Source organism: Tsukamurella pseudospumae, from assembly GCF_001575195.1.
GTDB lineage: Bacteria > Actinomycetota > Actinomycetes > Mycobacteriales > Mycobacteriaceae > Tsukamurella > Tsukamurella pseudospumae.
The window spans coordinates 455,479-510,162 of the sequence record NZ_LSRF01000058.1 but is presented as its reverse complement, the minus strand read 5'-3'; the positions used below and the strand labels follow the sequence as shown (position 1 = coordinate 510,162).

General features: G+C 70.5%; 62 protein-coding genes, 1 pseudogene and 1 riboswitch (2 of these 64 cut by a window edge). Of the genes and pseudogenes, 23 read left to right on the top strand and 40 right to left on the bottom strand.

Going from position 1 to position 54,684, the window contains the following annotated elements; all coding sequences use genetic code 11:
- The 5 genes in view from folK to ftsH are tightly spaced (at most 29 nt apart) and all read right to left on the bottom strand, a layout consistent with a single transcriptional unit that may run on beyond the window.
- Positions 1-312: the 5' portion of a 2-amino-4-hydroxy-6-hydroxymethyldihydropteridine diphosphokinase gene (folK, locus tag AXK60_RS20790; RefSeq protein ID WP_068574078.1), read on the bottom strand. It extends 210 nt beyond the left edge of the window; only the first 312 of its 522 coding nucleotides appear in the window; the start codon lies at positions 310-312; its stop codon lies off the left edge, out of view.
- On the bottom strand, positions 309-692 hold the full coding sequence (folB, locus tag AXK60_RS20785) for a dihydroneopterin aldolase (protein WP_068574076.1): 384 nt from the start codon (positions 690-692) through the stop codon (positions 309-311). The genes folK and folB overlap by 4 nt, the downstream gene beginning before the upstream one ends.
- A gap of 2 nt (positions 693-694) precedes the next feature.
- Positions 695-1,531 (bottom strand): dihydropteroate synthase, encoded by an 837-nt coding sequence (gene folP, locus AXK60_RS20780; protein WP_068575272.1) that lies wholly within the window; start codon positions 1,529-1,531, stop codon positions 695-697.
- A 29-nt stretch (positions 1,532-1,560) separates the two neighbouring features.
- Positions 1,561-2,151 (bottom strand): GTP cyclohydrolase I FolE, encoded by a 591-nt coding sequence (folE, locus tag AXK60_RS20775; protein WP_068574074.1) that lies wholly within the window; start codon positions 2,149-2,151, stop codon positions 1,561-1,563.
- A complete protein-coding gene (ftsH, locus tag AXK60_RS20770) occupies positions 2,151-4,589 on the bottom strand; it encodes an ATP-dependent zinc metalloprotease FtsH (protein ID WP_068574072.1) in 2,439 nt (812 codons plus the stop codon). Before ftsH ends, folE begins: the two co-directional genes overlap by 1 nt.
- A gap of 160 nt (positions 4,590-4,749) precedes the next feature.
- Between ftsH and AXK60_RS27445 the strand changes: the two genes are divergently transcribed.
- Positions 4,750-5,340, top strand: coding sequence for a DUF2628 domain-containing protein (locus tag AXK60_RS27445; protein WP_231855465.1), 591 nt, complete (start codon positions 4,750-4,752; stop codon positions 5,338-5,340).
- A 268-nt stretch (positions 5,341-5,608) separates the two neighbouring features.
- Here the strand turns inward: AXK60_RS27445 and AXK60_RS20760 are convergent, their stop codons facing one another.
- Genes AXK60_RS20760 through dacB form a run of 5 tightly spaced genes read right to left on the bottom strand, consistent with a single transcriptional unit; the run spans position 5,609 to position 10,884 of the window.
- Positions 5,609-6,919: an amidase gene (locus tag AXK60_RS20760; protein ID WP_068574070.1), complete on the bottom strand. Its 1,311-nt coding sequence runs from the start codon at positions 6,917-6,919 to the stop codon at positions 5,609-5,611.
- On the bottom strand, positions 6,916-7,482 hold the full coding sequence (gene hpt, locus AXK60_RS20755) for a hypoxanthine phosphoribosyltransferase (RefSeq protein ID WP_068575269.1): 567 nt from the start codon (positions 7,480-7,482) through the stop codon (positions 6,916-6,918). Before hpt ends, AXK60_RS20760 begins: the two co-directional genes overlap by 4 nt.
- On the bottom strand, positions 7,479-8,417 hold the full coding sequence (tilS, locus tag AXK60_RS20750) for a tRNA lysidine(34) synthetase TilS (RefSeq protein ID WP_068574068.1): 939 nt from the start codon (positions 8,415-8,417) through the stop codon (positions 7,479-7,481). The genes hpt and tilS overlap by 4 nt, the downstream gene beginning before the upstream one ends.
- On the bottom strand, positions 8,414-9,508 hold the full coding sequence (locus tag AXK60_RS20745; protein ID WP_068575270.1) for a zinc-dependent metalloprotease: 1,095 nt from the start codon (positions 9,506-9,508) through the stop codon (positions 8,414-8,416). Before AXK60_RS20745 ends, tilS begins: the two co-directional genes overlap by 4 nt.
- Before the next feature lie 5 nt (positions 9,509-9,513).
- Positions 9,514-10,884 (bottom strand): D-alanyl-D-alanine carboxypeptidase/D-alanyl-D-alanine endopeptidase, encoded by a 1,371-nt coding sequence (gene dacB / locus AXK60_RS20740; RefSeq protein WP_068574066.1) that lies wholly within the window; start codon positions 10,882-10,884, stop codon positions 9,514-9,516.
- 76 nt (positions 10,885-10,960) lie between these two features.
- Here dacB and AXK60_RS20735 point away from each other — a divergent pair, with 76 nt between their 5' ends.
- Entirely contained in the window at positions 10,961-11,458 is a 498-nt protein-coding gene (locus tag AXK60_RS20735; protein ID WP_068575268.1) for an inorganic diphosphatase, read from the top strand.
- 60 nt (positions 11,459-11,518) lie between these two features.
- Here the strand turns inward: AXK60_RS20735 and AXK60_RS20730 are convergent, their stop codons facing one another.
- The 10 genes and pseudogenes from AXK60_RS20730 to AXK60_RS20690 all read right to left on the bottom strand — a co-directional run bounded on the left by AXK60_RS20730 (position 11,519) and on the right by AXK60_RS20690 (position 20,918).
- A complete protein-coding gene (locus tag AXK60_RS20730) occupies positions 11,519-12,202 on the bottom strand; it encodes a hypothetical protein (protein WP_068574064.1) in 684 nt (227 codons plus the stop codon).
- Between the two features lie 36 nt (positions 12,203-12,238).
- Positions 12,239-13,633, bottom strand: coding sequence for a tRNA-ribosyltransferase family protein (locus AXK60_RS27715; RefSeq protein WP_231855470.1), 1,395 nt, complete (start codon positions 13,631-13,633; stop codon positions 12,239-12,241).
- Positions 13,634-13,666: 33 nt separating this feature from the next.
- Positions 13,667-15,319 (bottom strand): annotated as a pseudogene (locus tag AXK60_RS27710) (MDR family MFS transporter); the annotation flags it as partial.
- Between the two features lie 5 nt (positions 15,320-15,324).
- Complete coding sequence (locus AXK60_RS20720; RefSeq protein ID WP_068574062.1) at positions 15,325-15,801, bottom strand: MarR family winged helix-turn-helix transcriptional regulator; 477 nt, start codon at positions 15,799-15,801, stop codon at positions 15,325-15,327.
- A 104-nt stretch (positions 15,802-15,905) separates the two neighbouring features.
- Positions 15,906-16,388, bottom strand: a complete 483-nt coding sequence (locus AXK60_RS20715; protein WP_068744480.1) for a YbaK/EbsC family protein — start codon at positions 16,386-16,388, stop codon at positions 15,906-15,908.
- A gap of 35 nt (positions 16,389-16,423) precedes the next feature.
- Complete coding sequence (locus AXK60_RS20710) at positions 16,424-16,810, bottom strand: hypothetical protein (RefSeq protein WP_068574060.1); 387 nt, start codon at positions 16,808-16,810, stop codon at positions 16,424-16,426.
- Between the two features lie 13 nt (positions 16,811-16,823).
- The gene (locus AXK60_RS20705) at positions 16,824-18,125 is read right to left on the bottom strand and encodes an aminotransferase class V-fold PLP-dependent enzyme (RefSeq protein WP_082778158.1); all 1,302 of its coding nucleotides are present in this window, start codon (positions 18,123-18,125) and stop codon (positions 16,824-16,826) included.
- Between the two features lie 53 nt (positions 18,126-18,178).
- Positions 18,179-18,291: riboswitch (SAM riboswitch) on the bottom strand.
- Positions 18,292-18,359: 68 nt separating this feature from the next.
- The gene (locus AXK60_RS20700) at positions 18,360-19,526 is read right to left on the bottom strand and encodes an RtcB family protein (RefSeq protein WP_068574058.1); all 1,167 of its coding nucleotides are present in this window, start codon (positions 19,524-19,526) and stop codon (positions 18,360-18,362) included.
- A gap of 299 nt (positions 19,527-19,825) precedes the next feature.
- On the bottom strand, positions 19,826-20,542 hold the full coding sequence (locus AXK60_RS20695) for a DUF3885 domain-containing protein (RefSeq protein WP_068574054.1): 717 nt from the start codon (positions 20,540-20,542) through the stop codon (positions 19,826-19,828).
- Entirely contained in the window at positions 20,535-20,918 is a 384-nt protein-coding gene (locus AXK60_RS20690; protein ID WP_068574052.1) for a hypothetical protein, read from the bottom strand. The genes AXK60_RS20695 and AXK60_RS20690 overlap by 8 nt, the downstream gene beginning before the upstream one ends.
- Before the next feature lie 103 nt (positions 20,919-21,021).
- Between AXK60_RS20690 and AXK60_RS20685 the strand changes: the two genes are divergently transcribed.
- Positions 21,022-21,447 carry a DUF4279 domain-containing protein gene (locus tag AXK60_RS20685; protein WP_068574050.1) on the top strand — a complete coding sequence of 142 codons (426 nt, stop codon included), beginning with the start codon at positions 21,022-21,024 and terminating at the stop codon, positions 21,445-21,447.
- Positions 21,448-21,497: 50 nt separating this feature from the next.
- Positions 21,498-22,172 carry a copper homeostasis protein CutC gene (locus AXK60_RS20680; RefSeq protein ID WP_068574048.1) on the top strand — a complete coding sequence of 225 codons (675 nt, stop codon included), beginning with the start codon at positions 21,498-21,500 and terminating at the stop codon, positions 22,170-22,172.
- Between the two features lie 38 nt (positions 22,173-22,210).
- Here AXK60_RS20680 and AXK60_RS20675 read toward each other — a convergent pair whose 3' ends face one another.
- The 3 genes from AXK60_RS20675 to AXK60_RS20665 are packed head-to-tail and all read right to left on the bottom strand — an operon-like array spanning position 22,211 to position 24,294.
- On the bottom strand, positions 22,211-23,413 hold the full coding sequence (locus tag AXK60_RS20675) for an O-succinylhomoserine sulfhydrylase (protein ID WP_068574046.1): 1,203 nt from the start codon (positions 23,411-23,413) through the stop codon (positions 22,211-22,213).
- Between the two features lie 9 nt (positions 23,414-23,422).
- Positions 23,423-23,836 carry a rhodanese-like domain-containing protein gene (locus AXK60_RS20670; protein ID WP_068574044.1) on the bottom strand — a complete coding sequence of 138 codons (414 nt, stop codon included), beginning with the start codon at positions 23,834-23,836 and terminating at the stop codon, positions 23,423-23,425.
- The gene (locus AXK60_RS20665; protein WP_068574042.1) at positions 23,833-24,294 is read right to left on the bottom strand and encodes an Rv0361 family membrane protein; all 462 of its coding nucleotides are present in this window, start codon (positions 24,292-24,294) and stop codon (positions 23,833-23,835) included. Before AXK60_RS20665 ends, AXK60_RS20670 begins: the two co-directional genes overlap by 4 nt.
- Before the next feature lie 144 nt (positions 24,295-24,438).
- Here AXK60_RS20665 and AXK60_RS20660 point away from each other — a divergent pair, with 144 nt between their 5' ends.
- Positions 24,439-25,827 (top strand): FAD-dependent oxidoreductase, encoded by a 1,389-nt coding sequence (locus tag AXK60_RS20660; RefSeq protein WP_068574040.1) that lies wholly within the window; start codon positions 24,439-24,441, stop codon positions 25,825-25,827.
- Positions 25,828-25,899: 72 nt separating this feature from the next.
- Here AXK60_RS20660 and AXK60_RS27165 read toward each other — a convergent pair whose 3' ends face one another.
- The 3 genes from AXK60_RS27165 to AXK60_RS20645 all read right to left on the bottom strand — a co-directional run bounded on the left by AXK60_RS27165 (position 25,900) and on the right by AXK60_RS20645 (position 27,074).
- Positions 25,900-26,223 carry a hypothetical protein gene (locus AXK60_RS27165; protein ID WP_156485596.1) on the bottom strand — a complete coding sequence of 108 codons (324 nt, stop codon included), beginning with the start codon at positions 26,221-26,223 and terminating at the stop codon, positions 25,900-25,902.
- 36 nt (positions 26,224-26,259) lie between these two features.
- Positions 26,260-26,580 (bottom strand): hypothetical protein, encoded by a 321-nt coding sequence (locus tag AXK60_RS20650; protein ID WP_068574036.1) that lies wholly within the window; start codon positions 26,578-26,580, stop codon positions 26,260-26,262.
- A gap of 185 nt (positions 26,581-26,765) precedes the next feature.
- On the bottom strand, positions 26,766-27,074 hold the full coding sequence (locus AXK60_RS20645; protein WP_068574034.1) for a winged helix-turn-helix transcriptional regulator: 309 nt from the start codon (positions 27,072-27,074) through the stop codon (positions 26,766-26,768).
- A gap of 78 nt (positions 27,075-27,152) precedes the next feature.
- Between AXK60_RS20645 and AXK60_RS20640 the strand changes: the two genes are divergently transcribed.
- From AXK60_RS20640 to erm, 3 genes are all read left to right on the top strand, one after another.
- Positions 27,153-27,866 (top strand): SDR family oxidoreductase, encoded by a 714-nt coding sequence (locus tag AXK60_RS20640; protein WP_068574032.1) that lies wholly within the window; start codon positions 27,153-27,155, stop codon positions 27,864-27,866.
- Positions 27,867-27,875: 9 nt separating this feature from the next.
- Positions 27,876-28,598: a siderophore-interacting protein gene (locus tag AXK60_RS20635; RefSeq protein WP_068574031.1), complete on the top strand. Its 723-nt coding sequence runs from the start codon at positions 27,876-27,878 to the stop codon at positions 28,596-28,598.
- A 212-nt stretch (positions 28,599-28,810) separates the two neighbouring features.
- A complete protein-coding gene (gene erm, locus AXK60_RS20630) occupies positions 28,811-29,575 on the top strand; it encodes a 23S ribosomal RNA methyltransferase Erm (RefSeq protein WP_068574029.1) in 765 nt (254 codons plus the stop codon).
- On the opposite strand, the gene purT is transcribed toward erm, so the two are convergent.
- A complete protein-coding gene (purT, locus tag AXK60_RS20625) occupies positions 29,572-31,347 on the bottom strand; it encodes a formate-dependent phosphoribosylglycinamide formyltransferase (protein WP_244881145.1) in 1,776 nt (591 codons plus the stop codon). The two genes, erm and purT, sit on opposite strands and share 4 nt — an antisense overlap.
- A gap of 142 nt (positions 31,348-31,489) precedes the next feature.
- On the opposite strand from purT, the gene AXK60_RS20620 reads away from it, so the two are divergent.
- From AXK60_RS20620 to AXK60_RS20610, 3 genes are all read left to right on the top strand, one after another.
- A complete protein-coding gene (locus AXK60_RS20620; RefSeq protein WP_068575266.1) occupies positions 31,490-32,902 on the top strand; it encodes a sugar porter family MFS transporter in 1,413 nt (470 codons plus the stop codon).
- 1 nt (position 32,903) lies between these two features.
- Positions 32,904-33,857, top strand: a complete 954-nt coding sequence (locus AXK60_RS20615) for a carbohydrate kinase family protein (protein ID WP_068574025.1) — start codon at positions 32,904-32,906, stop codon at positions 33,855-33,857.
- A gap of 276 nt (positions 33,858-34,133) precedes the next feature.
- Positions 34,134-34,541 carry a hypothetical protein gene (locus AXK60_RS20610; protein WP_068574023.1) on the top strand — a complete coding sequence of 136 codons (408 nt, stop codon included), beginning with the start codon at positions 34,134-34,136 and terminating at the stop codon, positions 34,539-34,541.
- Between the two features lie 21 nt (positions 34,542-34,562).
- On the opposite strand, the gene AXK60_RS20605 is transcribed toward AXK60_RS20610, so the two are convergent.
- The gene (locus AXK60_RS20605; RefSeq protein ID WP_068574021.1) at positions 34,563-35,849 is read right to left on the bottom strand and encodes an adenylosuccinate synthase; all 1,287 of its coding nucleotides are present in this window, start codon (positions 35,847-35,849) and stop codon (positions 34,563-34,565) included.
- Positions 35,850-35,933: 84 nt separating this feature from the next.
- On the opposite strand from AXK60_RS20605, the gene AXK60_RS20600 reads away from it, so the two are divergent.
- A complete protein-coding gene (locus AXK60_RS20600) occupies positions 35,934-36,569 on the top strand; it encodes a hypothetical protein (RefSeq protein ID WP_068574019.1) in 636 nt (211 codons plus the stop codon).
- A gap of 20 nt (positions 36,570-36,589) precedes the next feature.
- On the opposite strand, the gene AXK60_RS20595 is transcribed toward AXK60_RS20600, so the two are convergent.
- On the bottom strand, positions 36,590-37,060 hold the full coding sequence (locus AXK60_RS20595; protein ID WP_068574017.1) for a MarR family winged helix-turn-helix transcriptional regulator: 471 nt from the start codon (positions 37,058-37,060) through the stop codon (positions 36,590-36,592).
- Between the two features lie 61 nt (positions 37,061-37,121).
- Here AXK60_RS20595 and AXK60_RS20590 point away from each other — a divergent pair, with 61 nt between their 5' ends.
- Positions 37,122-38,318: an FAD-dependent oxidoreductase gene (locus tag AXK60_RS20590; RefSeq protein ID WP_068575265.1), complete on the top strand. Its 1,197-nt coding sequence runs from the start codon at positions 37,122-37,124 to the stop codon at positions 38,316-38,318.
- Between the two features lie 7 nt (positions 38,319-38,325).
- Here AXK60_RS20590 and AXK60_RS20585 read toward each other — a convergent pair whose 3' ends face one another.
- Together AXK60_RS20585 and AXK60_RS20580 are read right to left on the bottom strand one after the other, a co-directional pair.
- Positions 38,326-39,516, bottom strand: coding sequence for an FUSC family protein (locus tag AXK60_RS20585; protein WP_068574016.1), 1,191 nt, complete (start codon positions 39,514-39,516; stop codon positions 38,326-38,328).
- Positions 39,476-39,895 carry a DUF3151 domain-containing protein gene (locus tag AXK60_RS20580; protein WP_068574014.1) on the bottom strand — a complete coding sequence of 140 codons (420 nt, stop codon included), beginning with the start codon at positions 39,893-39,895 and terminating at the stop codon, positions 39,476-39,478. Before AXK60_RS20580 ends, AXK60_RS20585 begins: the two co-directional genes overlap by 41 nt.
- Positions 39,896-40,059: 164 nt before the next feature.
- Here AXK60_RS20580 and AXK60_RS20575 point away from each other — a divergent pair, with 164 nt between their 5' ends.
- On the top strand, positions 40,060-42,207 hold the full coding sequence (locus tag AXK60_RS20575; protein WP_068574012.1) for an Rv0361 family membrane protein: 2,148 nt from the start codon (positions 40,060-40,062) through the stop codon (positions 42,205-42,207).
- Entirely contained in the window at positions 42,204-42,680 is a 477-nt protein-coding gene (locus AXK60_RS20570; protein WP_139058063.1) for a hypothetical protein, read from the top strand. The genes AXK60_RS20575 and AXK60_RS20570 overlap by 4 nt, the downstream gene beginning before the upstream one ends.
- A gap of 18 nt (positions 42,681-42,698) precedes the next feature.
- Here AXK60_RS20570 and fbaA read toward each other — a convergent pair whose 3' ends face one another.
- A complete protein-coding gene (fbaA, locus tag AXK60_RS20565; protein ID WP_068574008.1) occupies positions 42,699-43,727 on the bottom strand; it encodes a class II fructose-bisphosphate aldolase in 1,029 nt (342 codons plus the stop codon).
- 50 nt (positions 43,728-43,777) lie between these two features.
- Between fbaA and AXK60_RS20560 the strand changes: the two genes are divergently transcribed.
- From AXK60_RS20560 to AXK60_RS20545, 4 genes are read left to right on the top strand one after another with little or no spacing between them, the layout of a single operon-like run.
- Positions 43,778-45,649: a Na+/H+ antiporter gene (locus tag AXK60_RS20560; RefSeq protein ID WP_068574006.1), complete on the top strand. Its 1,872-nt coding sequence runs from the start codon at positions 43,778-43,780 to the stop codon at positions 45,647-45,649.
- Positions 45,650-45,680: 31 nt separating this feature from the next.
- The gene (locus AXK60_RS20555) at positions 45,681-46,397 is read left to right on the top strand and encodes a DedA family protein (RefSeq protein WP_139058062.1); all 717 of its coding nucleotides are present in this window, start codon (positions 45,681-45,683) and stop codon (positions 46,395-46,397) included.
- A gap of 9 nt (positions 46,398-46,406) precedes the next feature.
- Complete coding sequence (locus AXK60_RS20550) at positions 46,407-47,042, top strand: DedA family protein (protein ID WP_068574004.1); 636 nt, start codon at positions 46,407-46,409, stop codon at positions 47,040-47,042.
- Positions 47,043-47,073: 31 nt separating this feature from the next.
- Positions 47,074-48,735: an ABC-F family ATP-binding cassette domain-containing protein gene (locus AXK60_RS20545; RefSeq protein ID WP_068574003.1), complete on the top strand. Its 1,662-nt coding sequence runs from the start codon at positions 47,074-47,076 to the stop codon at positions 48,733-48,735.
- A gap of 53 nt (positions 48,736-48,788) precedes the next feature.
- Here AXK60_RS20545 and AXK60_RS20540 read toward each other — a convergent pair whose 3' ends face one another.
- Positions 48,789-49,028: a hypothetical protein gene (locus tag AXK60_RS20540; RefSeq protein WP_068574001.1), complete on the bottom strand. Its 240-nt coding sequence runs from the start codon at positions 49,026-49,028 to the stop codon at positions 48,789-48,791.
- Between the two features lie 36 nt (positions 49,029-49,064).
- Between AXK60_RS20540 and AXK60_RS20535 the strand changes: the two genes are divergently transcribed.
- Complete coding sequence (locus AXK60_RS20535; RefSeq protein WP_068573999.1) at positions 49,065-49,286, top strand: hypothetical protein; 222 nt, start codon at positions 49,065-49,067, stop codon at positions 49,284-49,286.
- Between the two features lie 239 nt (positions 49,287-49,525).
- Here AXK60_RS20535 and AXK60_RS20530 read toward each other — a convergent pair whose 3' ends face one another.
- From AXK60_RS20530 to AXK60_RS20520, 3 genes are read right to left on the bottom strand one after another with little or no spacing between them, the layout of a single operon-like run.
- Positions 49,526-49,816: a type II toxin-antitoxin system RelE/ParE family toxin gene (locus AXK60_RS20530; RefSeq protein ID WP_068573997.1), complete on the bottom strand. Its 291-nt coding sequence runs from the start codon at positions 49,814-49,816 to the stop codon at positions 49,526-49,528.
- The gene (locus AXK60_RS20525; RefSeq protein ID WP_068575263.1) at positions 49,813-50,046 is read right to left on the bottom strand and encodes a type II toxin-antitoxin system ParD family antitoxin; all 234 of its coding nucleotides are present in this window, start codon (positions 50,044-50,046) and stop codon (positions 49,813-49,815) included. Before AXK60_RS20525 ends, AXK60_RS20530 begins: the two co-directional genes overlap by 4 nt.
- Positions 50,047-50,083: 37 nt before the next feature.
- The gene (locus tag AXK60_RS20520; protein WP_068573994.1) at positions 50,084-51,199 is read right to left on the bottom strand and encodes a glycoside hydrolase family 76 protein; all 1,116 of its coding nucleotides are present in this window, start codon (positions 51,197-51,199) and stop codon (positions 50,084-50,086) included.
- 133 nt (positions 51,200-51,332) lie between these two features.
- On the opposite strand from AXK60_RS20520, the gene AXK60_RS20515 reads away from it, so the two are divergent.
- Positions 51,333-51,569 (top strand): type II toxin-antitoxin system Phd/YefM family antitoxin, encoded by a 237-nt coding sequence (locus AXK60_RS20515; RefSeq protein WP_068573992.1) that lies wholly within the window; start codon positions 51,333-51,335, stop codon positions 51,567-51,569.
- Positions 51,566-51,937 carry a type II toxin-antitoxin system VapC family toxin gene (locus tag AXK60_RS20510; RefSeq protein ID WP_068573990.1) on the top strand — a complete coding sequence of 124 codons (372 nt, stop codon included), beginning with the start codon at positions 51,566-51,568 and terminating at the stop codon, positions 51,935-51,937. Before AXK60_RS20515 ends, AXK60_RS20510 begins: the two co-directional genes overlap by 4 nt.
- A 3-nt stretch (positions 51,938-51,940) precedes the next feature.
- Here AXK60_RS20510 and AXK60_RS20505 read toward each other — a convergent pair whose 3' ends face one another.
- Genes AXK60_RS20505 through AXK60_RS20490 form a run of 4 tightly spaced genes read right to left on the bottom strand, consistent with a single transcriptional unit; the run spans position 51,941 to position 54,364 of the window.
- The gene (locus AXK60_RS20505; RefSeq protein ID WP_068573987.1) at positions 51,941-52,648 is read right to left on the bottom strand and encodes a TrmH family RNA methyltransferase; all 708 of its coding nucleotides are present in this window, start codon (positions 52,646-52,648) and stop codon (positions 51,941-51,943) included.
- A complete protein-coding gene (gene pyrE, locus AXK60_RS20500) occupies positions 52,645-53,184 on the bottom strand; it encodes an orotate phosphoribosyltransferase (protein WP_068573985.1) in 540 nt (179 codons plus the stop codon). Before pyrE ends, AXK60_RS20505 begins: the two co-directional genes overlap by 4 nt.
- Entirely contained in the window at positions 53,181-53,870 is a 690-nt protein-coding gene (locus AXK60_RS20495; RefSeq protein ID WP_139058061.1) for a type III secretion system chaperone family protein, read from the bottom strand. The genes pyrE and AXK60_RS20495 overlap by 4 nt, the downstream gene beginning before the upstream one ends.
- Before the next feature lie 32 nt (positions 53,871-53,902).
- Positions 53,903-54,364 carry a hypothetical protein gene (locus AXK60_RS20490; protein ID WP_139058060.1) on the bottom strand — a complete coding sequence of 154 codons (462 nt, stop codon included), beginning with the start codon at positions 54,362-54,364 and terminating at the stop codon, positions 53,903-53,905.
- Between the two features lie 95 nt (positions 54,365-54,459).
- On the opposite strand from AXK60_RS20490, the gene AXK60_RS20485 reads away from it, so the two are divergent.
- Positions 54,460-54,684: the 5' portion of a YidH family protein gene (locus AXK60_RS20485; RefSeq protein ID WP_068573979.1), read on the top strand. It continues 162 nt past the right edge of the window; 225 of the gene's 387 nt are visible here — the first part of the coding sequence; the start codon lies at positions 54,460-54,462; its stop codon lies beyond the right edge, outside the window.

Sequence of the window (54,684 nt, the reverse complement as noted above, 5' to 3'; positions counted from 1 at the left end):
GCTCTGGGCGGACTCCCAGACGGCGACGACGTCGACATCGAGCGTGCGGGGCCCCCAGCGGACCTCGCGCACCCGGTCGGCCGCGGCCTCCTGCTCGCGCGCGAACGCGAGCCAGCCGGCGGCGTCCCGCGCCGGATCGTCGACGAGCACGGTCGCATTGACGAAGTCGTCCTGGGCCACCCCGCCCCACGGGGGCGTGCGGAACAGCGCAGATGCGCGGACCAGCGCGGGGCCGAGGGCGTCGATCGCGGCACGGACGGTGCCGGCCGCGTCGCCGAGGTTGGCGCCGATCGACAGCACGGCCGTGCTCACTGCTGCACGCTCCGGGCGCCGGATCGGGACCGCCGCGCGATGACGGCGACGTCCGCGAACGTGAGCGGAATGGGTGCCGCGGGCTTGTGCACCGTCACCTCGACGGCGTACACCTTCTCGTCGCCGGCGATGTCGTCGGCGATCTCGGCGGCGACGGTCTCGATGAGGTTGCGCGGCTCCCCTGCGACGATGTCGTGGGCGCGCTGCGCGAGGGCGCCGTAGTCGACGGTGTCGTTGAGATCGTCCGACGCGGACGCGGGCCGCGAGTCGACCCACAGCACGAGGTCGACGACGAACTCCTGCCCGTCGCGACGCTCGTGGTCGAAGACGCCGTGGTGGCCGCGCACGCGCAGTCCGGTGAGCTCGATCCGATCGGCCATCTCTAGAGGCCACCCTTCTGCGTCATGGTCGGGGCTCCGCCCCTCCGCCAGGCCTGCGCGACGGCGATCGCGTCCGCCGTCGAGCGCACGTCGTGCACGCGGACGCCCCACGCCCCGGCCTGCGCCGCGAGCGCGGAGACCGCGGCGGTGGCCACCTCACGGCCGGCGGGCTCGCGCCCACCGAGCAGCTCGCCGAGGAAGCGCTTGCGGGAGGCACCGACGAGGATCCGGAATCCCGTGTCCTGCAGGGCCGGGAGCCCGTGCAGCAGGGCCCAGTTGTGGGCGGCGTTCTTGGCGAAGCCGAGGCCCGGGTCCAGCACGATCCGCTCGCGCGCGATGCCCGCGGCGATCGCGGCGTCGGCCTGGTGCAGCAGCTCGTCGCGCACCTCGGCGACGACGTCGTCGTACTCGGTGATCTCGTGGTGGATGCCGGCCCACACCGGTCCCGGCGCGCCGGGCGAGGGCCGCCAGTGCATGAGGATCCAGGGCGCGTCCGAGTCTGCGACCACGCGGGTCATGTCCGGGTCGGCGCGGCCGCCCGAGACGTCGTTGACGATCGCGGCGCCCGCGTCGAGCGCAGCGGCGGCGACGGACGCGCGCATCGTGTCCACGGAGACGGCGATGCCCTCGGCGGCGAGCGCGGCGATCACGGGCACGACGCGGTCGCGCTCCAGCTCGGCGGGCACGCGGTGCGCGCCGGGCCGGGTCGACTCCCCGCCCACGTCCACGATCGCGGCACCGTCGCCGACGAGTTCCCGAGCCCGCGCGACGGCCGCCTCCGGGTCCAGGTAGCGGCCGCCGTCGGAGAACGAGTCGGCCGTGACGTTGACGACGCCCATGATGAGCGTCTCGGGGGCGCTGCTCCCGCTCACCGGCGCAGGATCAGCTCGAGTGCCTCGGCGCGCGAGGTCGCACTGTCCTTGAACGCGCCGCGCACCGCTGAGGTGGTGGTGCTGGCGCCGGGCTTGCGGATGCCGCGCATGGCCATGCACAGGTGCTCGGCCTCGATGACGACGATGACGCCGCGCGGATCGAGCTTGCGGACCAACGCGTCGGCGATCTGCGCGGTGAGCCGCTCCTGGACCTGCGGCCGCTTGGCGTACAGGTCCACCACGCGCGCCAACTTGCTCAACCCGGTCACGCGCCCGCTCTCGCCGGGCAGGTACCCCACGTGGGCGACGCCGTGGAAGGAGACCAGGTGGTGCTCGCAGGTCGAGTACATGGGGATGTCCTTGACCAGCACCAGCTCGTCGTGGTCCTCGCCGAAGGTGGTGTCGAGCACCGCGTCGGGATCCACGTGCAGCCCTCCGAAGACCTCCTCGAAGGCCCGCGCGACCCGCTCGGGGGTCTTGAGCAGGCCCTCGCGGTCGGGGTCCTCGCCGACGGCGATGAGCAGTTCCCGGACGGCCGCCACGGCGCGCTCATGATCGAATGCGGCGATGGCGGCGCCCTCGCCCATCAGGACTCGCCCGATCGGTCCGGTCCGGGCTGCTCGGTCCCGTGCTGACCCGAACCCTGCTGACCGGAACCCTGCTGACCGGGCTGCGCGGGGGCCTGCGGCGGCTGGCCCTGCGGAGGCCACCCCGGCGCCGACCACCCGGCCGGCGCGCCGTAGTCCGGGCGACTGCCCTGCGGCGGCTGCTGGCCGTACGGCCCTGGCTGGGACGGGTACTGCGGGCCCGGGTAGGGCTGCTGCTGGCCGCCCCATTGGTAGCCGGGCTGGCCGTAGGCGGGCTGGGGCTGCTGCCCCTGCTCTCCGTAGCCCGACGGTGCCCCCGGAGCGGGCCAGGGCTGCCCGGCGGGCGCGGGCACACCCCACTCGCCGTTCTGACCGTTCTGGCCGGCGTGACCGTTCCGGCCGTTCTGCGCCGCGGCCGTCTCGAGCTCGGCCTTGCGTCGCTCGGCCTCCTCGTCGACCGGCGGCCAGGGCTCACCGTTCTCGATCGCGATCTCCTTGGGAGTCTTGATCGGCGGCTTGTCGGACGGGACGCGGGTGCCGAAGTCGTCGAACTGCGTGATCACCGGGCGCTTCTCGACGGACTCGAAGATCCGCTCGAGATCCTTGCGGACCAGCGTCTCCTTCTCCAGCAGCTCACCCGCCAGCACGTCGAGCACGTCGCGGTACTCGGTGAGGATGGCCCACGCCTCGGTGTGCGCGGCCTCGATGAGCGAGCGCACCTCCTCATCGATCTGCGCGGCGACGGCGTCGGAGTACTGCGCCCCGCCGCCGAACCCGCGGCCCATGAACGGGTCGCCCTCGTCCTGGCCGTACTTCACGGCACCCAGGCGGGCGCTCATGCCGTACTCGGTGACCATCGCGCGGGCGATCTTCGTGGCCTGGTCGATGTCGCTGGACGCGCCGGTGGTGGGCTCGGCGAACACGAGCTCCTCCGCCGCGCGGCCGCCCATCGCGAAGATCAGCCGACCGATCATCTCGTTGCGGGTGTACATGCCCTTGTCGTTCTCGGGCACGGCGAGCGCGTGGCCGCCGGTACGGCCCCGGGCCAGGATGGTGACCTTGTACACCGGGTCGAGGCTCTTCGTGGCCCACGCGGCCAGGGTGTGGCCGCCCTCGTGGTACGCGGTCACCTTCTTCTCGTGCTCGGAGATGATCCGGTTCTTGCGGCGCGGGCCGCCCACCACGCGGTCCACGGCCTCCTCGAGCGTCGGGGCCGTGATGACGGTGCCGTTCTCCCGCGCAGTGAGCAGCGCGGCCTCGTTGACCACGTTCGCCAGGTCGGCGCCGGACATGCCGGGCGTGCGCTTGGCCAGCCCGTCCAGGTCGGCGTCGGGGGCCAGAGGCTTGCCCTGCGAGTGCACGCGCAAGATGGCCCTGCGGCCCGCGATGTCCGGGTTGGTGACGGGGATCTGCCGGTCGAAGCGGCCCGGGCGCAGCAGCGCCGGGTCGAGGATGTCCGGCCGGTTGGTAGCCGCGATGAGGATGATGCCCTGGCGGTCGCCGAAGCCGTCCATCTCGACGAGCAGCTGGTTGAGGGTCTGCTCGCGCTCGTCGTGGCCGCCGCCCATGCCGGCGCCGCGCTGGCGACCGACCGCGTCGATCTCGTCGACGAAGATGATGCAGGGGCTGTTCTCCTTGGCCTGCTCGAACAGGTCACGCACGCGCGAGGCGCCCACGCCGACGAACATCTCGACGAAGTCCGAGCCGGAGATCGTGAAGAAGGGCACGCCGGCCTCACCGGCGACGGCGCGCGCGAGCAGCGTCTTACCCGTTCCGGGCGGACCGTAGAGCAGCACGCCCTTGGGGATCTTCGCGCCGAGGGCCTGGTAGCGGGCCGGGTTCTGCAGGAAGTCCTTGATCTCGTAGAGCTCCTCGACCGCCTCGTCGGCGCCCGCGACATCCGCGAAGGTGGTCTTCGGCATGTCCTTGGTCAGCTGCTTGGCCTTGCTCTTGCCGAAGCCCATGACGCCGCCGCGGCCGCCGCCCTGCATCCGGTTCATGAGCAGGAAGAACAGGCCCACGAGCAGCAGGATCGGCAGCAGCGTGAACAGCAGCATCTGCAGCCACGGCGACTCCTGCGTCACGTTCGTGGTGTACGTGACCGGCTTGCCGTCCGGGTTCTTCGCGTCCTGGACCTCGCCGAGGATGTCGCGCGAGGTGCCGGCGGGGTACTTGGTGAAGACCTTGGTGGCCTCGCCCGTGCCCTTGACGTCGCCCTGGTCGGCGACGGGCTTGGCCAGCGTGACGCGCAGCGTCTGCTCCCGGTCGTCGATCTGGACGTCCGTGACGTTCTTGTCCTGCAGCTGCTGTACGACGAGCGAGGTGGGAACGCCCTTGGTGTACTCGTTCTTGCCGCCGCCGACCATGGTGAAGGCCCAGACCAGCAGCACGAATGCGGCGATGATCGCCAGCGTGCGGATGAGTGATTTCCGTTTCATATGGCTTCGCCTCGCGGCTCGTCAGTCCTTCTTCTTCCGGCGGCGCGGAGAGCCGCGCAGGGTCGACTCCCCAGGTTACCGTGCACCGCTCCGATCGGGCCGGGTGCGTCGGTGCGCCCAGAGCGAACAACGTCCGTTTCGCGCCCTTTATGCTGCTGCAGTGACCGAGAACAACACCCCGTCGCCGTACCCCCACGACCCCTCCGCCGCCGGGCAGCCCTACCCGGGTCAGCAGCAGCCCTACCCCGGTGCACAGCAGCCGTACCCCGGCGCGCAGCAGTCCTTCGCCCCGCAGCAGCCGCAGTTCCCGGGCCGGCAGCCCTACCCCGCACCCGGCGCCGGCGGCGTCGACGTGCCCGAGCGGTGGCGCAGCCGGTTCGAGTTCTTCGGCCGCTACGGCCAGCCGGCGTCGTCGCCCGAGTCCACCGCAGCGTTCAAGGCGCTCCCCTTCGGCACGCGCTTCCGCCTCGGCTTCAACGGCCCGGCGTTCTTCTTCGGCCCGATCTACTACGCGATCAAGGGACCGTGGCGCAAGGGCCTGAGTCTGTTCGGCGGTGTCGTGGCGCTCGCGATCGTCGTCGGCATCATCGAGGCGATCATCGGCGTGACCGTCCCGCCCGGCGCCTGGGGCGCGGGAGTCGGCCTGATCTACTCGACCACCGCCAACTGGGCCTACTTCCTGCACGTCACCCGCGGCAGCGCCAGCTGGAACCCCTTCGAGGGCATGCCGATGTTCCGGAAGAAGGCGTAGCCGCACCGCGGCACCGTCGTCCCCCGCGCCTCACCGAATCCCCCGGCCGGCGTCCGCTCCCCCATCAGAAGCCCGGCTTCCGGTGGGGGACGCGCCGTCCCCCACGCCACGCCGCCGTCCCCCACGCCAGACCGTCGTCCCCCGCGCCGCACCGACAGGCGCATCAGGCGTTCGGTCCCCCATCAGAAGCCCGGCTTCCGGTGGGGGACCCGTCCTCCCCCACGCCACGCCGCCGTCCCCCGCGCCGCGCCGATGGCGGCGTCGCCGCTTACTGCTCGATCTTGGCGGCCAGCGCGAGCAGGTCCGCCTCGCCGCCGGGTCGGGCGATGAGCTGCACGCCCTCGCCTTGGAAGGGCACCGTCATCGCGGGCCAGCCGAGCAGATTCCACAGGCCCGGATAGGTCGCGTAGCTCAGGCTGGCGATGACGCTCGCCGCCCAGGGCAGTTCGTGGTAGCGCCGCGCGCGGACCGGCCGCTGCGACAGGGTCGGGGTCACCAGGACGTCGACCCGCTCGTTGGCGAAGAACCGCACCAGCTCCGACTCGAGCTTCGCCGCATCCGCGGGCCGCACCATGCCCCGGTTCAGCACCACCCGACCGATGGCGGCGTGCCGCCGGGTGCGGGGTTGGAGCAGTGCCGGGTCGGCGCCGCGGGAAACGATCTGGTCCACGTCCTGCGCGGCCGCACCGAACCAGCGCGCGAGCAGGGCGGTCGGCACCGTCGGGTAGGGGACACGGACCTCGCGCACGGAGTGGCCGTGCGCGGCGAGCTCGCCCGCCGCCGCGCGAACGGCGCCGAGGATGCCCTTGGAGGTGATCGTCGTCGGGGACGTTCGGTTGAGGCCGAGGCCGATCCGTAGGCCGGCACCGTCGCCCACCTCGGCGAGCTCGGGGCGCCCGGCCATCACCGACAGTCCCAGGGCCGCATCGCCGACGGTCCGCGCGAGCGGCCCGTTCTCGGCCATCCCGAACCACTTGACCTCTCCCGGTTGCCCCGGCACGACGCCGCGCCCGGGCCGGATCGTGACGATCCCGCAGGCGGCGGCCGGGCCGCAGAGCGATCCGAGGCCGTCGTCTCCGTGAGCGAGCGCGACGTGCCCGGAGGCCACCGCAGCGGCGCTGCCGCCCGAGCTGCCACCGGCGGTACGCCCGGGGCGGTGCGGGTTGCCGACGACGGCGTCCGGATCATCGGTCATCGCCCACAGGCACAGCTCCGGCACCCGGGTCAGCCCGACGACGACGGCACCGGCGGCGCGCAGCCGCTTCACGACGGGGTGGTCGACCTGTTCGATCGGCAGGCCCGCGCCGCAGGCCTCGGACACCCCGTCGAGCGTGCGGTACCCCGACACGGCGACGTTGTCCTTGATCGCGATGGGCACGCCGGCCAGCGGCAGCGAGTACCGGTCCGCGCGGGCGTCGACGGCGGCGGCCTCGGCGAGGGCCTCCTCGGAGCGCAGTACGCGCCAGCCGTGTACGGCGTCATCACCGATGCGGGCCAGCGCCTCGCGGGTGGCGGCGACGGCGGTGAGCTGTCCCGATCGCACCCGTTCCGCCGTGGCCGCAGCGGTGATCAGTGTCATTCGCTGTAGACCTTGGGCTCCAGCACGCCGATGTAGGGCAGGTCGCGGTAGCGCTCGGCGTAGTCGAGACCGTAGCCCACGACGAACTCGTTGGGGATGTCGAAGCCGACCCACTTGACGTCCACGTCGACGCGCACGGCATCGGGCTTACGCAGCAGCGTGACCACCTCGAGCGAACGGGGCTGCCGGGTCGCGAGGTTGCGCAGCAGCCAGCTCAGTGTGAGGCCGGAGTCGATGATGTCCTCGACGATGAGCACGTCGCGGCCCGCGATGTCGCGGTCGAGGTCCTTGAGGATCCGGACCACGCCGGAGCTGGAGGTCGAGCTGCCGTAGCTGGACACCGCCATGAACTCGAGCTGGGTGGGCACGGGCAGCGCCCGGGCCAGGTCGGTCACGAACATGACCGCGCCCTTGAGGACCGTGATCAGGAGGAGGTCGGTCTCCCGCTCGCCGTACTCCTGCGCGATCTGCGCCGCGAGCTCCGCGGTCCGCTGCTTGATCTGCTCCTCCGAGAGGACCACCGAGGCGATGTCTCCCGCGTACAACTCACCAGTGCCGTTCACCACGCCCTCAGAATGCCACCTGTCCGATGCACCTGCAGCCGCCGCCCCGCACTTCCGCCCGGGATCGCCGTCGGTCCCTGCCCGCGCCAGTCCGTGACGAGGGCGTCGACGGCCGCGAGGTGCGCGCCCGTCAGGGCCCGCGCGCCACGAGCACCGAGCCACGCTCGCAGAGTCCGGATCCGCAGGGCCGCAGGCAGTCCCGCGATCTCGTCCACCATCAGTTCGGGGCCCGACGGTGCCGGTGCCAGCCCGTCGAGCGCCTCGTTGTCCGCCCGCAGGGACGCCGCAGTGCGGGCCAGCGCCTCCGCCACTCCCCCGCCCAGGACGTCCTCGAGGAGCGGCAGGACCTCGGTCCGCACCCGCACGCGGGTGTAGCGCGGGTCGAGGTTGTGCGGGTCGTCCCAGGGCGCGAGCCCGAGCTCGGCGCACGCCGCCCGGGTGTCGGCGCGGCGCACGCCCAGCAGCGGCCGCCCGTACGGGTCGGTCCACGGGGCCATGCCCGCGAGCGACCGCGCGCCGCTGCCCCGCCCGAGGCCCAGCAGCACCGTCTCCGCCTGGTCGTCGAGGGTGTGCCCGAGCAGCACGGGCGCCCCGCCGCGCGCGGCGTCCAGGGCCGCGTATCTGGCTGCCCGGGCCGCCGCCTCGGGCCCGCCCGCACCGTCGACGGTGACCGCCAGAACCTCCGCGCGACGCGCACCCAGCTCCCGCGCCAGGGTCGCCGCCCGGGCGGCCACCTCGGCGGAACCGTCCTGCAGCCCGTGATCGATGACGAGGGCGACGGCGTCCAGCCCCTCGGCGAGCACGCCGGTCAGGAGCGCGAGCGAGTCCGCGCCGCCGGACAGGGCCACGGCCACCGTCGGGCCGGATCCGTGGGCGGCGTGCCAGGCCCGGACCGCCTGCCGCACGCGCAGCGCCGCCGGCCCCGGGCGGTTCACAGCACCCGGTCGATCCAGCGCCGCGGATCGTCGAGCTCGTCGGGCAGTGGCAGGGTCTCGGGCCCGGTCCAGACCCGGTTGAACCGTTGCATGCCCACGTCGGCGACCACGGCGTCGACGAACTTCTTGCCGCGCACGTACTGCGCGATCTTGGCGTCCATGCCCAGCAGGACCCGGAGCAGTCGCTGCAGGGGATTCGACGGTGCCTCCCGCCGCCGGTCGAACGCTGCGCGGATGGTCGCGACGGTCGGGATCACCGACGGCCCGGCGGCGTCCATGACGTGGTCCGCGTGGCCCTCGAGGAGCGTGCCGAGCATGAGCAGCCGCTCGACGGCCGCGAACTGTTCGGCGGGCGCGGCGATCTCGAGGACGCCGATGACGCCGGTGTGCCGCGCCCCGCCGGACAGCGCCTTCTGCGTACGGGCGATCAGGTCGCCCACCGATCCGGCACCGGCGACGCCGGTGAGGGCGGAGACGTTGTCGCGCATGTAGTCCCGCAGCCACGGATTGGCGCCGAACTGCACGCGGTGGGTGACCTCGTGCAGGCACACCCACATCCTGAAGTCGTCGGCGTTCAGCCCGAGCGCACGCTCGACGGTGAGCACGTTCGGCACCACGAGCAGCAGTTCGCCGCCGGAGACGCCGAACGGGTCGTACTGGCCCAGAACGGAACCGGAGACCATGCCGAGCATCGCCCCGGCCTGGACGCCGGCCAGCCGGGCTCCGAGGCCGGGGTGCCGCGCGTCCTCGGGCTCGATGAGCGCCTCCATGGAACGCGCAGCCGCCGAGACCCATTCTCTGCGGTCCACCGTGCGCGTAGCCGACACCGCACTGCGGGGAGCCGGAGTCCGCGCCCCGTCCCACCGCCCTCCCGTGCGCGCCGGCGGGATCGCACCGGGCACGACCAGGCCCGTGACGGCGCGGACGTGCTCCTCCGCCGCAGCGGCGAAGTCGAGCAGCTGCGCGGACGCGCGGTCGCGCGTGTAGCCCGTGGTGGCGGGTCCGTCGCCGAGGACACGGGCGATCCGCCGGCCGGACGCGGCGGCGAGGGCCCAGTCCACCTGCGCGCGCGGCTCCGTCGACCTCCCCATGGCGATCAGCGGCACCCGCAGCCGCGCAGCGCTGCGGTCACGGCGTCCATCGCCGGACGGGCCACGTCGACCGGCGTCCCGGAGGACATCAGAGTGAAGGTGAGGACGGCACCGTCGCGCGTGGCCACGTACCCGGCGAGCGTGGAAACGCCCGAGAGGCTTCCGGTCTTGGCCCGCACGTAGCCCGCGCCGGGCCGGTTGACGGTGACGTACCGGTCGGCGAGGGTGCCGGTGGCGCCGGCGACGGGCAGCAGGTCGAGCAGGGGGCGCAGTTGCGGCTTGCCGGTGCCGGCCGCGGCGGTGAGGATCCCGTCGAGCACCCGGGCGGGGATGCGGTTGAAGGTGGACAGGCCGTCGACGTCGGAGAGCTCGACGCCGGTCAGGTCGAATCCCGCGGTGCGGAGCGTGTCGATCACGGCGCGCGTGGAGCCGTCGAAGGACAGGGGCTGCCCCGCGGCGGCGGCGACCTCGCGGCCGATGCTCTCGGCGAGGACGTTGTCCGAGTGCACCAGCGCATCGTGCAGGCGGACGCTCAGCGGCGCGCTCTGCACGGCGGCGAGCCGGGTGGCGCCCTGCGGCGCGGTGCCCGCGGAGACGGCTGTGGGCGGCAGGCCGAGCGCGGACGCCAGCGCGCGGCCCGCGGCGAGCGCGGGATCGGGAACGCGCGGCGAGTAGTCCTCGCCGGGCCGGATACGACCCGAGTCCACGATGAGGGACTGGAGCGGCGTGATGTCGCCCCCGGCGATGTCGGCGCGGTCCCAGCCGCGGCCGAAATCGGTGCCGGTGAACAGGGAGGTGTCGACCACGACGTGCGTGATCGCCGTGCCGGACCGGCGGAGCTGGGCGGCCAGGTCCTCGACCTTCGGTGCGTCGGTGAAGATCGACGCCGTGCCGGAGCGCAGGGTCGGATCGCCCGCGCCGACGAGGACCGCCTCACCCGGGGCCGAACCGGCGACGACCGTGGTGGTGATCCGCTTGTCGGCGGGCAGGGTCAGCAGCGCGGCGGCCGCGGTGAGGACCTTGGTGGTGGAGGCGGGAGTGCGGGGCCGCGCGGCGTCGCGCTGCCAGAGCACGGTCCCGGTGGTGGCATCGGCGATCACGCCGGTCAGGTCGCCCAGATCCGGGTTGCGCAGTGCGGCGGCGATCTGCGTGGTCACACCGGCCGAGCTGGGCTGATTCGATGCCGTCACCGCACCGATCGCAGGGCTGTAGGCGGCCTCTGCGGGGCGGGGCGGGACGTGCTCGGAGAGGTCCTGCCGGTCCCGGTAGACCCCCCACCCGAGAGCAGCGGCGACGGTGCCGACGACGACGAGCGCCAGCACGATCACGGTGACCGCGAGGCGCGTGAGGGTTCGTCGGATCCGCGAGCGTCGCACCGTACCAGCCTAACGGCATCCCGACACGGGTATCCTCGGCGTGCATGGTTGAGCGCAGCGAAGGGAAACAATGAGCGTGGAATTCGAGGTCACCGTCGAGATCGCGAAGGGCTCGCGGAACAAGTACGAGGTGGACCACAAGACGGGTCGCCTCAAGCTGGACCGCTACCTCTACACGGCGTTCGGCTACCCCACCGACTACGGCTACATCGAGGACACCCTCGGCGAGGACGGCGATCCGCTCGACGCGCTGGTCCTGCTGCAGGAGTCGGTGGTCCCCGGGGCGCTCGTCGACTGCCGCGCGATCGGCATGTTCAAGATGGAGGACGAGAAGGGCGGCGACGACAAGGTTCTCGTCGTGCCCGCCGGCGATCCCCGCTGGGATTCGGTGCAGGACATCAGCGACATCGACAAGTTCGAGCTGGACGCCATCGAGCACTTCTTCGTGCACTACAAGGACCTCGAGCCCGGCAAGTTCGTCAAGGGTTCGACCTGGGTGGGCAAGAAGGAGGCCGAGGAGGAGATCGCTCGGTCCGTGGCCCGCGCCGAGACGGCCGGTTCCGACGCGCACTGACGACTGAACCGACGAAGCGGCGGCGAGGATCACCTCGCCGCCGCTTCGCGCGTTCTCGGACTACAACTTCGCTGCTAGTCGCTTGACGACGTCCTCGAACGCCGCTCGGTCGACGGTGCCGTCGGGCCCGGGGTTGGCGTTGACCATCGCCATCACGCCGCCCTTGGTGAAGTACGCCGACGAGGCGTGCACCGTGTCGTTGCCCGCGACGCGGGCGATCTCGAAGACGAAGCCGGTGGCTCCCTGGACGCCCGCGGGAAGCTCCGCGCGCGTGGTGGTCTGCTTCATCGTCCCGTTGAGCGTGACCGCGGCGCACTCGCCGATCCCGGCCGCCTCGAACGTGGCCGGTTTCACGTCGGACGGCAGCAGGGTGATGCTGTAGATGCCGGTGGCTCCCTTGCCCACGGTCTGCTGCACGCCGGACTTGATCGTCTCGGCGACCTCCTGCTGAGCCTTGATGTTCTTGTCCTTACAGGCGGCCGGATCCACCTGGATGTTCTCGAACTGCTGCACCGACTGCAGCGCCGCCATCAGCGCGGCGTCCGAGGCCACCTCTTTCACGCTGTAGCCCGCCGGGAGGTCGGCCTGGGTGAGCGCCTTCGCCGCGTCGACGGGGGCCGCGTCCGCCGCGGGCGACGACGGGGCGGCATCGCCTCCGCCGCCACCGCACGCGGTGAGCGCGAGGCCCACCGCGGCGGTCGCCGCGAGGATGCTCAAGGAGCGGTTCAGGTCATTGCGGCGCAACGGCTTTCTCCTGCCGATAGGAGGACGGGGATCGGGCTAGACCTTACCGAACCCCCGGAGGAATGACGTCGTGAACTCGGAATAACCTCCATTGAGGATGGCTTTCCGTGCTGCCGCTGCGAGGCCGACGAAGAAGTGCTCGTTGTGCAACGTGCACAGCGTGACCGCGAGGCCCTCGTTCGCCGCGAACAGGTGGTGCACGTACGCCCGGGTGAACTCGTCCACCCGGTTCCCACCGAGCAGGCCCGGCCCCGCCGGGTCCAGGGGCCGGAAGTCCGCTCGCAGGGACGGATCCGTGACATCCAGGACGCCCGTCGAGGTGAACACGCGCCCCTCCGCGCCCGCGCGCGCCGGGGCGGTCCCATCGACCAGGTCGACTCCCGCCTCGATCGCCGCCAGTAGCTCCGCCGGGCCGTCGACCGCCGCCACGTACCGAGGACGGTCCGCCTCCAGCTCACCGACCGCGGCCCTCAGCGCCGCCGGGTTCTCCACGCCTTCGAGCCGGTAACCGCCGAATCCGAGGCCGCCGGCGCGACGGTCCTCGTCGGCCAGGCGCCGCACCGCGCGGGCGGCGGACCGTCGAACCTCCGGATCCGGACCGCCGGCCACGACGGCCCACAGCGAGACGGCGTCGTGCCGATCAGCGGTCTGCCAACCGTGCTCGGCCAGGGCGCGCCGCGCCCACCGCTCCGTTCGGCCCGGATCCGTGGGGTCGGCCAGGGCGAACGCGACGTCGAAGCCCATCCGGTGCGCCAGGCGCACCGCTTCCTCGGCGTCCCAGCGGCGCGGGGAACCATCGAGCCGGCTCCGGAAGGCGATGCCCTCGTCGGTGATCCGCGTCTTGGGCTGTGCCGCGATCGCGGCCACACCGGTGTCCGCGACGATCGGCGCCGGCCAGGCCATCGCCCGACCGATACCGCCGATCCCCTCGATCACGTCCGGTCCGGGCTGCAGGTACAACTCGTGCAGGTCGACGGTCAGCGCCTGCGTCCCCAGGTCCGTCAGCTCCCGCGGCGTGAGTCCTGCGATCGCGCCCCGCCCCGCGACCGGAACGAACGCCGGCGTGGCGATCTCGCCCCGCGGCAGCACCAATCGACCGGCGCGCGCCCCGGCGGGCGCCGTGCCCTCGACGGTGAACCGCACCGGATCCGTGATGCCCGAAGCGCGCAACCGCGTACTTCCCGCGATCGCCCGGTACCCCGTTCGCAGCTCCGCGAGCTCCGCTGCGAGGGAGGCGTTCTGAGCCCGCAGCTCGTCGATCTCCGTGCGCGAGGGCGTCGGGGGCGCGACCGGGAGAAGGGGCGTCGGCGTCGGCTCCGGGGCCGACCCTCCGGGCCGGACGGGGACGGTCGGCGGCTCGGTCACGGTCTCCTCCTTCGGCGCCGTACCGGCCACGGACGCCGCGGCGGCGGTGATCTCGGCGGCCTCCATCGTCGCCGATGCGGCCGCCGACGGCGACTCGGCGCCCGCGGCGGCCTGCTCGATCGCGGGAGCGGCGCGCAGCGGCACGGACTTCCAGAACAGCACCAGCACCAGGCCGATCGCGGCGAGGACGGTCACGAACAGGAAGACCACGTCCATCGAGTCGGCGAATCCGGCCTTGAGCGGGTGCACCAGAGTCGCGGGGAGCTGCTCCAGGACCGACGTGTTGTCCATGACTCCGCTCACCGTGCGGGGGTCGCCGTGCACCAGCCCCGTGGCGAAGTCCTGCGCCTGCTGTCCGTCGTGGCCCGCGGCGGCGTGCTGGACGGCGGCGGTGTAGTTCGGATCCGACGAGGCGTCACTGAGCCGCCCCTTCATCTTCTGCGGCATCTGCGCGAACAGGACCGAGAGGAACACCGCGACGCCGAGCGTCGCGCCGATCTGGCGGAAGAAGGTCGCGGCGGCGGTCGAGACGCCCATGTCACGCGGCGGCAGGATGTTCTGCAGCGCCAGCGTGAGCGGTTGCATGAGATTGCCCAGGCCGAAGCCGATCACGGCCGCACCACCCATGACCCAGCCGATCTGCACATCGGCGGTGATGTAGTGCATGCCGAACATGCCCGCGGTGAGCAGGACCGCGCCGATGATCGGATAGATCCGGTACTTGCCGGTGCGGGAGATCATCTGGCCCGCGAGGATCGAGCCCGTCATCATGCCCGCGACCATCGGCAGCATCAGGAAGCCCGCCTTCATCGGGCTGGCGCCGTGGACCACCTGGAAGTACTGCGGCAGCAGGGAGATCCCGCCGAACATGGCGGCGCCCACCACCATCGAGATGACGATGCCCTGCGCGAAGATGGTGTTCGTGAAGATGCGCAGCGGGATGATCGCGTCCTCGCCCATGACCTTCTCGATCACGATGAAGGCGACGATGCCGGCCGCACCGATGCCGTAGCAGATCAGGGCGTTGGTGGAGCCCCAGCCCCACTTCTGGCCCTGCTCGGCGACGATGAGCAGCGGCACCAGGCCCACCGCGAGGGCGACCGCGCCGAACCAGTCGATCCGCACGCCCGTGCGCCGGGTGTGCGGCAGCCGCAGTACGCGGTACACCACTGCCAGCGCGATGATGCCGATCGGCACGTTGACGAGGAACACCCAGCGCCAGCCGGAGATGCCGAGGATGTGGTCGGCGCCGGAGAACAGGCCGCCGAGAACCGGTCCCAGGACCGAGCTCGAGCCGAACACCGCGAGGAAGTAGCCCTGGTACTTGGCTCGCTCGCGGGGCGGCACGATGTCGCCGATGATGGTGAGCGCCAGGGACATCAGGCCGCCGGCGCCGAGCCCCTGCACGGCGCGGAACGCGGCCAGCTCGTACATCGACGTCGAGGTACTGCACAGCAGCGAGCCGATCACGAACACCGTGATGGCGAACATGAAGAAGGGCTTGCGGCCGTAGATGTCCGAGAGCTTGCCGTAGAGCGGCGTGACGATCGTCGAGGTGATGAGGTACGCCGTGGTGACCCACGCCTGGAGCTGGTAGCCGTTGAGGTCGTCGGCGATGGTCCGGATCGCGGTGGACACGATGGTCTGGTCGAGCGCCGCGAGGAACATCCCGATCATCAGGCCGGACAGGATGTAGAGGATCTGCTTGTGGGTCAGCGACGGCGCCGGGGTCTCGACGGCGTCCGCCGTCATCGTGGTCACTCGCCACCCCGCATGAGCTTGAGCGCCTGCTCGAACTGCAGCAGGGCGCGGTTGCCGAGGACCACGAACTGGTCGATCTCCTCATCGGTCCACTCCTCCATGAGCGGGCGCAGCTTCTCGTTGCGCTGCTCGCGGATGAACGCGACCTTGGCCTCGCCCGCCTCCGTGGCGGACACCAGCGCGGCGCGCCGGTCCGAGGGGTCGGCGGTGCGCTCGGCATAGCCCAGGTTGGTCAGCGTCGTCACGTATCGGCTGGCCGTCGACGGGTCCGTGTGGATCTGCTCGGCCAGCGCCGACGATCGCATCGGCCCGCCCTTCACCAGCGCGAACAGCGCGGTGTACGCGGCCAGCTCCACGCCGTCCGGCGCGACCGCGTGCCGGGTCATCACCGCGTGCCGCTCCTTCAGGCGGGTCAGTTCGGCGATCACGCCGACGATCCCCTCGATCCGCTCTGCCCGTTCCTCGTCCGTCATCACGCCTCCGCCGATCCGGTCCGATCACGTCGCCGTGTTCGGACATGCAAAACTACGTGCAGCCTACAATTATTAGTAGGCCTAGTCGACTCGGGCGAAGCGGCCTAACCGGCCGATGTCATGACGATTCTGGCACCCGTGAGCGCGACGAGTGCGGGGAAGTCGGTGCGGAAGATCGTGTCGTGCGTCCCCGCCGCGGCGTACAGGTCCGGATAGTCGCGCAGCGACTCGTCGATCACGGTCACCAGTGGCTCCGGGTGCCCGACGGGCGACACACCGCCGATCACCTGCCCCGTGGCCGCGGCCACGTCGTCCGGCTTCGCACGCGAGATACGGCCCACGCCGAGCCGCTCCGCCAGACCTGCGGTGTCCACGCGGTGCCGACCGCTCGAGAGCACCAGCAGCGGCGCACCGTCGGCGAGGAAGATCAGGCTGTTCGCGATCGCTCCCACCTCGCAGCCCAGGGCGGCTGCCGCCTCGGCGGCGGTCTTGGCACCGTCGGGCACGTGCCGGACGGTGTCGGGGTGGCCCGCCGCGGCCAGGGCCGCGCGGACGGTCTCGGTGCGGGCGGAGTAAGGCTCGGTCACGCCGATCATTATGCCGCGATCGGCCGGGACCGCGCCTACGCGGCGAGGAGGGTGGCGATGAGGTCCTTGGTGCGGGCGCCGCCGACGGGCCGCAGAACCACGGCATCCGCCACCTCGGCCGCGTAGACGTCCTCGAGGAGCGATCGCAGGCCCGACGGGGTGCCCACGTACGTGATGCCCTGCTCCGCCGCAGCATGGTCGGGGGCGTAGCTGGCGCGGGCGTCCGCGGCGCGTTCGTCGATGACGACGTCGACCTCGAGCGCCACCGCGCCGGGCTCCCGCCCCGCGCGCTCATCCTCGGCGCGCAGGTAGCCGCGCTGGCGCTGCGCGAGGCGCAGGTCCGCGGCGCGTACCCGGGTCAGTGCCGCGGCACCGGGCTCACCGTCGACGGTGACCAGCAGTGCGGGACGGGAGACGGTCATGGTTCCTCCAGATTCACTTCGTCCGTGCGGACAGGTCTTCGAGGGCACGCACCAGGCGGCGGACGTCGTTCTCGCCGGTGCCGAGACCGATGCTCGCTCGGACGGCACCGTCCGGGCATCCCAACCGATCAACGACGGGGTGGGCGCAGAACTTCCCGTCCCGCACGCCGATCCCGTAGTCGTCGGACAGGAACTCCGCGACCTCGCGCGGCGTACGGCCGGCCACGGTGAACGCGACGATGCCGACCCGCTCGGTGGAGTCGGCCCAGATCTTCAGCGTGCGGACCCCGTCGATGCCCTCGAGCGAGGTCAGCAGGAGGTCGGTGAGGAAGCGCTCGTGCCGGGCGACGGCGTCCTCGCCGAAGCTCGCGATCGCCTCGCACGCGGCGCCGATCGCGACCGCGCCCAGTACGTTCGGCGATCCGGCCTCGTGCCGTGCGGGGCCCGTGTGCCACGCCACCTCGACCGACTTCGAGACGGGCGTCCCGATCACCTGATAGCTGGCACCTCCGCCGCAGCGGAAGGGCTCGGCCTCGTCGAACCAGTCGGCGCGACCGACGATCACACCGGAACCGAAGGGCGCGTACAGCTTGTGTCCGGAGAACACGAGGTAGTCGACACCGCTCTCGCGCAGGGAGATCCGACGGTGCGGGACCAGCTGCGCACCGTCGACGGCGATCCGTGCGCCGTGCCGGTGCGCGAGCGCCGCGAGCCTGCGAATGGGCAGTATCTCCCCAGTGACGTTGGACGCCCCGGTCACGCTGACCAGCGCTGCCGGGCGGCGGCTCAGTTCCTTCTCGAGCACCTCCAGGGTGCCCTCCACGGACAGCGGCGCGGAGACCACACGGGCCCCGATCCGCTTCCAGGGCAGCAGGTTCGCGTGGTGCTCGCAATCGAGGACCACGACCTCGCCCGGCACGCAGCTCGCCAGCAGGTTGATCGAATCGGTGGTGTTGCCGGTGAAGATCACGTGGTCGTCGGCGCGCGCCCCGACGAAGTCGGCGACGATCTCGCGGGCCCGCTCGTAGCGGGAGGTCGAACGCTGCGACAGGTAGCCGGCGCCGCGGTGCACGCTCGCGTACTCGCCGAGCGCGCGCTGCACCGCCTCCTGCACCTCGGCCAGGGCCGGGGCGCTCGCCGCGTAGTCGAGGTTGGCGTAGCGGACGGTCGCACCGTCGCTGACCGGGACGTACTCGTCCGCGCCGGTCACCCGGGCCAGCGGGCCCAGCGGCAGCGGCGTGCTGCGGGCGGCGGTGAGAGGCGACGTGACGGTCGGGGTGAGGCAGACGGTGCGCTCGGTGGTCGCGATGCTCATGACAGAAGTCCTTCGGTATGAGGACGCGCGACACCGACCTCAGCCGTGCCGCGAATCCGCGCTTGCCGTGCACGGTTCGGCACGGCCAGGTCGTCACCCGGAGCACCCCACCGCGGAGGAGGGTTGCCGACCAGCGAGCCGGGGCTTGTCACTGGCACTCATGACCTGCATCGAGAATGCCCCGGGACAAGCCCCGGCGTCAAGGTTGGAATCACGGCGACGCGAAACCCAGCACTACTGGCCCTTCACGTTGACGATCTGGCGGAGGACGGCACGGACCGTCACCAGCTGCTCCGCGTCGGCCATGACGCGATCGATCGGCTTGTAGGCCTGCGGGATCTCGTCGATGAAGTCGGCGCTGTCACGGAACTCGATGCCCGCCATGGCCTCCCGCAGCTGCTCGTGCGTGAACGCCTTCCGCGCCGCGGACCGGGAGTACTCCCTGCCCGCGCCGTGCGGCGAGCTGTTCAGCGACGGCGGGTATCCCTTGCCCTCGACGATGTACGACGCCGTTCCCATGGAGCCCGGAATGAGGCCGAGCTTGCCCTCGGAGGCCTCGATCGCGCCCTTACGGGACACCCACACCTCCTTGCCGAAGTGGGTCTCGCGCTGGGTGAAGTTGTGGTGACAGTTGATCCGCTCCGCCTCGACCACGGGCGTTCCCACCCACTCGCCGAGCTGGCGGATCACCCTGTCCATCATCTCCTCACGGTTGAGCAGCGCGAAGTGCTGAGCCCACTTCAGCTCGGCGATGTACCTGCGGAACTCGCGCGTGCCCTCGACGAGGTACGCGAGATCCGGATCCGGCAGCTCGATCCACCACTGCTTGCACAGGCGGGCCGCCACCGCGATGTGGTGCTGGGCGATCTTGTTGCCCACGCCACGGGATCCGGAGTGCAGGAAGGCCCACACCACGTCATCATTATCTAGGCTAACTTCGATGAAGTGGTTGCCGGATCCGAGCGTTCCGAGCTGCAGCCGCCAGTTCCCCGCGTACTGCCCGGGGTCGAACTCCGCACGCTCGGCGAGCGACTCGAGCTCGGCGATGCGGGGCTCCGCCGTGGCCACGACCTTCTTGTTGTAGCGGCCGGCCGACAACGGGATCGCGCGCTCGATCGCCTCACGGACCGTCGAACGATCCTCGGGCAGATCGTTCTTCGTGAACTGCGTGCGGACCGCGATCATGCCGCAGCCGATGTCGACGCCGACCGCGGCGGGAACCACGGCGCCGAGGCTCGGGATGACCGAACCGACGGTGGCGCCCTTCCCGAGGTGGGCATCGGGCATCAGCGCGATGTGCGGGTAGATGAACGGCAGCTTCGCCGTGGTGATCGCCTGCTCGCGGGTCTTCTCGTCCAGGATGGACGCCCACGAGACCAGGGACTTGTTGATCTTCTCCATGTCTTTCTCGTCTCGATGTGATGGTCACCGGTCCGAGAAGCCATGCGTGTCCTGCATGGCACCGGGCCGGCGGTGGAACGACGGCCCGGGTTGCCGCAGGTTATGCGGGCACACCGAACCGGCGGCAGTAGCACTGCCGCAGCGATTCGGGGAATTTCCGCATATCCACGGGGGACACGCTATTCGACTGCACCTCCGCGGTCCACCGAGTTTCCGGACCACCTCCGCGACTGAGAATCGTTCCCGCGAGGTCAGCGGCGCAGGGCACCGTACTCGCGCGGCGGCGAAACTTCCCGCGATCACCGTGGCGATCGCGGGAGGCCGGCAGGGTCGCGGGAGTGCACCCGCCGCTGAAGGCCGGGTGATGGCGCTCGAGAATGCACACATCCAGTGAGGCATGCACCCGGAAATCCCTGCGCTGGAAGCCAATCGGTGAATATCCCGGCGATGCGATCCCGCTCCGCTGTCGTCGGCAGGATCAGGTCGGCGCCGCCGTCGTACGGGTGATGCACCCATGTGGCGGCGGGCACGGTGATCATGACGCCGCTGACCACCTCATCGGCGACGAGCCGCAGCAGCCGGGGCAGCTCGGGCCCGTCGCGGCGCACCACCGAGAGGTAGTGGTGGGTCCAGATCCGGTACTCCTCGTCCTCGTCGTCCTCGGTGAAGCTGCGCCACAGGCGCGGCCGAGGGAGCAGCTCGACGAGGGCGGCGGACCGTCGAACCGGCCGGGCGGCAGAGGAGTACGAGGACGTGACCACCCACAGGTCATCCGCACCTGCCCGCAGTTCGTCGAGTTCTGCCAGGTAGCGGGTGAGCATCACGGCGTACTCGGCCTCGGTGTCCGGGTACTGCTTGCTCTCCGGCAGGCTGTGCAGCCGCACCCACCGCTCGTGGCACGTCGCCCGAAGCCAGTGTGCGTACGGCAGTTCGGTGCCCGTGTTCAGCGTCCAGGCCGCGTCGAACGCGGCGACCTCCGACGGAGTGGGGCGCCGGACGGCCCCGGGTTCACTCATCGGGTCCGCTCCAGTCGACGTCTTCGATCGCCGGCAACTGGAGCGGGCCGCTGCCGTAGGAATAGATCTCGAGGCTCGCGAGGTAGCCGTCGAGCAGGAACACGATCATTCCGCCCAACGGTACGTCCCCGTCGCCGGGGATCTCTGCGCCCACCGGGAGCGGACTCGGCGCGGCGGCGGGCGACAACACACGGTCCGCCACAAGATCGACCGTGCCGCAGCCGCACGAACAGGACAGCTCCGGGTTCACGCGGAGGGTCGAAAGCTGGGCGCGGAGCTCATCGACGCCGGGATAGTCGTAGGACAGAAAGCCGTCGAGGATCGCCCGCTCACGATCGGTGAGCGGGCGCAGGCTCGTCGGCGCGGGCGGTTCCATGACCTGAACGGTAGATCGCGTCGCGATTGCGACGCCAGTGAATTCCGCGGCGGTCACAGTCAACCCGCTTGCCCGCCCGTGCACCGCGCCGTAGTCTCCCGACATGCCGCCCATTCACCGCGGCGTCGCGTCCCTGCAGATCACCGGCGACTCCCTCGACCCCTTGATCGTCACCCGGATGCTCGGCGCCACTCCCACCATGTCCTACGCGTGCGGTGATTCGGTGACCACCGGCCGAGTCACGCGGACTGCACGATTCGGCATGTGGGCCCTCCAGGCGGGCGCCACGGAGCCCGCCGACCTCGACATCCAGGTCGCCCAGCTCCTCGGCGCGGTCACCACCGACCTCTCCGTCTGGAGCGAACTGTCCGATCGGTACGCCATCCGAGTGTTCTGCGGCTGGTTCATGCGGGGCGGAAACGAAGGACTGTCCATCACACCGACCACGCTCGCCGCACTCGCCGACCGCGGAATCACCCTCGACCTCGATATCTACGGTTCCCCGCATCGAATCGGCGACCCCGCTTGAGTCCTCTGGAGCGCAGATCGGCTTGCCCCGAGCGCATCTAGGATGGGCGCATGGCACTGCTGGAGGTCATCGCACTCGACGCGCGGGACGCGGCCACGGCGGAGGAGGGCGGGGCGGATCGGGTGGAGCTCGTCGCCGACATGGCGGCGGACGGGCTGAGCCCCTCGCCCGGCACCATCGCAGCGGTCCTCGCAGCCGTGGACATCCCTGTCCGCGTGATGATTCGACTCACCGACGGCTTCGCACCCGGGAACCTCGGCGAGCTGGTGCGGCGCACCATCGACCTGAGAACCGCAGGGGCGAAGGAGTTCGTGCTCGGATTCCTCTCCCCCGACGGAACCCTCGACCTCGAGGCGACCGGGCGGATCGTGGAGGCGATCGACGGGGCGCCGTGGACCTTCCACCGAGCGATCGATCACTGCGCGGACCGCACCGCCCTCCGCGCGGCCGTCGCGGATCTTCCCGGACTCGACACGATCCTCACCGCGGGCGCACACTCCGGCGTGGACGACGGTATCGACACCCTCGTCACCGAAACCGGAGGGCCCCAGCGGATTCTGGTGGGCGGAGGACTGCGCCTCGATCACCTGCCGCGGCTGCTGGCGGCCGGCATCGACGCCTTCCATATCGGCTCCGCCGCGCGGCCTCACGGATGGGGTGAGCCGGCGTCGGCTGAAGCCGTCACCCGGTGGCGGGCGGCGCTGGATGTGCGGTCATCCGTCTGAACGATCATGAGTACGGATGACCACACATTTCGGCGGACTCAGCCCAGGGCGCGATCCAGGTCGGCGATGAGGTCGGCGACGTTCTCGAGGCCCACCGACAGCCGCAGCATCGAATCGGTGAGGCCGATCTTCGCGCGGCCCTCCGGGCCCGTTGCGCGGTGCGTCGTGGTCGCGGGATGGGTGATCAGCGACTTGGCGTCGCCGAAGTTGTTGGAGATGTCGATGATCTGCAGCCGGTTGAGGAACTCGAACGCGCGGGCCTTGCCGGCCGCGGAGGCCGAATCCGCCAGCTCGAGCGTGATCACCGTGCCGCCGGCCTTCATCTGCCGCTTCGCGAGCTCGTGCTGCGGGTGCGAGGGCACGAACGGGAAGAGCACCTTCGACACCCGGGGATCGGCGTCGAGGAACTCGGCGACCTTCTGCGTGTTCGCGCTGACGCGCTCGGCCCGCAGGTCCAGCGTCTCCAGCGCCTTGAGCAGCACCCACGCGTTGAACGGCGCCATCGCGGGGCCGGTGTGCCGCATCAGCTGCTTCACCGGACCGTCGATGTAGTCCTCGCGACCGAGGATCGCGCCGCCCATGACGCGCCCCTGGCCGTCCATCGTCTTGGTCGACGAGTGCACGACCACGTCGGCGCCCATGCCGAACGAGTCCTGATAGCCGACGGGCGTGAAGCCGGCGTCGAGCACGACCTGCGCGCCGGCGGCGTGCGCGAGATCGGCGACGGCCCGCACGTCGACGAGGCCCTGCATCGGGTTCGCCGGGGTCTCGAAGAAGACGGCCTGGGTGGGGACGCTGAGCGCCTCCTCCCACTGGGAGAGGTCCTCACCGTCCACGAAGACGGTCTCGATGCCCCACCGCGGCAGGATCTCGTTGCACACCACGTAGCAGGAGCCGAAGAGCGATCGCGCCGCCACCAGCCGGTCGCCGGCCTTGAGCAGGGCGCCGAGCGCGGTGAACACCGCGGACATGCCGGACGCCGTCGCGAAGCACGCCTCGGCGCCCTCCAGGAGACGGAGACGCTCCTGGAACATGGCCACCGTCGGATTGCCGTACCGCGAGTAGACGAACCGGTCGATGTCACCGTTGAAGGCCGCCTCGGCCGCCTCGGCGCTCTCGTAGGTGTAGCCCGAGTTGAGGAACAGCGCCTCGGACGTCTCCTCGTAGTTCGTGCGCAGGACGCCGCCTCGGACGGCGTAGGTCTCGGGCGAAAGACCCGCGGGCAGGTCGCTGAACTCCATGCCCGAAGTCTAGAACTGCCGCCAGGGCAGCCCTTCGGCGCGCCATCCGGCGGCGCCGCGATGTCCGAATGCGTCGACCGCGCCCTCGAATCCGTCGAGCACGTTGTAGGCGCGCGCGACACCGGCTGCGGTTGCGGTCTCCGCGGCGCCGATCGAGCGGTGGCCGGAGCGGCAGAGGAAGACCACGGGCGCGTCGTCGGTGATGCCCTTGGCGCGCAACTCGTCGACGAACCGCGGGTTGAGCGCACCGTCGGGATAGCGCTGCCATTCGACGAGCACCGGATGGCGCCCGACCTGCGAGAGCTCAGGGATGCCGACGTAATTCCACTCCGCTTCGGTGCGGCAGTCGACGAGGATCGCGGCCGGATCCTGTTGCAACAACTCCCAGGCCTCGCGGGGCGTCACGTCTCCGGCGTAGGTCATGAGCACTTCTTCCACGTGCCGTCCTCGCGGACGAACTTCGCCTGCTCGGTGCGCTCGCCGGCCTTCTCGTACCGGACGGTGAGCTGCGCGGTCGCGGCGTCGCCGGTGACGGTGAGGTCCTTGACGTCCTTCTCGTCGAGCTTCGCCTCGCCGTCCTTCTCGACGGCGGCCTTGCGCGCGTCGACGAACCCGGCCTCCTTCGGGAAGTCGGCGGCGGCGCGGTCCTTGGCGCAGGTGTTGGCGACGAGGTCCGAGTAGCGGCCCTTGTTCAGCGCCCCGTAGTACTGACCGATGGTGCGCTGCACCTTCGCCTCGTCGCTGAGCGGGTCGGGCCGGATGGCGTTCCAGCCGATGATGCCGCCGATCACCAGAACCGCGACCACCAGAGCGATCAGGAACGGGGTGGCCGTGGTGCCGCGTGCGGGTGCCGGATCGGCGGGGCTCTTGTCTGCGCTCACTGAAGTCTCTACCCTCTGCTACTAGAACGTGTTCCAGTGCCTGGCCGGGTGAAATGAACCACCCGCACTAGGAACGGTCGATAAGTCCGCACTAACCTGGTGGGGACTTCAACCGCGTATGCAGACAAAGGTAGCCGACTTCACATGACCGAACAGAACCGACCGTTGCGCGTAGCGATCGTGGGCGCGGGCCCCGCAGGCATCTATGCGGCGGACGCCCTCATGAAGTCCGACGAGGCGAAGGACCCGGGCGTCAGCATCGATCTCTTCGAGAAGATGCCCGCACCGTTCGGCCTGATCCGATACGGCGTCGCCCCTGATCACCCGCGCATCAAGGGCATCATCACCGCCCTGCACAAGGTGCTCGACAAGCCGCAGGTCCGGCTGCTCGGCAACCTCGACTTCGGCAAGGACTTCACGCTCGAGGACGTGCGCCGCCACTACGACGCGGTCATCTTCTCCACCGGCGCCGTGGCCGACCGCAACCTGGAGATCCCCGGCATCGACCTGGAGGGCAGCTACGGCGCCGCCGAGTTCGTGGCCTGGTACGACGGGCATCCGGACTTCTCCCGCGAGTGGCCGCTGACCGAGGAGAAGGTCGCCGTCCTGGGCGTCGGCAACGTGGGTCTGGACGTGGCCCGCGTGCTGGCCAAGACCGCCGACGAGCTGCTCCCGACGGAGATCCCGCCGAACGTCTACGAGGGCCTCAAGGTCAACAAGGCCAAGGAGGTGCACGTCTTCGGACGCCGCGGCCCCGCACAGGTGAAGTTCACGCCGCTCGAGCTCAAGGAGCTCGACCATTCGCAGACCATCGAGGTCGTCGTGAACCCCGAGGACATCGAGTACGACGAGGGCTCGGCGAAGGCCCGCCGCGAGTCGAAGATCACCGACCAGGTGGCCACGATCCTCGAGAACTACGCGATCCGCGAGCCGAACAACCGCCCGCACAAGCTGTTCATCCACCTGTTCGAGTCGCCGGTCGAGATCCTGGGCGAGAACGGCAAGGTCACGGGCCTGCGCACCGAGCGCACCGAGTTGGACGGCACGGGCAACGTGCGCGGCACCGGGAAGTTCACCGACTGGGAGATCGGTTCGGTCTACCGGGCCGTCGGCTACCTCTCGAACGACCTGCCGGAGATCCCCTTCGACGACCAGGCCGGTGTCATTCCGAACGAGGCCGGCCGCGTCGTCGACGCTGGTCAGCACATCACCGGCGTCTACACGACGGGGTGGATCAAGCGCGGTCCGGTCGGCCTCATCGGCCACACCAAGGGCGACGCCAACGAGACCATCGCCTGCCTGCTCGAGGACTTCCACGCCGGCAAGCTGAACGCCCCGTCGGACCCGTCGACCGAGGGCGTCACGAACTGGCTGGACGACCACGACACGCCGTACACCACCTGGGACGGCTGGTACCGCCTCGACGAGCACGAGCGCAGCCTCGGCGAGGCCGAGGGCCGCGAGCGCGTGAAGGTCGTCGAGCGCGACGACATGCTCGCCGCTTCGGAGCCGGGCAAGGTCGCGCAGGACTAGTCCGGATCCTTCCTACGACGGTGCCGCCGTCCCGATTTTTCGGGGCGGCGGCACTTTTCGCTCACGATGATTCTAATTCGGATGTTCCGCGACGACCGTCCCCGCAGGCGCGACCCGCTCGCCCTCGACGACGGCGGACGCCGATCGCGTCCCCGACGCCGTCGCGGTGACGGTGGTGGTGCTGGTCGTCGTCTTGGTCGTCGTGGTCGTGCTGGTGGTCGTCTTGGTCCGCGTGACGGTCACGGTCACCGTGCGCGCGACCTGCTCGCCCGCCGCGCAGCCGGTGCGCACCGATGCGCCCGTGCAGTCGGCTCCGGCAGGAGCCGCCGTCAGTACCGCTCCGACGGACAGTAGTCCGGCACACACGCCGAGCCCCGCTACAGCTCTCTTCATCATCGTGTCCTCCTCGTATCGATCCGGTTCACGGCCGATTCACTCCCACATGAATCCGTACGGTCCGTGCGTGCAGGTCTGCAGGCCGGTCGGTCCGACCCGCTGGGCTCCGACGGCGGTGCACCGCTCACCGTCCGGAGAGGCCGGCTTGACCGTCCAGATCCCGCCCGAGCAGGTGAGCCGTTGCAAGGGAGCAGTCTCACCGATGGTGCAGGATTTCCCCGGGGTCGGCGGGGTGAAGTCCCGCTGCCAGGTCCCGAAACGGCACTCGTAACCGGGCTTGGTCTCGAACATCCGACACTCGGGCTGCGACGGGTCCGCACTCGCCGAGCCCACCGTGACGAACAGCGGCAGAGCCAAAGCAGCCGCTGCGGCCGTGGCAGAGATACGAGACGTCCGAATCCTCCGATTCTGCCTGCGCAACATCGTAGGCGATGTTTCCTCCGCTACCGGCACACTCGGACGGACTCCGCGCCGACATGAGGCGTGTTCGATAGTGCCCGCCCAGCGGGCACAATCGACCGCAGGGAAGCGGCCACGGAGTACTACTCCCGCGCCCAGTCCCAGACCGGCCAGAGCGCGCGACCGAGGGCCTCACCGCGCTCAGTGAGTTCGTACTGCTTGTCGGGAAGCTTGCGGGCGATGCCCTTCTCGACGAGGTTCGCGAGCCGCGTCGCGAGCACGCTGGAGCTGCAATTGCCCATGCGCCTACGCAATTCGAGGAAGCCGAGCGATCCCGGCTCGAGCTCCCAGACGATGCGCAGCACCCAGCGCTGACCGAGAAGCTCCATGGCCGCGAGCACCTCGGGCTCCGATTCCTCGCGCCGCTGGGGCACCACATCGCGCACTGACACGACCTGAGCCTACTTGCGCTTCTGAATTCGAAGCGTCATGCTGACTGCAGTTCGAAATCAGAAGCATGGAGGTCGACGATGGCTGTTGTGGTCGTGACGGGCGCATCCCGCGGATCGGGCGCGGAGACGGCGGTGGCGCTCGGCGCCCGCGGACACGACGTGGTCGTGAACTACCGCGAGAAGGCACGCCGAGCGGAGCAGGTCTGCCAGCGGGTCCGCGCCGCGGGCGGGCGCGCGATCGCGGTCGGTGCCGATGTCACGGCCGAGCACGGCCCATCCGCGCTGTTCGACGCCGCGATCGCCGAGTTCGGGCGATTCGACGCGGTGGTCCTCAACGCGTCCGGCGGACTGGAACTGGGCGCGGACGAGGGCTACGCGATGCGCCTGAACCGGGACGCGCAGGTCGCGGCCGCGCGGGCGGCCTCGGAGCGTCTCTCCCCCGGCGGCCGCGTGGTCTTCGTGACGAGCCATCAGGCGCACTTCTCCCGGACGCACGCCGTGCCCGAGGGCTACGAGCCCATCGCGGCGAGCAAGCTCGCGGGAGAGCAGGCGCTGCGCGAGTTGGCGGCGACGAGTGGCCTCGACCTCCGCGTCGTCTCGGGCGACATGATCGACGGCACCATCGTGGTCCGCCTCCTCGAGCGCCGCGATCCCGCTGCGGTGCAGGCTCGGCGCGCGCACGGACCACTCCCCACGATCGACGAGTTCGCGGCGGCGATCGCCGATGCCGTCGAGTCCGAGGCACCGTCGGGCGGGACGACGTACGTGGGCGGCGCAGACTACTTAGGGTAGCCTCATTTCATGGGTAGAGGAGTGACCGGCCTGATCCTCAAGGCCATGCGGGCGGACGACTACGTGTTCACGGTCCTCGGAGCGGAGGCCGTCAGCGAGCACTACCACCGCGTCCGCTTCGACGGCGGCGAGTTCCTGCAGCGCAACCCCTGGTTCCCGACCATGTGGGTACGACTCTGGATCCCGAAGAGCGGCACCGCGACCACCGACGAGGACGCGGGCGACCTCGCGCAGCGCGGCTACACGATCATCGAACCGGAAGGTTCGGAGTTCACCATCGAGTTCGCGATCCACGACGGTCCCGCGCCGCGCTGGGCCCTCGACGCCGCGCCCGGCGATCGCATCGCGGCCACCATGATGGGCGCCGATCTGACGATCCCCGAGCACCCGGCACCGTCGGAGTACATCCTCGTGGGCGATGCCGCGTCGATCCCGGCGATCAACAGCATCCTGGGCACTGCGGCGGTTCCGTGCCGCGTCTTCCTCGAGTATCAGCACGACGGTGAGCGCGACCTTCCGGTGCACGCCGACCACGTCACGTGGATCGCGCGGGAGAACCGCGGCGCCGCACTGGTATCAGCGGTCCTCGCGGCCGGGCTCCCCTCCGATGCATTCCTCTTCGTCGTCGCCGAGACGAGGGCGACACGTGAGATCACCCGGACCGCGAAGCGGGACCTCGGCCTCGCCAAGGACCGGATCAAGTCGCAGGCGTACTGGCTCGACCGCGGATAACCACTGGCGCCGCATCCCGACGCGGACCTAGGGTGCACTGGTGAGTTCTTCAGCAGCAGCAGCCGCCGCCGCAGCCGCGGCGGCAGTGGTGGACCGCGGCCGCGCGTAGCGGCGGCGAAGCAGTCCCCCATCACATCCGCTTCACCGCCCCAGCACTTTCCGCTGGGCGGCGATCAACGCTGCCCGGGTGATCCTCGACCCGGAGACCTTTCATGTCCACCCATCGTGGCGGCCGTCATGAGCACGGCCAGAACTTCCTCACCGACCGCGAGGTCGTCGGCACCGTCGTCGACCTCGCCCGCCTCAGCACCGGACCGATCGTCGAGATCGGCCCCGGCGCAGGCGCTCTCACAGTCCCGCTGGCCGGACTCGGGAGGCCGCTGATAGCCGTCGAGATCGACGAGCGGTACGCGCATCGGGTTCGCCGGACGGTACCGCCGGCCAGTGTCGTGCACGGCGACTTCCTGCACTACCGACTACCCGGCCAGCCGCACGCGGTGGTGGGCAACCTGCCCTTCCACCTCACCACGGCGGTCCTGCGCAAACTGCTCCACGCGCCGCACTGGACCGACGCCGTCCTCATCGTGCAATGGGAGGTGGCACGGCGCAGGGCCGGTGTCGGCGGCACGACGATGATGACCGCCCAATGGCTGCCCTGGTACGAATTCCGTCTCGTACGAAGGATTCCCGCCACCGCGTTCGCGCCACGTCCCAGCGTGGACGCCGGGTTGCTCACGATCACGCGCCGGCTCGCGCCGCTGCTCGTGGACGGGCGACGACGCGAGTACGCGGCGTTCGTTCACGCCGTGTTCACAGGGCCTGGCCACGGCCTTCCGGAGATCCTCGCCGGGGTGGCGCGGCGGCACCGTCGGGCGGAGGCACGGAGGTGGGCAGCCGGACGCGGCCTCCGCGGAACCCCACTCCCCCGCGACCTCCGCGGAGAGGACTGGGTGGACGCCTTCGAGCGGTTCGCCTAGTCCTGCGGACGCTGCGGCGGCAGCCCCAGAGAGGTGGGTGGATTGTGGTCGTACTCCTCCGTCTCCGGCGGGTTCTGCTGCGCGGGCGGCTGATTCGAGGGCTGACGGGAGGCCGGCTGGATCGGTCGCGGGGCGGCGGGGCGTTGCCCCGTCGGCTCGGGGCGGCCGCCCGGTGCGCCCTGTTTCGGCGGCACGGGCGGCGCGGGCGGCGCGGGCGGCGCCGGACGAGCGGCGGCACCGGGCGGAATCACCGGCGAGGCGGCGGTGGGCGGAGCCGGCGGGACGGGATCCTGAGCGGGCGGCGCCTGCTGCGACGCGGGCTTGCCCAGCGAGGGCCGCTGCCCGGGGGCCTGCTGCGGCGGCGCGACCCGCGGCGGCTGCGCAGGCCCCTGCGACGCCGAGCCCTGCGCAGGCCCCTGCGACACCGGCCGCTGCATCGGCATCGCGCGGGTGGACAGGTCCTCCGGCTGCTGTGGTCGCTGGATCGGCACGGCGGTGGTCTCGGGCGCGCCCTGCTCCAGCGGGTCGGTGCTGTCCACGACGACGACACGCCCCGCGGCCTCCGCGGCGTTCGCCCGGGCGACCTCGACGGTGTCCGCGGTCGCGACCGCGACGCCGAGCCGGCGCTTCGCGTAGCCCTGCGGCTTGCCGAACAGGCGCAGGTCGCTCTCCGGCACGTCGAGGGCGCGGGCGACGCTGTCGAAGGCGACGGAGCTGCTGTCCTTCGTGCCGTAGATGACCGCGGACGCGGCGGGCGACATCAGCGAGGTGTCCACGGGCAGCCCGAGGATCGCGCGGGCGTGCAGCTCGAACTCCGAGAGCCGCTGCGAGCCGAGGGTCACGAGGCCGGTGTCGTGCGGGCGCGGCGAGACCTCCGAGAAGTACACGTCGTCGCCCTTCACGAACAGCTCCACGCCGAACACGCCGCGGCCACCGGTGCCGCCGTCGCCGAGCGCCGTGGCGATCCGGCCCGCGACCGAGGTCGCAGCGTCGTACGCGGACTGGCTCATCGCCTGCGGCTGCCACGACTCGATGTAGTCACCGTCGGACTGCCGGTGCCCGATGGGCTCGCAGAACCGAGTCACCACCTTGCCGCGCTCCGCGTCGTAGACGCGCACCGTGAGCAGCGTGATCTCGTAATCGAAGTCGACGAAGCCCTCGACGATGACCCGCTCGTTGCGCACCCGGGCGCCCTCGACCGCGTACTCCCACGCCGCCTCGAGCTCCTCCGCCGATCGGACCACGGACTGCCCCTTGCCCGAGCTGGACATCACGGGCTTGATCACGCACGGGAAGCCGACCTCGCGGGTTCCGGCGCGCACCTCCTCGAGCGAGGACGCGAAGGCGTAGGGCGAGCACGGCAGGCCCAGCTCCTCCGCGGCGAGCTTGCGGATCCCCTCCCGGTTCAGCGTCAGCGAGACCGCCCGCGCGGTGGGGATGACCTCGGTCAGGCCCGCCTCCTCGGCCGCGACGAGCGCGTCGGTGGCGAGCGCCTCGATCTCGGGGACCACGAAGTCGGGCTTCTCCTCCTCGATCACCCGGCGGACGGCCGCGGCATCGGTCATGTCGATGACGTGGCTGCGGTGCGCGACCTGCATCGCGGGCGCGTCGGCGTAGCGGTCGACGGCGATCGTCTCGACGCCGAGGCGCTGGAAGGCGATCACGACTTCCTTGCCCAACTCGCCCGATCCCAGCAGCAGTGCCTTGGTGGCGCCGGGGGTGAGCGCCGTGCCGATCCGCGGGTTGCCACCGGTCTCGCTGAGGTTCGTCATAGCGTCCATCATGGCAAACCCGCACGCCCTTCGGTGCGGCCGCCGACCCGTCGATTCGTGTTTGTTTCCGATCGTTCTGTGGTGGTGAGCGTTTCATTCGTTCTCACCCGAGCCGCGAGCAACCGTGCCAGTGTTCGGACGCATGAAAGCACTCGTGATCAGGAGCGCTGTCGTCGCCGCCACCGGTGGGCTCATCTTCGGCTTCGACACGGCGGTGATCTCCGGCGCCGAGAAGCAGATCCAGGAGCAGTTCTACCTGTCCGACCCGGCCCTCGGCTTCACCGTGACCACCGCGCTCATCGGCACCATCGTCGGCGCACTCGTCACCGGCAGGCTCGCGGACGTCTTCGGACGCAAGAAGGTGCTGTACGCGATCGGCGTGCTGTACGTCGTCAGCGCCATCGGGTGCGCGCTCGCGCCCACGTCGTCGGTGGAGATTCTCCAGGCGTTCCGGTTCCTCGGCGGCCTCGGCATCGGCGCTTCGAGCGTGTGCGCCCCGATCTACACGGCCGAGATCGCTCCACCGAAGTTCCGCGGCAGGCTCGTCGGACTGGTGCAGTTCAACATCGTGCTGGGCATCCTGGTGGCGTACGCGTCGAACGCCGTCATCCGCACCATCCTGGGCGACGACGCGAACGCGTGGCGCTGGATGCTCGGCGTGATGCTGGTTCCGGCAGTGTTGTTCCTGGTCATGCTCCCGACGGTGCCGGAGACGCCCCGATGGCTCGCCGGACACGGGGACCTCACCGCGGCGCGGGCCACCTCCGAGCGACTGTGCTCGACGACGGCCGAAGCCGACGCGCAGATGGCGGAGATCGAGGAGTCGCTGGCCGCCGAACAGGGACAGGCGAGGACGCGGTTCTACACGCGCGGTCACCGGAAGGTGATCCTGCTGGCCGTCGCGATCGCCTTCTTCAACCAGATGTCCGGCATCAACGCGATCCTCTACTACGCGCCGCGCGTGATGCAGGACGCCGGCGCGAGCACGAACGCCGCATACCTGATGTCCGTCGCGGTCGGCGTGATGAACCTGATCGCGACGATGGCCGCACTCACCGTGATCGACCGGCTCGGCCGTCGCCGACTGATGCTCATCGGCTCGGTGGGGTATCTGATCTCCCTCGGCTTCATGGCCGCCGTGATGTTCTACTACGAGAGCGGCGACCGCTCGTTCGACAGCACGTCGTCGATCCTGGTCCTGCTGGGGCTGATGGTCTTCATCGCCTCACACGCCTTCGGCCAAGGTGCCGTGATCTGGGTGTTCCTGTCGGAGATCTTCCCCAACAGCATCCGCGGGCGCGGGCAGGCGCTCGGCAGCCTCACGCACTGGGTGTGGGCCGCCATCACGAGTTTCGCCTTCCCACCGATCATCGGGGCGTTCGGCGGCGGCGTCGCCTTCTCCATCTTCTTCGGGTTCATGGTGCTGCAGTTGCTCTGGGTGATAAAGGTTATGCCCGAGACCAAGGGCATTCCGCTCGAGGAGATGGCCGAACGACTTGGGCTCGAGACGGAGACCGTGGGAGCCACCGATCCGCTTGCCCCGAAAGGACATTGAGATGACCGACCGCACGCTGTGCCTGGGCGAGGCCCTCGTCGACGTCGTGCTGCGCGACGGTGCCGACCCGACCGAGCACGTCGGCGGGAGCCTGTTCAACGTGGCGTGCGGTCTGGCCTCGCTCGGCGACCCGACATCGATCCTGTCGTGGTGGGGCCGCGACGTGCGCGGCCACCGCATCGCCGAGACCGCCGCGCGGGCCGGCATCGACGTGGTGGCCGGCACCGACGGCGCCGCCAACACGCCGCTCGCCTACGCGCACCTCGACGCAGAGGGACGCGCCACCTACGAATTCGACCTGACCTGGGACGTCGGTCCTGTCGGCGACGATCTGGAGCGCTACGGGCACCTGCACACGGGCAGCTTCGCCGCCACGCTCACGCCCGGCGCCGACCGCGTGCACGAGGTGGCCGGGCGGATCCGCGAGCACGCCACCGTCTCGTACGACCCCAACATCCGTCCCGCGCTGATGGGCACACCTGCGGAGGTGCTGCCGCGAGTGACCGAGATGATCGCGATGTCCGACGTGGTCAAGGCCAGCGACGAGGACATCGCCTGGCTGCACCCCGAGGAGCCGGTCGAGGACGTCATGCGCCGTTGGATCGCGGCGGGGCCCGCGATGGTCGTGGTGACCCGCGGGCCGTGGGGCGCGTACGCCCTCCTCGTGGGGAACCGCGACATGCTGCACGTGGACCAGCTGACCGTCGAGGTCGGCGATACCGTCGGGGCCGGCGACTCCTTCATGGCAGGGCTGGTCTCCGGCCTCCTGGACGCCGGGTACCTCGGCTCGCGGTACGCCGCCCGACGGCTCCGGGCCGCCCAGTGGAGCGACGTCCAGCCCGCATTGCACCGCGCCGTGATCACCTCCGCTCTCACCGTGAGCCGCGCCGGCGCCTACGCACCGTCGATGGGCGAAGTGCGGGCCGTGCGGGCGAAGGATCCCTCGCTGCGCTGAGCTTGTGCGCGCGGCACAGGACACAGGCGGCGCGTCATGTGTAGATCCGATTAGCCATGCGCGTCACGCAAACCCCTCAGCCTGAAGAGCCCCCTGAACCAGGACTACCTGGGTATGCGATTCCCGCATAGCCTTTTCGACTGACACCCGCCCCTCAAGGGCAGACACGGAACCGGCCGATCTCGCAGGCGATTGACACCAGATCCCCAGCGGAGCCGCTCATGATCGGATCCACGCGCGGTCGGTAGGACCGCACCGAACCGGAACGAGCACCCCATGACCGAGCCCACCACCCCGTCGCAGCCCGAGAACGGCGCCCCTGCCCAGGCCACCGCCCCGATCCCGGAACTCTCCGCGCCCGCGCCGGCAGCCGCGCCCGAGCCGGCGAAGCCACGCGCGCGAGTCGGCGCCGCGAAGGCGCTCGCGATCGCGGGCATCGTGTTCGGCCTGATCGGACTGACCGGCGTGAGCTTCACCGCCGGGTTCTGGGCCGGACACGACGGAGGCCACCACCGCGGGCACTCGATGCACCAGGGCGGCGGACAGCCGGGAAAGGAGGGCCGGACCGAGCACCGGATGCCGGGGCAGCGCGGTGAGAACGGCTCCCGGCCCACGCGCGAGGCCCAGCCACCGTCGGCCCCGAACTCCGCAGCGTCGACCGCGACGCCCGCGCCGACCCCCTAGCAGGGCCGGCGGGCGCCGGTATCAGACGATCGCGTGCCGGACGATCGTCTCGTCACGCCCCGGGCCGACACCGATGCAGGAGATGCGGGCCCCGGAGAGCTCCTCGAGCCGGAGCACGTAGTTCTGCGCGTTCTGCGGCAGGTCCTCGAACGTGCGGCACTCGGAGATGTCCTCCCACCAGCCCGGCATCGTCTCGTAGATCGGCGTGGCGTGGTGGAAATCGGTCTGGTTGGGCGGCATCTCGTCGTACCGCACACCGTCGATCTCGTAGGCCACGCAGATCGGCACGTTCTCGATGGAGCTGAGCACGTCGAGCTTGGTGAGGAAGTAGTCGGTGATGCCGTTGACGCGGGTCGCGTAGCGGGCGATCACGGCGTCGAACCAGCCGCAGCGACGCGCGCGCCCGGTGGTCACGCCGACCTCGCCGCCGTGCTTGGCGAGGTACTCGCCCCACTCGTCGAACAGCTCCGTCGGGAACGGGCCCGAGCCGACGCGCGTGGTGTACGCCTTGAGGATGCCCAGCACCGTCGTGATGCGGGTGGGGCCGATGCCCGAGCCCACTGATGCGCCACCCGACGTCGGGTTCGACGAGGTCACGTACGGGTACGTGCCGTGGTCGACGTCGAGGAGCGTGCCCTGCGAGCCCTCGAGCAGGATCGTCTCGCCGCGCTCGAGCGCGAGGTTGAGCTCGAGGCGCGTGTCGGCGATGCGGTGCTTGAAACTCTCCGCGAGCTCCAGCGTCTCGTCGACCACCTGGCGCGCGTCCAGCGCACGCCGGTTGTAGATCTTGGTGAGCACCTGGTTCTTGAACTCCAGGGCCGCCTCGACCTTCTGCGTGAGGATCGACTCGTCCAGCACGTCCTGCGCGCGGACGCCGACACGGGCGATCTTGTCCTGGTAGCAGGGGCCGATGCCGCGGCCGGTGGTGCCGATCTTCTTGTTGCCGAGGAAGCGCTCGGTGACCTTGTCGATCGCGACGTGGTACGGCATGAGCAGGTGCGCGTCGGCCGAGAGCAGCAGGTTCGACGTGTCGACGTCGCGGGCCTCGAGGCCGTCGAGCTCGGCGAGCAGGACCGACGGGTCCACCACGACGCCGTTGCCGATCACGTTCTTCACGCCCGGGGTGAGGATGCCCGACGGGATGAGATGCAGTGCGAACTTGTCACCGTTCGGGAGGACGACGGTGTGGCCGGCGTTGTTGCCGCCCTGGTAGCGAACCACCCACTGGAGCTTCTCGCCCAGCAGATCCGTCGCCTTACCCTTGCCTTCGTCGCCCCACTGGGCGCCGATCAGAACGATCGCGGGCATGACAATTCCCCTTCCGGCTCGGTACTCACCGTCAAGAATCACCTGGATAACGTCGAGCCGTGCCGCAACCTTACAGTAGGACCGGTGAGCTCCGTGACCCAGAGCACCGTCGTGGTGCGCGCCCCCGATGTCCGCATCCCGGGCAGCCTCCGCGACCTCGAAACGATCACCGTCGACCTCGACTCCGCGAAGGCGGAACTGAAGCAGAAGCTGACGTTTCCCCGACGGATCGTGGTCGCAGGTCCCGATGACCTGCTCGCGGCGGTGATCGCCCGGCTGATGGCATCGGAACGGCTCGACGTCGAGGTGGCGTACACGCCCACCGAGAACTCGCACGCCTCGGCGATCTACCCGCCCGGCGACCCCCTGACCGGCACTCCACGCTCCGTGCCGCTGATCCGCGACGACCGCGGGTTCGTGCTCGTCGGCAAGGCGAAGATCACCGGACCCGACGGCGGGCCCCTGACCGGGGAGACCTTCGTCGACTCGGAGAAGCTGTTCACGGGCCAGGCGAAGGCAGTGATCGTCGAGCCGACCGGCGAGGGCGACGGCGTGCGTGCCCGGCTCGGAAAGGGTCTGCGGCGCAAGTGGCTCACCGGCCGCGCCGCACAGACCGGCGGGCTCGAGCTGGTGGTGACCCGCGACGGCCGCACGGACCCCAGCGTCGTGACCCGCGCGACCTTCTACCGCAACACGGACGACTGGCTGCTCATCAGCTGACGGGGATCAGTCGCCGCGCCTCAGCCGTCGGCGGGCGGCTCGGCGCGCAGGCGCTCGGTGTGGGCCACCTGGTGCGCAGCGGCGACGCGCATGAAGCGCACGACGGTGGCCAGTTCGTCGGTTGTGAACCGGTCCAGCACGTCGGCACAGGCCGACGCGAGCATGGGCTCCATCGTCGCGTTCACGCGGTCGGTCAGTCTCGGCGTGGCGCGCACCAACACCTTGCGCCCGTCGTCGGGATGCGGGTGACGGGTCACGTACGCGCGCCGGGACAATCGGTCGATCATCGTGGTGACGCTCCCGGTGGTGAACCCCAGCGCATCAGCGATCTCCCGAGGCGTGACACCGTCCGCGCCGAACACCATCTCCAAGCAGGCCAGTTCGCTCGCGCTGACCCCCAGGATCCGAGCCGATTCACGGTCGAAACCCGCCACCGAGGCCTGATAGGCCTGTACCGCCGGTCCGACCTCGGCGTCGATATCGCTTGACATTCAAGCTACCCCTTCGCATGATTGCTTGATAATCAAGCTACATCGATCTGTGGAGAACACCATGAAGGCTCTCATCATCGGCGGCGGCGTCGCGGGCCCCGTCGCGGCAATGGCACTCGCGCGCGTCGGCGTCGACGCCGAGGTCTTCGAGAGGGACGAGCAGGGCGCGGAGCAGCGCGGATCGTGGGTGACCTTCCAGGCCAACGGCATGGACGCACTCCGGTCCATCGACGCCGACGGTCCACTGCACGACATCGGGTACCCCGTCGACGACATCGGTTTCGTCAACGGCAAGGGCCGCCCGCTCGGCACCATCCCACTCGCGGCACGCCGCGCCGACGGCCTGACGTCGCGCATGATGCCGCGCGCGGCGCTGTACACCGCGATGGCCGAGGAGGCCCGCCGTCGTGGCGTCGACGTGCGATTCGGCTCCCGACTGATCGCCGCCACCGTCGACGGAGCGGGAGTGACAGCCGAGTTCGAGGACGGCACCACCGCGCGCGGCGACATCCTGATCGGCGCGGACGGGATCCACTCCACGGTCCGCCGCCTCATCGATCCCTACGCACGGGCACCGCGGTACGTGCCGGTGCTCAACGTCGGCGGATACATCCCGGACTTCCACGTCGACGTCCCGGAGCGGGAGTTCCGCATGCAGTTCGGGATCCGCTGCTTCTTCGCGTGGATGCCGACGCCCGACGGCGGCACCGTCTGGTTCGCGAATCCACCCGCCCCCGTCGAGCCCGAACAGGGCGTCCTGTCGTCGATGACCGACGCCGAGTGGCGGGCGCGCCTGCACGAGCTCATGGACGGCGATGCCGGGCCGGCGCCGAAGATCATCGAAGCGGCGCAGGGGCCGCTCATCGGATGGGCCACCTACGACCTGCCCGTGGTCGACCACTGGCACGACGGCACCGGGCGGATGGTGGTGATCGGTGACGCCGCGCACGCCACCTCGCCGGCCGCAGGGCAGGGCGCGTCGATGGCCCTCGAGGACGCGGTGATCCTCGCTCAGTGCGTGCGCGACCGCGCCACGACGACCGAGGCCTTCGCCGCCTTCGAGGGACTGCGCCGCGCGCGCACCGAGCGGATCGTCGCCGAGGGACGTCGCGCGTCGAACTCGAAGGCCGCCGGCCCGGTGGGGCGAATGGTCCGCGACCTGATGCTGCCGCTGATGTTCCGCCGCGCCGCCAAGGACGGCGGGAGGTCGCTGATGTGGCTGCAGGGCCATCACATCGACTTCGCCACCCCTGTCTGACCCCGGGCTACTCGGGCGGCTTCGCTGTGTCCTTCCGCTTCTGCACGTCGTGCATCTGCGCGACGGCCGAGGTCCGCGACAGGCCGGCGACCTGCAGCAGGTCGACGATGGTCGAGCGCAGCTGACCGTAGATCATCACCTCGTTGAGCGACTCGCTGTCCGCCATGTCGTCGTGCATCGGCAGCTTGTTCGCGCGTCGCGCCGCCGAGCGCAGGACCCGCGCCGCCTCGGCCTGGTCGGGCTGCGCGCCCGGCTCGGCGAGCACCACGTCGCGCAGGATCTTGAACGAGTCCGCCAGCCGGCCGATCTCCGTGACCAGGCCCGGGTCGATCCGCTCGCCGTTCTGGTTCGACGCGAGCGCCCGCCGCGACATCACCCGCACGTTGCGGACCGCGTTGTCGAGCGGATCGGCGATGGCCTGCAGCTTGTCCATCCGCGGCCGCGAGCTCCAGAACATCGGCGAGACCTTCGTGATCTCCAGGCCGCCCGCCAGGTCCGCCGAGAGCTGGTCCAGGTCCGGCTGGGTCGCCCGGGCCGTCTCCAGGGCCCACTCCAGCGACGAGATGTCGCGATCGGTGAGGCCCGCGGCGATGGACGCGACCACGCGACGCATCGTGTCCAGCACCTTCGCGGCGTCCTTGCGGGGACGACGGGCCGGGCTGTTCGGGATGATCGCTGCGATCAGCACACCCACCAGACCGCCGATGAGCGCGTCGAGCATGCGGGTCCAGCCACCCGTCGAACCGGGCGGGATGAGGGTCGCGACGAGCACGGCCGACGATGCCGCCTGCATCGGCACCAGCGGCCCGCGGTCTGCCAGGAGCGCGACCGACATCGCGATGGCCACGACCAGGCCCAGCTGCCACGGCCCGGTGCCGATCGCGCTGATCAGCAGATCGCCGACACCGATGCCGAGGGTGACACCGCCGACCAGTTCCAAGGATCGCCGCAGTCGCTGCTGCAGCGAGAGCCCCAGCGAGATGATCGCCGCGATCGGCGCGAAGAAGGGCGAGACGTGCCCGATCAGATCGTTCGCGATGAACCAGGCGACCGCCGCGGCGACCGCGCACTGCAGGACCGGCAGTTTCGCGTTCCAGAGCCGTTTGGTCCGGCCCTGGATCGTCTGCGGCAGCGCATCGTGCTGCCGCAGCAGGCGCCTACGCGCCGAGTCCGAGAGCGCCCGCGGCTTCGGGGTCACAATCGTTCACCAGGTCGAGGCAGCGCAGGTACTCGTCTTCCTCACCGATCGTCTGCGCGGCTCGGGCCAGCGCGGCGACGGCGCGGAGGAAGCCGCGGTTGTTCTCGTGGCTGTAGGGCACCGGGCCGAAACCGCGCCAGCCCTGACGGCGCAGCTGGTCCAGTCCGCGGTGGTAGCCGGTGCGGGCGTAGGCGTAGGCGGTGACCGCCTGGCCCGCGTCGAGCGCGGCCTCCGCGAGGGTCGCCCACGCCAGCGACGAGGTCGGGAAGTCCGCAGCCACCTCGGCGGCCGCACGTCCCTGATTCAGCTGGAGTTCCGGCTCCTCGTCGAGGTCGAGCAGAACCGGGGGCGGACCGAGCAGATCTCCGAACGACGTCATGCGCTCCAGTGTTCCACGCGGCGAGCACCTGAGGTCCGGGACGTGCATCGCCGCGGCCGCGGCCCGATCCGTCCAGCTGCGGACGGCTAGTCTGTCAGGTGATCCGTGTGCGGCGCGCCGCCGCGGGTGCAGCCGAGCAGACGAACGAGGGGATGGCGGGATCTATGGCGCGGGATGACAACCGGGGGCCCCTGTCGAGACTGCGCGACCTGCGCGGACGGCTCGCGTCCTGGCCCGCGGCACCGCTGCACGACCACGACGACACCGCCGGCACACTCGGCAGCGCACCCGCCGACGCCGTGACGCCCTCCCATTCCGACTCCCTCGCGCAGCTCGTCGGCGCCGCACCGTCGACCGCCCCCAGTGAGGCGGAGACCACCGCGCTCCCTATCGACGGTGCCGCCCCCGCCCCGGAGGGAGGCACTCCGTCCGGGGCGGAGACCCGGGTGCTGCCCGTCGCCGGCCGCCCGGGCACCGAACCGGCCGACGGTTCCGACGACGCCCCGACGAAGGACCGGGCCTCGGAGGACGAGGTCCCCGAGGACGCCGCCTCCGAGGCGGACGCGAGCGGCGGAGCCGCCGCGTCGCCCTTGCGCACGGTGGGGCCCGTGGTGACCACGCCGCCCATCCCCGAGGGCGCCGACGCCGAGACGACCGTCCTGCCCGTCACCGCACGGCCCAGCGCCGCGAAGACCACCGCGTTCGCCGTACCCGAGAGCGCCGCGGTGGAGCAGGCCGACGACACGCCGGCCGATGAGGCCGTGACCGAGGGCGTCGCCATCGAGGCCGAGGCCGCAGCTTCGACGGCCGACGAGGTCGAGAACGCCGAGGCTGAGACTGCCGGCGAGCCGCAGACCGACGACGCGGACGATGCAGGCGATGCGGAAGCCGTCAGCACGGACGCCGCGGTCGCGGAGCCCGCCGAGGCGGAGAGCACCGAGGCACCGGTCTGTGAGGACGTCGATGCAGGGGCACCGGAGGGTCCGACGGCGGAGTCGACGGAGTCGGAGGACGCGGAGCCGGAGGACGCGGAGCCGGAGGACGCGTCGGCCGACATCGACGGCGAGAACGCCGCCGAGGACCAGGCGGACGACGCATCAGCGTCGCAGGACGCCGAGGACGAAGCCCACGTCGGCGCTGCCGGCGCCGGTGTCGCCGCGGCTGCGGTCGCCGCGGGAGCCGTCGGCATCGTGGCCGCCTCGACCGATGAGGCCGGGGAATCGGACTCGGAAACCGTTGACGAGGACGCGGATTCCACAGCTCCCGACGATGAGCCCTCCGACGATGAGCCCGACGCCGCGCAGGACACCGACGAGGCCGCGACCGTCGACGAAGACGCCGTCGAGGAGGACGCCGACGAGCCGGACGACAGTGCCGAGTCGAACAACGAGGACGATCTCGAGGCGGACGACACCGATGCCGACCTCGCGGGCGAGGCGGACGACGGCGCACCGTCGGGCGACTCCCCGGAGAGCGAGGCTCCGGCGGACGAGGCTCCGGCGGACGAAGCTCCGGCGGACGAGGTGGCACCGTCGCCGCTGCGCACCGTCGGACTGGTGAAGACCGACGCCCCCGAGCCCGAGACGACCACCGACGAGGACGACGCGTCCACGACGGTGCTGCCCGTCGCGTCGCGCCCGGACCAGGCGGTCATCGACACCGAGCAGAACGAGCTGCCGGACGCGACACCCGCGACCGAGGTGCTGCCGCTCGCGCCGCTGCCGTCCCCGCCCGCTCCCCCGGCCGCGCCGAACGCAGCCGCCGTCGCCGCCCCGGAGACGCCGGTCACCCGGCAGTCGCCGGAGTACATCGCCCCGGCCGGACCGCAGACGACTCCCCCGCGGGGTGGTGAGCCCACGGGCGGCGGAAAGCTGAAATGGATCATCGCGGCCGCCGTCGTGGTGATCGCAGCGGTCGTGGCGGTCGTCCTGCTCGTGGTTCCGAAGTCGGGTTCGGGTTCGGACGCGTCGGGCGATCCCCGGCAGGCGGCGGCCAACGCGACCACCTCGTTCGTCGGGGCCGTGAACCGGGGCGACCTGACCGCGCTGCGCGAGCAGACCTGTGGCGGCGCCAAGACCTATTACGACGGCATCGGCGACGGCCAGTGGCAGCGCGTCTACGACAACGCCAAGGCCGACGGCCTGCTCCCGGAGCTCGACGGCCTGCAGGCCGTGGACGTGCGTGGCGACCGCGCAGAGGTCCAGGTCGAGGTGCATTACGCCGGGAACCCCAGCGCGAAGGTCAACCACACGCTGTCGCTGGAGAAGGACGGGGACGCCTGGAAGGTGTGCACCCGCGTCGGAACGCGATGACCTCGCCGTCCGAGGAGCCCACGCTCCGGAACGGGAAGCCGCTCAAGCCGGCCTCGGCACCGTCGGAGCCCAAGCTCGCATACTCCGAGGTCACGAATCCGCCTGCGCCGCGGACCGATCGGATCGCGCGCGGCGCCGGGCGGGTCACCCCGCCTCGTCGCACCGCCACGCCGCCGATGGCGGCCCCGCACCAGATGGCGCCCCGACCGCACCATCAGCACGGCCACCCGCAGCAGAGGCCGTCGGTCCCGGTGCCCCCGGCGCAGGCCCACCGCGCGGCGCCGCAGCCGGGGCGCGCGCATTCCCCTGCCCCAGCGAGTCACCGGTCCGCCGGACAGCAGCAGGCGATGGGCCCCGCGCCCGCACCGGCCCCGAAACGCACGGGGCCGCGGCTCACCGGCCCGGAGTGGGCGGCGGCCGCGGCCATGATCGTGCTGGTCCTCGCGGTGATCCTGGGGCTGGCCCTGGCCTGAGGCCGGGCCGCCCTGCGGCTACCTCGTGCTGGTGGACTTTCCGGCGGAGTGCAGGTCGTTGCACGCCTCCACCACCCGCTCAGCCATCGACGCCTCGGCCTTCTTCAAATACGCGCGAGGGTCATAGGTCTTCTTGTTCCCGACCTCCCCATCGACCTTGAGCACACCGTCGAAATTGCTGAACATGTGCCCGGCCACCGGACGGGTGAACGCGTACTGCGTATCGGTGTCGACATTCATCTTCACCACCCCGTACGACAGAGACTCCTCGATCTCCGACTTCAGCGAACCCGAACCACCATGGAAGACGAACGAGAACGGCTTGCTCCCCGCCGGCAACCCCAACTTCTCCGAGGCCACCTTCTGCCCGTCCCCGAGCACCGACGGCCGCAACTTCACATTCCCCGGCTTGTACACACCATGAACGTTGCCGAACGTCGCCGCCAGCAGATAGCCCTCGGTGCCCAGCGCATCGACCGTCTTCGCGAAATCCTCATCCGAGGTGAACAGCTTGTCGTTGATCTCGTTCTCGACACCGTCCTCCTCACCACCGACCACACCGATCTCGATCTCCAGGACGATGTTCGCCGCCTTGCACTTCGCCAGCAGCTCCTGCGCGATCTCCAGGTTCTCCTCCAGCGGGATCGCCGAACCGTCCCACATGTGCGACTGGAACAACGGATTCTGCCCGTTGCGGACACGCTCCGCGGAGATCTCCAGCAACGGCCGCACCAGGCCATCGAGCTTGTCCTTCGGGCAATGATCCGTATGCAGGGCCACCGTCACGTCGTACTGCGCCGCCACCACATGCGCGAACTCCGCCAACGCCACCGCGCCCACGACCATGTCCTTGACACCCAGGCCCGAACCGAACTCCGTACCACCGGTGGAGAACTGAATGATCCCGTCACTACCGGCATCAGCGAAACCCTTGATCGCCGCGTTGATCGTCTCGCTGGAGGTGCAGTTGATCGCCGGGTAGGCGAAACCACCGTCGCGAGCACGATCGAGCATCTCGCGGTAGGCCTCGGGGGTTGCGATGGGCATTGTGTGTCCTCCTGAGCGGTTCTGCGTTTCCAGGTGAAAGACTATCGCCCATGGAGCTTGCAGTTGGGCTGGTCGCTCTGGTGGCCACCGTTCTCGTGGTCAGTGCACTGTGCGACCGGTTCGGTCTGGCCGCGCCGCTCGTGCTCACGGTCGTGGGCATCGGCGTGTCCTTCGTCCCGCAGATCCCCGATGTCCCGCTGCATCCCGACGTCGTGCTGCTGGGTCTGCTGCCGCCGCTGCTCTACGCGGCCGCGTCGAAGGCCTCGCTGGTCGACTTCAAGGAGAACATCCGCCCGATCGGCATGCTGTCGGTCGGGCTCGTGCTGTTCACCGCTGCCGCGGTCGGTGCGGTGGCCTCCTGGCTGCTCGACATCCCGTTCGCCGCGGGGCTCGCGCTCGGCGCGATCGTCGGGCCGCCGGACGCGGTCGCCGCCACCGCTGTCGGGCGTCGGATCGGCCTGCCGCGACGGGTGACCACGCTCCTCGAGGGCGAATCCCTGTTCAACGACGCGACCTCGATCGTGCTGCTCCGCACCGCGATCGCGGCGATCGCGGGCACCGTCGGATTCTGGCAGGTCCTCGGCTCGTTCGCGCTGAGCGCTGTGGGCGGTGTGGTCGTCGGCGTCGTCATCGCACTGATCCTGCGTTTCCTGTTGCGCCGCCTCATCGACCCCGTACTGACCACCGGCATCACCCTGATCAGCCCGTGGCTCGCCTACCTCCCCGCCGAGCACATCCACGGCTCGGGCGTGGTCGCCGTGGTCGTCGCCGGGCTGATCGTCGCCTACAAAGCGCCCACCGACCAGACCGCGATCGGCCGCATGTCCGCGCGGATCAACTGGAACACCCTCCAGTTCTTACTGGAGAACTCCGTGTTCCTCCTCATCGGCCTGCAGATGCGCACGATCTTCGAGGGAGCCGCGAACTCCTCGGTCGGCTGGCCGCTGATCATCACGGCCTGCGCGGCCGTCATGGCGACGGTGATCGTCGCGCGTGTGGTGTGGTGCGCTCCGTCCGCCCTCATCTCGATCCGGGTGGGCGAGCGGAGCGAACGCCTGTCGGCGGGCGAGATGACGGTGCTCTCGTGGGCCGGTATGCGCGGCGTGGTGACCCTGGCCGCCGCGTTCATCCTCCCGGCCGACTGTCCGGACCGGGAGGTCCTCGTGTTCGCCGCCATGGTCGTCGTGGCGGGCAGCCTGCTGATCCAGGGTTCGACGTTGCCGGGGCTGGCCAAGCTGCTCAAGGTCCGGGGGCCGAACGCCCGTACCGACGCGCTGCAGCAGGCGGTGGTCATGCGGGCCGCGATCACGGCCGGGATCGAACGCCTGGACACGATCGCCGCGAGCCCGCAGAACACCGTCCCCGCGCCGGTGATCGACCGGATCCGCGACCTCGCGATCACCCGCGAGCGGTCGTTCTGGGAGCGCCTCGGCCCGGAGTCGAACAACACCCCAGCGGCACAGGTCCGCGAGATCCGGCTGCAGATGATCGAAGCGGAGCGCGACGAGGTGCTGCGGCTGCGCGACACCGGCCAGGGCGACCACGAGGTCCTCGAGCAGGTCCTCAGCAACCTCGACGTCGAGGAGGCGATGCTCACGGTGTCCGCGGTCCGCAGCGAGCGCGTCGCGGTGGCGGAACTCCTCACTCCGCCATGGTCGCACGAGGAGTGTGACCATCTCCGCGTCTCCGATGCCTTCGCCGACCCGGTGCCGCTGAGCGAGACCTGCCTCGAGTGCATCGCCGACGGGGACAACCCCGTCGCCCTCCGACTCTGCCTGACCTGCGGGCACGTCGGATGCTGCGACTCGTCCGAGGGCAAGCACGCGACCGCGCACCACGAGACGACGAACCACCCCGTGATCCGCAGCTTCGAGTCCGGGGAATCCTGGCGATGGTGCTACATCGACGAACTGTTGAAGTAGAACCGGCGTCCGGGCCGGTATTCTGGTCGTCGTGCCTCTCAACGACCTGACTCTGGCCGCCTCGACCACCATGCAGGCGTTCGCCCTCAAGGACATCACCGACCCCATCGCCGTCCTCAACGCCTTCGGCGGCATCGCCCTCTTCGGCCTGCTGCTGGTGGTGTTCATCGAGTCCGGCGTCCTCTTCCCGGTCCTCCCGGGCGACTCGCTGCTGTTCGTCGCGGGGCTGCTCGCTTCGGCCGGCGCGACCGGCGTCGCGGTGGGCGACGCCACCTACACCGGCAAGGCGATGACTCTCCCGTGGCTTCTGATCAGCGTGCCAGTGGTCGCTGTGCTCGGAGGCGTCGTCGGCTACTTCATCGGCCGTTTCGGTGGATCGACCTTCTTCAAGCCCGACGCGCGCTTCCTCAAGACCAAGTACCTCGACGAGTCGCACGCGTTCTTCGAGAAGTACGGCCCCGCCACGCTGGTGCTGGCTCGCTTCGTCCCGTTCGTCCGCACCTTCGCGCCGCTCGCAGCGGGAGCGGCACAGATGAACTTCGCGAAGTTCATGATGTGGACGGTCATCGGCGCCGTGGTCTGGGGTGACGGCATCCTACTGCTCGGCTTCTGGCTCGGCAAAGTGGAATTCATCCGCAACCACATCGACATCATCTTCATCGTGATCGTCCTGGTCTCGGTACTCCCGATCGCCCTGGGCGCCGTGAAGAAGTACCTCGCGGGCCGCCGCACCGACGCAACCGCATAGGCCCCAGCAGTGCTCGAATTCGTCCAGGAAGCCGGGCCGGTGATGATCTGGCTCGTCGTGGCCGGATTCGTCTTCTGCGAGTGCGCGTTCATCATCGGACTGTTCCTCCCGGGCGACTCCCTCCTTCTCACCGCCGGCCTCGCGATGGCCACGACGGGGCACTCCTCGATGTCGGTGTGGGGCCTCGCGGTGGCGGCGTTCCTCGCGGCGATCGCCGGCAACCACGTGGGCTACCGGATCGGCGTGAAGATGGGCGATCACGTGCTCGCCAAGAAGGACGGGCGCTACCTCAACGCGCACAACCTGCACCGCGTCAAGGAGCTGATGGACAAGCACGGCTTCTTCTCGGTGCTCATCGCCCGCTGGATCCCGTGGGTCCGGACCCTGTGCCCGCTGGTGGCCGGTGCCGTCGGGATGGACAAGCGCAAGTTCACCTTCGCGTCGGTCCTCGGCTCGCTGATCTGGGCACCCTTCCTACTGCTCGTGGGCTACTACGCGTCCTCCGCGCTCAAGGACTACAAGTTCGTCCTGGACTGGGCCCTGCGCGGGATGATCGTCATGCTCGTCGTCGGCACGATCATCGGGATCGTCGGCTACCGGCGGGAGATGTCCAAGCAGAACGTCACCGTCGATCTGGAGGACTGATGGCCCCGCTCGCACGTCCGGTGGCCCGACGGTGACCGTGCTGACCGCCCGCGACCTGTCCGTCGCGTACGCCGACCGGACCCTGTTCACCGGCCTCGACCTCGTGATCGCCCCGGGCGAGGTGGTCGGGCTGGTCGGCGCGAACGGCGCAGGGAAGTCGACCCTGCTCACACTCCTCGCCGGCGTCGGCGCGGACGGCGGACCGGACGTCTCCGGCACCGTCGACCTCTCGCCGGCCGACGCGTCCGTGGGGTACCTCGCCCAGGAGCACGAACGCCGGCCCGGGGAGACGGTGGCGCACTTCGTCGGTCGGCGCACGGGCGTCGCGGCGGCGCAGGAGGCGATGGACGCGGCCGCTCTCGCCCTCGCTTCCCTGTCCGATACGGCTCCGGACTCGGATCCGTTCACGCCCGCGCTGGACCGGTGGCTCGCGCTCGGCGGCGCGGACCTGGACCAGCGGCTGGCCGCGATCCTCGACGAGGTGGGACTCGCCGACGCGGACGCCGAGATGACGGGGCTCTCGGGAGGGCAGGCCGCCCGCGCGGGGCTGGCCGCGGTGCTGGCGTCCCGGTACGACGTGCTGCTCCTGGACGAGCCGACCAACGACCTGGACCTCGCGGGTCTCGAACTGCTGGAGCGCTTCGTCACGGAGAGCTCAGGCACGACGGCGATGGTTCTCGTCTCGCACGACCGGGAGTTCCTCGCGCGCACCGTGACGACGGTCGTGGAGCTGGACCTCGCACAACAGCAGATCGGCGTCTACGGCGGCGGATACGAGGCCTACCTCACCGAGCGCGAGGTCGCACGCCGGCACGCCCGCGAGGAGTACGACGAGTACGCCGGGAAGCTGTCGGGTCTGCAGGACCGCGCGCAGATGCAGCGGAACTGGATGGAGCACGGCGTGCGGAATGCGCGCCGGAAGATGAAGAACGGCGACCCCGACAAGGCCGGCCGGAAGGCGCGCCTCGAGTCCACGGAGAAGCAGGCCTCGAAGGCGCGGCAGACCGAGCGCGCCATCGAACGACTCGAGGCGGTCGATGAGCCTCGCAAGGAGTGGGAGCTGCGGATGTCGATCCTCGCGGCCCCGCGGAGCGGAACGGTCGTGGTGACGGCGTCGGGCGCGTGCGTCGAGTACCCGGGGCTCACCGTCGGGCCCGTGAGCGTGAGCGTCGAGTACGGCGACCGGATCCTGCTGACCGGCCCGAACGGTGCCGGCAAATCGACGCTCCTCGGGCTCCTGCTCGGACGGATCGCGCCGTCCGCCGGGACGGTGGCGCTCGGGTCCGGCGTCGAGGTGGGCGAGGTCGACCAGGCTCGCGGTCGTTTCCTGTCCGACGGTCCGCTGCTGGACACCTTCTGCGCCGAGGTGCCGGACACGCCGCCCGCCGACGTCCGGACGCTGCTGGCCAAGTTCGGGCTGCGCGGGCACCACGTGCTGCGCCCGGCATCGTCGCTCTCCCCGGGTGAGCGGACCCGCGCCGCATTGGCGCTGCTGCAGGCCCGCGGGGTGAACCTGCTCGTCCTCGACGAGCCGACGAACCACCTCGACCTGCCCGCGATCGAGCAGTTGGAGCAGGCGGTCGAGTCCTTCGACGGCACGGTGATCCTGGTGACCCACGACCGCCGGATGCTCCACACCGTGCGCGCGACGCGGCGCTGGCGGATGGACGGCGGAGTCTTCAGCGAGGACTGAGGACATCGTTCGGGCGACTCGGCGCGTGCGCGGGACGCACCTGAAGTGCCGGGTCAGCGCTTACCGTCGGGTGGTGGCTCGTGGTGAGCGCTGCCGATGTCGTAGCTGGACGGCGGCACGTTCCGCCATTCGTCCTCTTCTCCGAGCGTCCACTTGCGGAAGCCCGGGGTGAAGCCGCCTGACCATTCGCCGCGCTTCTGCCGTCTGCGAACGACGACCATGAGAACGATCGGAACAAAGGTCACCGCGACAGCGACGACGACGACGACGATGACTACAGCTCCCGCATCCACGTGTTCAGTATGAAGCATCGCTGATACGGTTCGCTCATGACGGAGGAAATACCGGATGACGGTCGGCTCTACATCACGACGGACGCCCAGCAACTGATCCGAGCGATCAAGAACGCATCGTTCCTGATCTTCGTCGGCCTGATCGCGCTCGGGATCATGCTCTGGCAACCGTGGGCGTCGCCGACGATCGAGAACGTCCAGAGGGGCGGGATCGCGTACACGTGCGTCACGTACAAGACGACGGCCGACTGCAATTAGGACTGACGGGTTCAGGAATCTTCACGGTTCGCGACGGACGTCAGTTCCGCGCCAGCCCCGCCGCGGCCTCCACCGCCAATCCATCCTCCGATCTGCACGGCGGAGTCTTCAGCGAGGACTGAGGGCCGCTCCTGAATTGCACAAATGAGACGGACATCGGGTGATCTCGGTTTCATCGTTGCTGGTAGTGGTGGTCGTGTGAGGTGGATTGGATTCGTTACACGAGCTGACGAATCAGATCAGAGGTGGCGAGTTGGGTCCATGCGCTGATGAAGGACGCGGATGACGTCCACGCCGTCGATGCGCTGCCGGTAGTAGATCAGGTGACTACCGATCCCGTAGCGGCGATAGCCGTCGCGGACATCGTCGCACCGCCGACCACGATCCGGCTCCGTCGCGATGCGTTCGAATGCGGCACGGATCTCGGTGAGGTAGGTCTCCGCTCGGTCGATGTCCCACCGCTCGACGGTGAAGTCCCAGATGGTGGACAGGTCACGTTGCGCGGCCGGCGTGAGCCGATACCTGTTCACTCCTTCTTGGCCGCGATGAACGCGTCGAAGTCGAAGTCCTCGGCCGGTCCACTCTCCTCGCCCGCGACCAGCGCAGCGCGAAGCACGGACATCTGCGTCTCCTGGTCTTCCAGCAGACGCAGGCCGGCGCGCACGACTTCGCTCGCGGACCGGTAGCGCCCTGTCGACACCTCTCGCGCGAGGAAGTCGACGAAATGATCGTCGAGGCTGATCGAGGTGTTCGTCGCCATGTCGGCCATCATACCAATCATTGGTATGAGACTGAGCTCAACTGCGTGCCAGAGCCGCGGCCGCTTCCATGGCCATCCACCCGCCGATCTGCACGGACAGGTCGCGCTCGGGGGTGCTGCTGCCGCGAACGGTGCCACCCGTGAAGTGGGCGGGGGTGTCCGTGGAGCCCGGGATCCGGGCGTCGCGGGTCCAGTCCGCGGAGAAGATGACACGCCCGTCGATCTCGCGGGTGCCGTGCCACGCGGCCTCTGCCGAGGCGAAGACGATCTCAGCCGCGGCCTCGCGGGCATCGTCGGCCCCCGGGCCGCGCAGCTGCAGCGCAGCGAGCGCGAGGTAGCGGATGAGGATGCCGTTGAACAGGCCCCCGTCGCCCCCGCCACCGCCGGTCACGACGCCGCGAGAGGTCATGTGCTCGGCGACAGCGGCGATGAGCGCGGCGGCACGCTCGGCGTGCCGCGGCGCCAGGTCGGACGAGAGCTCCGTGTCCAGACCGATCGTGACGCCCTGGTTGTACGAGTACTTCTCCGGATAGCGCTTCCCGCCCTCGGGGTCGGCGTAGTCACCGTCGACCCCGTCGTCGATCAGGCCGGTGTCCGGGTCGAGGAGCCTGCGGTGCAGCCAGTCCGAGGTCTCCTCGGCTCGCTCGAACCGGCCCATCCGGGCGAGGAAGATACCCGCCGGACCGTTGGCCGGCGCGTTGAGGAACAGCCCCTTCGTGCGCCAGGTGACACCGCCGCCCGCCTCGGGCACCCACGCGTCGTACAGCTCGTCGCGCAGCACTCGCAGCCGTCGCGAGGCGTTCAGGCCCGCGTGCCGCTGCGCCCGCTCCAGCGCGAGCCCCATCCAAGCCATGTCGTCGTAATAGGAGTTGGTGACGCGCAACAGGTTCCGCAGACGGTGCCCGCGGGCGATCCGCAGCACCAGTTTCCGGGTCGACGGTGCGCCGTCCCGCACGTAGGCGTCCACGGCCACGTCGAGCAGGTGGGCCTGCCACCAGTAGTTCCAGCTGACGAACAGCGCGTCCCGCCGCGAGGCTGGGTAGGCGGGCGTGCCGAGGCGCGTCGCGGGGATCCCCCAGACGGGCCGCAGGTGCCGCTCGACCACCGCAGCCTGCGCCGCAGCGGCGCGCTGATTCCACTCGACCACCGTCATGGTGACATCACATCACGCACCACCGACGTGTGCACGTCCGCGCAGGTCAGACGAGCCAATCGGGGTCCGCCACACCCCACTCAGCGGCCACACGGACCTGGTCAGGTCTGACCAATCCAGGTATGATGCGCGTATGGGCAGCGCCGAGTTCAACATCTACGCCGCGAAGACGCAGTTCTCGCGGCTGGTCGCGCGTGCCGAGCAAGGAGACAAGATGACCATCACACGAAACGGCAAGCCGGTCGCCCGGATCGTGCCCTATTTCCCGGACCATCCCGCGCGGCGTCCCGGGGCATGGGCAGGGGTCGAGATCGCTGACGACTTCGACGACCTCACCGACCAGGAACTGAAGGACTGGTACGGCGAGTGAGACTCCTCGTCGATACCCGTGTCCTCCTGTGGTGGCTCGCCGACAGCCAGAAGTTGTCTGCAACGCACCGGTCGCTGATCCAAGAGGAGAAGAACACAGCCCTCGTGTCGTCGGTCGCAGTGGCAGAGGTAGCCATCAAGTCGTCACTCGGCAAGTTGAATGCACCGAAGATGACCGAGGAGTTCCTCATCGACGAGGGCTTCACGTTGCTGCCCCTGGATGTCCGCCATGCCGCCGTTCTTCGTGACCTCCCCTGGCACCATCGCGATCCGTTCGACCGGATGCTGGTCGCCCAGTGCATCGTCGAGCAGGTTCCGATCTTGACGGTCGACGATCGGATCCGCGCCTACGACGTCGACACCGCCTAGTACTCACCAGGCGGCGTCGAGGTCCGCGTGCTCGCGGATCCAGGCGTGCATGGCGATGCCGGCGGCCACGCCCACGTTGATCGAGCGGGTCGAGCCGAACTGGGCGATGGACACCGTCGAATCCGCGACGTGGCGTGCGTCCCCGGAGACGCCCGGGCCCTCCTGCCCGAAGAGGAGGAGGCACCGTCGGGGCAGGGAGGCGCGTTCGAGGGGCACCGAGCCCGGCAGGTTGTCGACGGCGACGATCGGCAGGCCCTCGGCGGCGCACCAGGCGGCGAGGGCGTCCGTGTCGGGGTGGTGATGCAGGTGCTGATAGCGGTCGGTGACCATGGCGCCCCGGCGGTTCCACCGCTTGCGCCCCACGATGTGCACCGCCTGTGCCCCGAAGGCGTTCGCGGTGCGCACGACGGTGCCGATGTTGGCGTCGTGCCCCAGGTTCTCGATCGCCACGTGGAACGGGTGCCGGTGGGCGTCGAGGTCGGCGACGATCGCCTCCCGCGTCCAGTACCGGTAGGCGTCGACGACGTTGCGGCGGTCGCCCTCGGCGAGCAGCTGCGGGTCGTATTGCGGGTCGTCCGGCAGCGGCTCTCCCGGATGCTCCGAGGCCCACGGCCCCAGCCCGACGGTGTGCGGTCCGGGCAGGCCCGTCACCCACTCGGTCGGCCCGAGATCGTCCTGCCCGAGCCCGTCCGGGCCGGGCTCGGAGGTCACAGTCCCAGGTCGGCGAGGCCGAGGACCGAGCGGTACTCGAGGCCCTCCGCGGCGATGACATCGGCGGCGCCGGTCGCGCGGTCGACGACGGTCGCGACGCCGATCACCTCGGCGCCGATGTCGCGCAGCGCGCGGACCGCGGTGAGCGGCGAGTTGCCGGTGGTGGTCGTGTCCTCGACGACGAGGACGCGCTTGCCCACCACATCGGGCCCCTCGACCTGGCGCTGCATGCCGTGCGCCTTCGCGGCCTTGCGGACCACGAACGCGTCGATCGGGCGGCCGGGCGCGTGCATCACGGCGGTCGCCACCGGGTCGGCGCCCAGTGTCAGCCCGCCGACGGCGGCGTAGTCCCAATCCGCGGTGAGTTCGCGCAGGAGCTTGCCGATGAGCGGCGAGGCCTCGTGGTGCAGCGTCGCGCGGCGCAGGTCCACGTAGTAGTCCGCCTCGCGGCCGCTGGACAGCGTGACCTTGCCGTGCACCACGGCCAGCTCACGGACGAGCTCGGCGAGCCGCGCCTTCGCAACCCGATCGGTCACCGTCGCCCCTCCGAACGGACGGGCTCCGGCTGACCCGGATCCCGCGGACCACCCGACGTGAGCACGCGGGCGTGGCCCTCCGGCGGGAGGACGCGCAGCAGATCGCCGAACCGGCGGACGGCCTCGAGCGCCTCGTCGAGGTCCTCGGGGTCGTCGGTGGTCGGCATCGCCGCCAGCGTCCACTCCCCCTCGTTCCACAGCGACTCGATGTGCTCGGGCACCTGTTCGGCGAAGGTGATCATCCGACGGTCGGCGACGCGGCGCGCGACCTCGGCGTTGTTCGTGTACAACACCCGCGGGCCGAGCGAGCCCAGCGGCTCCATGCCCGGCTCGGTGGGCGGGAGCGCGTTGCCGGGCCGCAGGTCCAGCAGTGCGCCGGACGACGCGCCGCGGTTGACGGCCGCGACCGTGAGCACGTCCTGCAGGTCGAAGACGTAGGCGGCGGCCCCGAAGTAGGCGCCGTGGGCCACGTCGATGATCGCGGGATCGCCGGCGACGGCCATGCCGCCGCGGTGGAACTCGTCGTGCAGCGACGGGTCCGCAGCCTTGTAGACGAACTCCCGCGACGCGGCCCAATCGGCGCGCTCGGAGTGCATGTTGGGCGAGTGGGTGCGCTCATACCAGATGAGCGCGGCTGCGAGCGCCGCGCACACCACCGCGAGGATCAGGAACACTACGTACGACATCGACACCTACAGTAGCGGGTCGACCGGGGAGTTCACCCGACCGACGGGGTACCGGCGACGGAGATCTGACCGGAGTAGATCGCGAGCGCCGCCCTGCCGTCGGCGCTCACCTGAATCATCACGACGTCACCGACCTCGATATCGGTCAGTCTGCTGCCGTGCGTCGTGGTCACCTGGGTGGTCGGGCCGGTCTTCAACGCGACGGTCTGCCCACCCGGCGCGGAACGCACGGTGATGGCGTCGTCGTCGACGGTCAGGACCGCGCCGATCACCTCACGACCGGGCGTGATGGCCACGGTCTTCGGGTCGCTCACCGGGACGCCGGCGGACTGCGCGGCCGGCAGGACGCGCCGAGAACCACCCAGCTCGGACGAGACGTGCAGCGCGTACGCGATGCCCGCCCCGACCACGCCGATGCCGAGCAGGCACAGCAGGACGGCGGGCCACGGGCTGCGGGAGCGTGCGTCACCACCCACGGCGACCACCTCCCTCACGTCCGTTCCGTACCATCGCGGCGCCTCGACGACACCATGCGCGAACCTATTCGGCGTGTCTGAGACGCGCCTGTGAATGTGGCGAGCGAATCTCTATGACCCCCGCTAGCGTTGTCGGCGTGGGACGTCTGTGGCCGCCGCGCGACCTCACCGAGGGTGAGGCGCCGGACGCGCGTTTCACCCTCGCCAACGAGCGCACCTTCCTCGCCTGGATCCGGACCTCACTGGGCCTCGTCGCCGCGGCGGTGGGTCTGGAGGCCTTCGCGCCGTCGGTCGCGCCGGATGCGGTGCGGACACCGCTGGTGGTGGTGCTCCTGGTC

Coding starts and splice junctions, on each gene's coding strand:
- folB (WP_068574076.1), bottom strand. CDS start 692: ATGGCCGATCGGATCGAGCTCACCGGACTGCGCGTGCGCGGCCACCAC.
- folP (WP_068575272.1), bottom strand. CDS start 1,531: ATGGGCGTCGTCAACGTCACGGCCGACTCGTTCTCCGACGGCGGCCGC.
- folE (WP_068574074.1), bottom strand. CDS start 2,151: ATGGGCGAGGGCGCCGCCATCGCCGCATTCGATCATGAGCGCGCCGTG.
- ftsH (WP_068574072.1), bottom strand. CDS start 4,589: ATGAAACGGAAATCACTCATCCGCACGCTGGCGATCATCGCCGCATTC.
- AXK60_RS20760 (WP_068574070.1), bottom strand. CDS start 6,919: ATGACACTGATCACCGCTGCGGCCACGGCGGAACGGGTGCGATCGGGA.
- AXK60_RS20745 (WP_068575270.1), bottom strand. CDS start 9,508: ATGGGGAGGTCGACGGAGCCGCGCGCGCAGGTGGACTGGGCCCTCGCC.
- AXK60_RS27715 (WP_231855470.1), bottom strand. CDS start 13,633: ATGGAGGCCGCCGAGATCACCGCCGCCGCGGCGTCCGTGGCCGGTACG.
- AXK60_RS20720 (WP_068574062.1), bottom strand. CDS start 15,801: ATGACGGACGAGGAACGGGCAGAGCGGATCGAGGGGATCGTCGGCGTG.
- AXK60_RS20710 (WP_068574060.1), bottom strand. CDS start 16,810: ATGACCGTCTCCCGTCCCGCACTGCTGGTCACCGTCGACGGTGAGCCC.
- AXK60_RS20705 (WP_082778158.1), bottom strand. CDS start 18,125: ATGAGCATCGCGACCACCGAGCGCACCGTCTGCCTCACCCCGACCGTC.
- AXK60_RS20700 (WP_068574058.1), bottom strand. CDS start 19,526: ATGGAGAAGATCAACAAGTCCCTGGTCTCGTGGGCGTCCATCCTGGAC.
- AXK60_RS20695 (WP_068574054.1), bottom strand. CDS start 20,542: ATGAGTGAACCCGGGGCCGTCCGGCGCCCCACTCCGTCGGAGGTCGCC.
- AXK60_RS20690 (WP_068574052.1), bottom strand. CDS start 20,918: ATGGAACCGCCCGCGCCGACGAGCCTGCGCCCGCTCACCGATCGTGAG.
- AXK60_RS20685 (WP_068574050.1), top strand. CDS start 21,022: ATGCCGCCCATTCACCGCGGCGTCGCGTCCCTGCAGATCACCGGCGAC.
- AXK60_RS20680 (WP_068574048.1), top strand. CDS start 21,498: ATGGCACTGCTGGAGGTCATCGCACTCGACGCGCGGGACGCGGCCACG.
- AXK60_RS20675 (WP_068574046.1), bottom strand. CDS start 23,413: ATGGAGTTCAGCGACCTGCCCGCGGGTCTTTCGCCCGAGACCTACGCC.
- AXK60_RS20670 (WP_068574044.1), bottom strand. CDS start 23,836: ATGACCTACGCCGGAGACGTGACGCCCCGCGAGGCCTGGGAGTTGTTG.
- AXK60_RS20660 (WP_068574040.1), top strand. CDS start 24,439: ATGACCGAACAGAACCGACCGTTGCGCGTAGCGATCGTGGGCGCGGGC.
- AXK60_RS27165 (WP_156485596.1), bottom strand. CDS start 26,223: ATGATGAAGAGAGCTGTAGCGGGGCTCGGCGTGTGTGCCGGACTACTG.
- AXK60_RS20640 (WP_068574032.1), top strand. CDS start 27,153: ATGGCTGTTGTGGTCGTGACGGGCGCATCCCGCGGATCGGGCGCGGAG.
- AXK60_RS20635 (WP_068574031.1), top strand. CDS start 27,876: ATGGGTAGAGGAGTGACCGGCCTGATCCTCAAGGCCATGCGGGCGGAC.
- erm (WP_068574029.1), top strand. CDS start 28,811: ATGTCCACCCATCGTGGCGGCCGTCATGAGCACGGCCAGAACTTCCTC.
- purT (WP_244881145.1), bottom strand. CDS start 31,347: ATGACGAACCTCAGCGAGACCGGTGGCAACCCGCGGATCGGCACGGCG.
- AXK60_RS20620 (WP_068575266.1), top strand. CDS start 31,490: ATGAAAGCACTCGTGATCAGGAGCGCTGTCGTCGCCGCCACCGGTGGG.
- AXK60_RS20615 (WP_068574025.1), top strand. CDS start 32,904: ATGACCGACCGCACGCTGTGCCTGGGCGAGGCCCTCGTCGACGTCGTG.
- AXK60_RS20610 (WP_068574023.1), top strand. CDS start 34,134: ATGACCGAGCCCACCACCCCGTCGCAGCCCGAGAACGGCGCCCCTGCC.
- AXK60_RS20605 (WP_068574021.1), bottom strand. CDS start 35,849: ATGCCCGCGATCGTTCTGATCGGCGCCCAGTGGGGCGACGAAGGCAAG.
- AXK60_RS20595 (WP_068574017.1), bottom strand. CDS start 37,060: ATGTCAAGCGATATCGACGCCGAGGTCGGACCGGCGGTACAGGCCTAT.
- AXK60_RS20590 (WP_068575265.1), top strand. CDS start 37,122: ATGAAGGCTCTCATCATCGGCGGCGGCGTCGCGGGCCCCGTCGCGGCA.
- AXK60_RS20580 (WP_068574014.1), bottom strand. CDS start 39,895: ATGACGTCGTTCGGAGATCTGCTCGGTCCGCCCCCGGTTCTGCTCGAC.
- AXK60_RS20575 (WP_068574012.1), top strand. CDS start 40,060: ATGGCGCGGGATGACAACCGGGGGCCCCTGTCGAGACTGCGCGACCTG.
- AXK60_RS20570 (WP_139058063.1), top strand. CDS start 42,204: ATGACCTCGCCGTCCGAGGAGCCCACGCTCCGGAACGGGAAGCCGCTC.
- fbaA (WP_068574008.1), bottom strand. CDS start 43,727: ATGCCCATCGCAACCCCCGAGGCCTACCGCGAGATGCTCGATCGTGCT.
- AXK60_RS20560 (WP_068574006.1), top strand. CDS start 43,778: ATGGAGCTTGCAGTTGGGCTGGTCGCTCTGGTGGCCACCGTTCTCGTG.
- AXK60_RS20535 (WP_068573999.1), top strand. CDS start 49,065: ATGACGGAGGAAATACCGGATGACGGTCGGCTCTACATCACGACGGAC.
- AXK60_RS20525 (WP_068575263.1), bottom strand. CDS start 50,046: ATGGCGACGAACACCTCGATCAGCCTCGACGATCATTTCGTCGACTTC.
- AXK60_RS20520 (WP_068573994.1), bottom strand. CDS start 51,199: ATGACGGTGGTCGAGTGGAATCAGCGCGCCGCTGCGGCGCAGGCTGCG.
- AXK60_RS20515 (WP_068573992.1), top strand. CDS start 51,333: ATGGGCAGCGCCGAGTTCAACATCTACGCCGCGAAGACGCAGTTCTCG.
- AXK60_RS20495 (WP_139058061.1), bottom strand. CDS start 53,870: ATGTCGTACGTAGTGTTCCTGATCCTCGCGGTGGTGTGCGCGGCGCTC.